Source organism: Paraconexibacter sp. AEG42_29 (genome assembly GCF_040581415.1).
Classification (GTDB): Bacteria; Actinomycetota; Thermoleophilia; order Solirubrobacterales; family Solirubrobacteraceae; genus Paraconexibacter.
Window position 1 is genome coordinate 3,641,166 of record NZ_CP114014.1, and the last position, 54,057, is coordinate 3,695,222.

At 72.7% G+C, this 54,057-nt stretch carries 58 protein-coding genes, 1 tRNA gene and 1 other RNA gene (1 of these 60 cut by a window edge); 21 read left to right on the forward strand and 39 right to left on the reverse strand.

Translation table 11 applies throughout. The features are described 5' to 3' along the window. Positions 1–105: 105 nt before the first annotated feature. On the forward strand, positions 106–888 hold the full coding sequence (locus DSM112329_RS17660; protein WP_354697871.1) for a DipZ protein: 783 nt from the start codon (positions 106–108) through the stop codon (positions 886–888). A 168-nt stretch (positions 889–1,056) separates the two neighbouring features. Here the strand turns inward: DSM112329_RS17660 and DSM112329_RS17665 are convergent, their stop codons facing one another. Together DSM112329_RS17665 and DSM112329_RS17670 are read right to left on the reverse strand one after the other, a co-directional pair. Further along, positions 1,057–2,154: a metallophosphoesterase gene (locus DSM112329_RS17665; protein WP_354702493.1), complete on the reverse strand. Its 1,098-nt coding sequence runs from the start codon at positions 2,152–2,154 to the stop codon at positions 1,057–1,059. A gap of 5 nt (positions 2,155–2,159) precedes the next feature. Continuing rightward, a complete protein-coding gene (locus DSM112329_RS17670) occupies positions 2,160–3,125 on the reverse strand; it encodes a 4-hydroxy-3-methylbut-2-enyl diphosphate reductase (RefSeq protein ID WP_354697872.1) in 966 nt (321 codons plus the stop codon). A 60-nt stretch (positions 3,126–3,185) separates the two neighbouring features. On the opposite strand from DSM112329_RS17670, the gene DSM112329_RS17675 reads away from it, so the two are divergent. Continuing rightward, positions 3,186–3,854 carry an MBL fold metallo-hydrolase gene (locus DSM112329_RS17675; protein ID WP_354697873.1) on the forward strand — a complete coding sequence of 223 codons (669 nt, stop codon included), beginning with the start codon at positions 3,186–3,188 and terminating at the stop codon, positions 3,852–3,854. Between the two features lie 73 nt (positions 3,855–3,927). On the opposite strand, the gene DSM112329_RS17680 is transcribed toward DSM112329_RS17675, so the two are convergent. Genes DSM112329_RS17680 through DSM112329_RS17700 form a run of 5 tightly spaced genes read right to left on the reverse strand, consistent with a single transcriptional unit; the run spans position 3,928 to position 8,575 of the window. Then, complete coding sequence (locus DSM112329_RS17680) at positions 3,928–4,929, reverse strand: M28 family peptidase (protein ID WP_354697874.1); 1,002 nt, start codon at positions 4,927–4,929, stop codon at positions 3,928–3,930. 39 nt (positions 4,930–4,968) lie between these two features. After that, entirely contained in the window at positions 4,969–5,640 is a 672-nt protein-coding gene (gene tenA / locus DSM112329_RS17685; protein ID WP_354697875.1) for a thiaminase II, read from the reverse strand. Next, positions 5,637–6,569: an alpha/beta hydrolase gene (locus DSM112329_RS17690; RefSeq protein WP_354697876.1), complete on the reverse strand. Its 933-nt coding sequence runs from the start codon at positions 6,567–6,569 to the stop codon at positions 5,637–5,639. Before DSM112329_RS17690 ends, tenA begins: the two co-directional genes overlap by 4 nt. Before the next feature lie 3 nt (positions 6,570–6,572). Next, positions 6,573–8,264, reverse strand: a complete 1,692-nt coding sequence (locus tag DSM112329_RS17695; RefSeq protein WP_354697877.1) for a S8 family serine peptidase — start codon at positions 8,262–8,264, stop codon at positions 6,573–6,575. Between the two features lie 14 nt (positions 8,265–8,278). Next, entirely contained in the window at positions 8,279–8,575 is a 297-nt protein-coding gene (locus tag DSM112329_RS17700) for a metal-sulfur cluster assembly factor (RefSeq protein ID WP_354697878.1), read from the reverse strand. A gap of 121 nt (positions 8,576–8,696) precedes the next feature. Here DSM112329_RS17700 and DSM112329_RS17705 point away from each other — a divergent pair, with 121 nt between their 5' ends. From DSM112329_RS17705 to DSM112329_RS17720, 4 genes are read left to right on the forward strand one after another with little or no spacing between them, the layout of a single operon-like run. Continuing rightward, entirely contained in the window at positions 8,697–8,978 is a 282-nt protein-coding gene (locus tag DSM112329_RS17705; protein WP_354697879.1) for an STAS domain-containing protein, read from the forward strand. A 51-nt stretch (positions 8,979–9,029) separates the two neighbouring features. Then, positions 9,030–9,569: an FxsA family protein gene (locus DSM112329_RS17710; RefSeq protein WP_354697880.1), complete on the forward strand. Its 540-nt coding sequence runs from the start codon at positions 9,030–9,032 to the stop codon at positions 9,567–9,569. Between the two features lie 59 nt (positions 9,570–9,628). After that, positions 9,629–10,555 carry a hypothetical protein gene (locus tag DSM112329_RS17715; RefSeq protein ID WP_354697881.1) on the forward strand — a complete coding sequence of 309 codons (927 nt, stop codon included), beginning with the start codon at positions 9,629–9,631 and terminating at the stop codon, positions 10,553–10,555. Next, positions 10,552–11,268: an HAD family phosphatase gene (locus DSM112329_RS17720; protein WP_354697882.1), complete on the forward strand. Its 717-nt coding sequence runs from the start codon at positions 10,552–10,554 to the stop codon at positions 11,266–11,268. Before DSM112329_RS17715 ends, DSM112329_RS17720 begins: the two co-directional genes overlap by 4 nt. A gap of 133 nt (positions 11,269–11,401) precedes the next feature. On the opposite strand, the gene DSM112329_RS17725 is transcribed toward DSM112329_RS17720, so the two are convergent. From DSM112329_RS17725 to DSM112329_RS17745, 5 genes are all read right to left on the reverse strand, one after another. Continuing rightward, positions 11,402–12,799 (reverse strand): RNB domain-containing ribonuclease, encoded by a 1,398-nt coding sequence (locus tag DSM112329_RS17725; protein WP_354697883.1) that lies wholly within the window; start codon positions 12,797–12,799, stop codon positions 11,402–11,404. A gap of 56 nt (positions 12,800–12,855) precedes the next feature. Further along, positions 12,856–13,551: a DsbA family oxidoreductase gene (locus DSM112329_RS17730; protein ID WP_354697884.1), complete on the reverse strand. Its 696-nt coding sequence runs from the start codon at positions 13,549–13,551 to the stop codon at positions 12,856–12,858. A gap of 29 nt (positions 13,552–13,580) precedes the next feature. Then, positions 13,581–14,036: a hypothetical protein gene (locus tag DSM112329_RS17735; protein WP_354697885.1), complete on the reverse strand. Its 456-nt coding sequence runs from the start codon at positions 14,034–14,036 to the stop codon at positions 13,581–13,583. A gap of 109 nt (positions 14,037–14,145) precedes the next feature. After that, positions 14,146–15,483 carry a glutamine synthetase family protein gene (locus DSM112329_RS17740; protein WP_354697886.1) on the reverse strand — a complete coding sequence of 446 codons (1,338 nt, stop codon included), beginning with the start codon at positions 15,481–15,483 and terminating at the stop codon, positions 14,146–14,148. A 139-nt stretch (positions 15,484–15,622) separates the two neighbouring features. After that, on the reverse strand, positions 15,623–16,003 hold the full coding sequence (locus DSM112329_RS17745) for a helix-turn-helix domain-containing protein (RefSeq protein WP_354697887.1): 381 nt from the start codon (positions 16,001–16,003) through the stop codon (positions 15,623–15,625). A gap of 63 nt (positions 16,004–16,066) precedes the next feature. Between DSM112329_RS17745 and DSM112329_RS17750 the strand changes: the two genes are divergently transcribed. Then, positions 16,067–17,728, forward strand: a complete 1,662-nt coding sequence (locus DSM112329_RS17750; protein ID WP_354697888.1) for a cellulase family glycosylhydrolase — start codon at positions 16,067–16,069, stop codon at positions 17,726–17,728. A 79-nt stretch (positions 17,729–17,807) separates the two neighbouring features. On the opposite strand, the gene DSM112329_RS17755 is transcribed toward DSM112329_RS17750, so the two are convergent. The 8 genes from DSM112329_RS17755 to rnpB all read right to left on the reverse strand — a co-directional run bounded on the left by DSM112329_RS17755 (position 17,808) and on the right by rnpB (position 28,459). Further along, positions 17,808–18,722, reverse strand: coding sequence for a hypothetical protein (locus DSM112329_RS17755; protein ID WP_354697889.1), 915 nt, complete (start codon positions 18,720–18,722; stop codon positions 17,808–17,810). Between the two features lie 240 nt (positions 18,723–18,962). Beyond that, the gene (locus DSM112329_RS17760; protein ID WP_354697890.1) at positions 18,963–19,460 is read right to left on the reverse strand and encodes a cytochrome c; all 498 of its coding nucleotides are present in this window, start codon (positions 19,458–19,460) and stop codon (positions 18,963–18,965) included. A 42-nt stretch (positions 19,461–19,502) separates the two neighbouring features. Beyond that, positions 19,503–23,003: a DNA polymerase III subunit alpha gene (gene dnaE / locus DSM112329_RS17765; RefSeq protein ID WP_354697891.1), complete on the reverse strand. Its 3,501-nt coding sequence runs from the start codon at positions 23,001–23,003 to the stop codon at positions 19,503–19,505. Positions 23,004–23,034: 31 nt separating this feature from the next. After that, complete coding sequence (locus tag DSM112329_RS17770; protein WP_354697892.1) at positions 23,035–24,354, reverse strand: hypothetical protein; 1,320 nt, start codon at positions 24,352–24,354, stop codon at positions 23,035–23,037. Positions 24,355–24,488: 134 nt separating this feature from the next. Then, a complete protein-coding gene (locus tag DSM112329_RS17775) occupies positions 24,489–24,695 on the reverse strand; it encodes a hypothetical protein (protein WP_354697893.1) in 207 nt (68 codons plus the stop codon). 200 nt (positions 24,696–24,895) lie between these two features. After that, a complete protein-coding gene (locus tag DSM112329_RS17780; RefSeq protein ID WP_354702494.1) occupies positions 24,896–26,131 on the reverse strand; it encodes a hypothetical protein in 1,236 nt (411 codons plus the stop codon). A gap of 112 nt (positions 26,132–26,243) precedes the next feature. Beyond that, entirely contained in the window at positions 26,244–28,034 is a 1,791-nt protein-coding gene (locus DSM112329_RS17785; protein ID WP_354697894.1) for an LLM class flavin-dependent oxidoreductase, read from the reverse strand. A 100-nt stretch (positions 28,035–28,134) separates the two neighbouring features. Continuing rightward, positions 28,135–28,459, reverse strand: an RNA gene (rnpB, locus tag DSM112329_RS17790) — RNase P RNA component class A. A 77-nt stretch (positions 28,460–28,536) separates the two neighbouring features. Here rnpB and DSM112329_RS17795 point away from each other — a divergent pair. After that, complete coding sequence (locus tag DSM112329_RS17795; RefSeq protein ID WP_354697895.1) at positions 28,537–28,935, forward strand: DUF3307 domain-containing protein; 399 nt, start codon at positions 28,537–28,539, stop codon at positions 28,933–28,935. A gap of 8 nt (positions 28,936–28,943) precedes the next feature. Here DSM112329_RS17795 and DSM112329_RS17800 read toward each other — a convergent pair whose 3' ends face one another. After that, the gene (locus DSM112329_RS17800) at positions 28,944–29,237 is read right to left on the reverse strand and encodes a hypothetical protein (protein ID WP_354697896.1); all 294 of its coding nucleotides are present in this window, start codon (positions 29,235–29,237) and stop codon (positions 28,944–28,946) included. Continuing rightward, the gene (gene lexA, locus DSM112329_RS17805) at positions 29,234–29,869 is read right to left on the reverse strand and encodes a transcriptional repressor LexA (protein WP_354697897.1); all 636 of its coding nucleotides are present in this window, start codon (positions 29,867–29,869) and stop codon (positions 29,234–29,236) included. The genes DSM112329_RS17800 and lexA overlap by 4 nt, the downstream gene beginning before the upstream one ends. A 97-nt stretch (positions 29,870–29,966) precedes the next feature. On the opposite strand from lexA, the gene DSM112329_RS17810 reads away from it, so the two are divergent. After that, positions 29,967–30,052: transfer RNA gene (locus DSM112329_RS17810), tRNA-Leu, on the forward strand. 155 nt (positions 30,053–30,207) lie between these two features. Here the strand turns inward: DSM112329_RS17810 and DSM112329_RS17815 are convergent. Continuing rightward, positions 30,208–30,984, reverse strand: a complete 777-nt coding sequence (locus DSM112329_RS17815; protein WP_354697898.1) for an SDR family oxidoreductase — start codon at positions 30,982–30,984, stop codon at positions 30,208–30,210. Between the two features lie 208 nt (positions 30,985–31,192). On the opposite strand from DSM112329_RS17815, the gene DSM112329_RS17820 reads away from it, so the two are divergent. Further along, entirely contained in the window at positions 31,193–31,978 is a 786-nt protein-coding gene (locus DSM112329_RS17820) for an SDR family oxidoreductase (RefSeq protein ID WP_354697899.1), read from the forward strand. 94 nt (positions 31,979–32,072) lie between these two features. Here DSM112329_RS17820 and DSM112329_RS17825 read toward each other — a convergent pair whose 3' ends face one another. Continuing rightward, a complete protein-coding gene (locus DSM112329_RS17825; protein ID WP_354697900.1) occupies positions 32,073–32,603 on the reverse strand; it encodes a MarR family transcriptional regulator in 531 nt (176 codons plus the stop codon). Positions 32,604–32,784: 181 nt separating this feature from the next. Between DSM112329_RS17825 and DSM112329_RS17830 the strand changes: the two genes are divergently transcribed. After that, complete coding sequence (locus tag DSM112329_RS17830) at positions 32,785–33,108, forward strand: nuclear transport factor 2 family protein (RefSeq protein ID WP_354697901.1); 324 nt, start codon at positions 32,785–32,787, stop codon at positions 33,106–33,108. 154 nt (positions 33,109–33,262) lie between these two features. On the opposite strand, the gene DSM112329_RS17835 is transcribed toward DSM112329_RS17830, so the two are convergent. From DSM112329_RS17835 to DSM112329_RS17850, 4 genes are all read right to left on the reverse strand, one after another. Continuing rightward, positions 33,263–33,724: a hypothetical protein gene (locus DSM112329_RS17835; RefSeq protein ID WP_354697902.1), complete on the reverse strand. Its 462-nt coding sequence runs from the start codon at positions 33,722–33,724 to the stop codon at positions 33,263–33,265. Between the two features lie 125 nt (positions 33,725–33,849). After that, positions 33,850–34,848: a hypothetical protein gene (locus DSM112329_RS17840; protein WP_354697903.1), complete on the reverse strand. Its 999-nt coding sequence runs from the start codon at positions 34,846–34,848 to the stop codon at positions 33,850–33,852. Positions 34,849–35,267: 419 nt separating this feature from the next. Continuing rightward, positions 35,268–35,630 carry a hypothetical protein gene (locus DSM112329_RS17845; RefSeq protein ID WP_354697904.1) on the reverse strand — a complete coding sequence of 121 codons (363 nt, stop codon included), beginning with the start codon at positions 35,628–35,630 and terminating at the stop codon, positions 35,268–35,270. An 87-nt stretch (positions 35,631–35,717) separates the two neighbouring features. Next, positions 35,718–35,924, reverse strand: coding sequence for a hypothetical protein (locus DSM112329_RS17850; protein ID WP_354697905.1), 207 nt, complete (start codon positions 35,922–35,924; stop codon positions 35,718–35,720). A 351-nt stretch (positions 35,925–36,275) separates the two neighbouring features. Between DSM112329_RS17850 and DSM112329_RS17855 the strand changes: the two genes are divergently transcribed. Next, complete coding sequence (locus tag DSM112329_RS17855) at positions 36,276–37,838, forward strand: serine hydrolase domain-containing protein (protein WP_354697906.1); 1,563 nt, start codon at positions 36,276–36,278, stop codon at positions 37,836–37,838. Positions 37,839–37,872: 34 nt separating this feature from the next. On the opposite strand, the gene DSM112329_RS17860 is transcribed toward DSM112329_RS17855, so the two are convergent. Further along, the gene (locus DSM112329_RS17860; protein WP_354697907.1) at positions 37,873–39,159 is read right to left on the reverse strand and encodes a SpoIIE family protein phosphatase; all 1,287 of its coding nucleotides are present in this window, start codon (positions 39,157–39,159) and stop codon (positions 37,873–37,875) included. Between the two features lie 105 nt (positions 39,160–39,264). Here DSM112329_RS17860 and DSM112329_RS17865 point away from each other — a divergent pair, with 105 nt between their 5' ends. Beyond that, positions 39,265–39,753: a metallophosphoesterase family protein gene (locus tag DSM112329_RS17865; protein ID WP_354697908.1), complete on the forward strand. Its 489-nt coding sequence runs from the start codon at positions 39,265–39,267 to the stop codon at positions 39,751–39,753. Between the two features lie 17 nt (positions 39,754–39,770). Here the strand turns inward: DSM112329_RS17865 and DSM112329_RS17870 are convergent, their stop codons facing one another. The 3 genes from DSM112329_RS17870 to DSM112329_RS17880 form a co-directional block, all read right to left on the reverse strand. Continuing rightward, complete coding sequence (locus DSM112329_RS17870; protein ID WP_354697909.1) at positions 39,771–40,016, reverse strand: helix-turn-helix transcriptional regulator; 246 nt, start codon at positions 40,014–40,016, stop codon at positions 39,771–39,773. Next, positions 40,016–40,495 (reverse strand): DUF2975 domain-containing protein, encoded by a 480-nt coding sequence (locus DSM112329_RS17875; RefSeq protein WP_354697910.1) that lies wholly within the window; start codon positions 40,493–40,495, stop codon positions 40,016–40,018. Before DSM112329_RS17875 ends, DSM112329_RS17870 begins: the two co-directional genes overlap by 1 nt. A gap of 364 nt (positions 40,496–40,859) precedes the next feature. After that, positions 40,860–41,150 (reverse strand): hypothetical protein, encoded by a 291-nt coding sequence (locus DSM112329_RS17880; protein WP_354697911.1) that lies wholly within the window; start codon positions 41,148–41,150, stop codon positions 40,860–40,862. A gap of 139 nt (positions 41,151–41,289) precedes the next feature. Between DSM112329_RS17880 and DSM112329_RS17885 the strand changes: the two genes are divergently transcribed. The 3 genes from DSM112329_RS17885 (at position 41,290) to DSM112329_RS17895 (ending at position 43,960) form a co-directional block, all read left to right on the forward strand. Then, positions 41,290–42,609 carry a hypothetical protein gene (locus DSM112329_RS17885; protein WP_354697912.1) on the forward strand — a complete coding sequence of 440 codons (1,320 nt, stop codon included), beginning with the start codon at positions 41,290–41,292 and terminating at the stop codon, positions 42,607–42,609. Between the two features lie 31 nt (positions 42,610–42,640). After that, entirely contained in the window at positions 42,641–43,018 is a 378-nt protein-coding gene (locus tag DSM112329_RS17890) for a hypothetical protein (protein ID WP_354697913.1), read from the forward strand. A 303-nt stretch (positions 43,019–43,321) separates the two neighbouring features. After that, positions 43,322–43,960, forward strand: a complete 639-nt coding sequence (locus DSM112329_RS17895) for a class I SAM-dependent methyltransferase (protein WP_354697914.1) — start codon at positions 43,322–43,324, stop codon at positions 43,958–43,960. Positions 43,961–44,036: 76 nt separating this feature from the next. Here DSM112329_RS17895 and DSM112329_RS17900 read toward each other — a convergent pair whose 3' ends face one another. Together DSM112329_RS17900 and DSM112329_RS17905 are read right to left on the reverse strand one after the other, a co-directional pair. Next, positions 44,037–44,882 carry an SDR family NAD(P)-dependent oxidoreductase gene (locus DSM112329_RS17900; protein WP_354697915.1) on the reverse strand — a complete coding sequence of 282 codons (846 nt, stop codon included), beginning with the start codon at positions 44,880–44,882 and terminating at the stop codon, positions 44,037–44,039. After that, the gene (locus DSM112329_RS17905; protein WP_354697916.1) at positions 44,879–46,402 is read right to left on the reverse strand and encodes an NAD(P)/FAD-dependent oxidoreductase; all 1,524 of its coding nucleotides are present in this window, start codon (positions 46,400–46,402) and stop codon (positions 44,879–44,881) included. The genes DSM112329_RS17900 and DSM112329_RS17905 overlap by 4 nt, the downstream gene beginning before the upstream one ends. A 132-nt stretch (positions 46,403–46,534) precedes the next feature. Between DSM112329_RS17905 and DSM112329_RS17910 the strand changes: the two genes are divergently transcribed. Beyond that, positions 46,535–47,767, forward strand: a complete 1,233-nt coding sequence (locus DSM112329_RS17910; RefSeq protein WP_354697917.1) for a PucR family transcriptional regulator — start codon at positions 46,535–46,537, stop codon at positions 47,765–47,767. Between the two features lie 19 nt (positions 47,768–47,786). Here DSM112329_RS17910 and DSM112329_RS17915 read toward each other — a convergent pair whose 3' ends face one another. Next, positions 47,787–47,948: a hypothetical protein gene (locus DSM112329_RS17915; RefSeq protein WP_354697918.1), complete on the reverse strand. Its 162-nt coding sequence runs from the start codon at positions 47,946–47,948 to the stop codon at positions 47,787–47,789. 130 nt (positions 47,949–48,078) lie between these two features. Between DSM112329_RS17915 and DSM112329_RS17920 the strand changes: the two genes are divergently transcribed. Continuing rightward, entirely contained in the window at positions 48,079–48,438 is a 360-nt protein-coding gene (locus DSM112329_RS17920) for an ATP-binding protein (protein WP_354697919.1), read from the forward strand. A gap of 66 nt (positions 48,439–48,504) precedes the next feature. On the opposite strand, the gene DSM112329_RS17925 is transcribed toward DSM112329_RS17920, so the two are convergent. Further along, positions 48,505–49,398: an NAD(P)H-binding protein gene (locus tag DSM112329_RS17925; protein ID WP_354697920.1), complete on the reverse strand. Its 894-nt coding sequence runs from the start codon at positions 49,396–49,398 to the stop codon at positions 48,505–48,507. Between the two features lie 135 nt (positions 49,399–49,533). Between DSM112329_RS17925 and DSM112329_RS17930 the strand changes: the two genes are divergently transcribed. Both DSM112329_RS17930 and DSM112329_RS17935 read left to right on the forward strand, forming a co-directional pair. Next, complete coding sequence (locus tag DSM112329_RS17930) at positions 49,534–49,887, forward strand: VOC family protein (RefSeq protein WP_354697921.1); 354 nt, start codon at positions 49,534–49,536, stop codon at positions 49,885–49,887. A 34-nt stretch (positions 49,888–49,921) separates the two neighbouring features. After that, positions 49,922–50,578 carry an alpha/beta hydrolase gene (locus tag DSM112329_RS17935; RefSeq protein ID WP_354697922.1) on the forward strand — a complete coding sequence of 219 codons (657 nt, stop codon included), beginning with the start codon at positions 49,922–49,924 and terminating at the stop codon, positions 50,576–50,578. 8 nt (positions 50,579–50,586) lie between these two features. Here the strand turns inward: DSM112329_RS17935 and DSM112329_RS17940 are convergent, their stop codons facing one another. Then, complete coding sequence (locus DSM112329_RS17940; RefSeq protein ID WP_354697923.1) at positions 50,587–51,201, reverse strand: metallophosphoesterase family protein; 615 nt, start codon at positions 51,199–51,201, stop codon at positions 50,587–50,589. Between the two features lie 37 nt (positions 51,202–51,238). Then, complete coding sequence (locus tag DSM112329_RS17945; protein WP_354697924.1) at positions 51,239–52,024, reverse strand: SDR family oxidoreductase; 786 nt, start codon at positions 52,022–52,024, stop codon at positions 51,239–51,241. A 54-nt stretch (positions 52,025–52,078) separates the two neighbouring features. Here DSM112329_RS17945 and DSM112329_RS17950 point away from each other — a divergent pair, with 54 nt between their 5' ends. Beyond that, positions 52,079–52,516: a hypothetical protein gene (locus tag DSM112329_RS17950; RefSeq protein ID WP_354697925.1), complete on the forward strand. Its 438-nt coding sequence runs from the start codon at positions 52,079–52,081 to the stop codon at positions 52,514–52,516. Positions 52,517–52,552: 36 nt separating this feature from the next. Here the strand turns inward: DSM112329_RS17950 and DSM112329_RS17955 are convergent, their stop codons facing one another. Beyond that, positions 52,553–54,057: the 3' portion of a M3 family oligoendopeptidase gene (locus tag DSM112329_RS17955; protein WP_354697926.1), read on the reverse strand. It continues 292 nt past the right edge of the window; the window shows 1,505 of its 1,797 coding nt (coding positions 293–1,797); the start codon falls outside the window, past its right edge; its stop codon occupies positions 52,553–52,555.

The window sequence follows — 54,057 nt, forward strand, 5'->3', positions numbered from 1 at the left end:
AGTGCTGATTCGCGCTCACTCCCGGGGGATACCCCTATCCGATCGAGCGTTGCGGTGCCATGGACGAACGTCCGATCCCGTCTGCGCTGCTACGGTCCCGCCGCTGTGAGAGTCCCGCGCGATGCCGAGATCCCCGCCCCGCCGTTCCCGGCCAACCTGCCGTGGGTGAACGTCGCGCCGCTGCGGATGGACAAGCAGCGCGGGCGGCCCGTGCTCGTCGAGTTCTGGGACTTCCTGCGCGTCCCCTCGCTGCGGACGCTGCCCTACATGAAGGCCTGGCATGAGCGCTACTCCGCGGTGGGCGGACCGACCGGCGGCCTGCGCGTGATCTCGGTCCACTGCGGCGGCCACGAGGCGTCGCAGGACGAGGCCGCGATCCGCGAGGCCGTGTCCCGCCTGGGCATCGAGCACCCGGTGCTGATCGACAGCGAGTTCGAGCTGTGGCAGCAGTACGCGAACCCGGGCTGGCCGGCGCGCTACCTCTTCGGCCCGGACCAGACGCTGGTCGACGCGCAGCACGGCGAGGGCGGGTACCTCGAGACCGAGGGCACGATCCGCGAGCTGCTCGGGGACGACGGCGACGACGTGGGCCTGCTGCGCGAGGAGGATGACCCCGACGCCCTGATCGTGATCCCGACGGCCGACGTCGAGGGCGCCTACTCGGGGCCGTACGAGGCCGGCGGGGTCTGGGGCGTCTTCGCCGGCGCGGGCACGGTCACGACGAACGGGATGAGCATGGAGCTGACGGCGCCGGGCGCCTTCAACCTCATCTGGCACCAGCACCACACCGCGGGCGTGCTCGAGCTGGAGCTCGGGCCGGGCGTCGAGTGCCTGGCGACGTGCTTCACCCCGGGCCTGGCGCCGGTCGGCGCCGAGCCGGACGCCTGACCGGCACCGGCTCCCGGCGCAACCAGGACGCCGATCCGGGATGGCCGGGAGCGGTCCGCGAGAGCCGGGGCGCATCGAACGTCGGTTTCCCGCGTCAGGGCGCGGGGAAATGGACGTTCGGCGCGAGGGGCGCCCGCGTCCCGGCGCGGACCACGGGCCTGCGGCGCCTCACCGGTCCACGGGCCGCTGGAGGTCCTCCACGATCCGGACCACGCGCGGCGGGCCGGTCGCGTCCAGCTCGACCGCTCGGCCGGGCCAGTACGGAGACGACGCGCTGCGGCCCGTGACCGCCGGGTCATCGATCCACGAGCCGCCGTTGTACAGCCGCGTCCCTGCCGGTGTGCGCCACGGCGCCGCCGCGTCGCCCGGCAGCGGGCCGGCCCGGTGCGTATGCCCGAAGACGACGTGCGGCGCGTCGATCCCCAGACGGGCCAGCACCTCGCCGATCGCCGTCAGGCCCGCGTCGCGGAGGGCTTCGCCGGAGATATCGGCGCTCAGCGGACCAAGCCCCGCGCGGTTCAGCCCGCGGATCCCGAACGGGAACAGCCCCGCCAGGACACGGGCCTTCAGCGGCCGCGACCCCGCGTCGCTGAGCCGCTCCCACGCCGACGCGGACGCGCCGGCCTGCTGCCGCGACCAGCGCCCACCGCGGCTCTCCGCCAGCGCGTCGAGCCACGCGTACATCGGCGCCAGGCGCGCCTCGAAGTCGTCGGGGACGGCGTCGCGCGCCGGGACGGGACCCTCGATGCGTGCCATGACCCCGGCTCCGAGTCGCTCGAACGCCGGCAGTGTCGTCAGGCAGTCCAGGTAGTGTCCGTGCGTCGCGTACACGTCCTCGCGCAGCCAGACACCGGGGTAGCGGACCGTGACCGTCGCCGGCGCGGCCGCCCGGGCCAGGCGCCCGATCAGCGGGCTCGCGCGCGGGCCCGCCGCCTCGTCGAGCTGCAGCGGCGGGGGCTCCTTGCGCGCGCCGCGGCCGCGCAGCCACGGGGCGATCAGGCCGTGGTCGTGGTTCCCGGCGACGAGCACGACCTCGCCGCCGGCGCCGAGGGCCTCGCCGAGGGCGCGGAGGACCGGCTCGGCGGCGGCCAGCGCGTCGCGGGCAGGCCCGTGGCGCAGCTCGACGACGTCGCCGAGCAGGACGAGGCGGGTGAAGCCGCCGCTGGTGACGTGCGCCGTGAGCGCCTCCAGCGGGCCGCCGCGGCGCAGCAGGTCCGCGCCCCGGCGCGCGCCGAGGTGCAGGTCGCCGATAACGAGGGTCTTCAGGTTCCCTACGCGCTCTCGGCGGCGGCCATCGCGACGCGGATCGGCTTCGGGAGCATGAAGCGGACGTCCTCCTTCATGACCTCGAACTCGCTGATGTCGCTGGTCCCGCGGGCGCGGAAGAACTCGACGACCTCCTGGACGAGCTCCTCGGGTGCGCTGGCGCCCGACGAGATGCCGACGGTCTCGACGCCGTCGAGCCACGTGTCGTCGATCTGCCCGGCGTTGTCGATCAGGTGAGCGGCGGTGCCGAGCTCCTCGGAGACCTGCACCAGGCGGTTCGAGTTGGAGGAGTTCTGGGATCCGATGACGAGCACGAGGTCGCAGATCGGGGCCATCTGCTTGACGGCCGACTGGCGGTTCGTCGTGGCGTAACAGATGTCGTCCGTGCGCGGACCGGTGATCTGCGGGAAGCGCTCGCGTAGCCGGTTGATGATCGTCTTCGTCTCGTCGACGCTCAGGGTCGTCTGCGAGATGTACGCCACACGTGAGGGATCCTCGAGCTCGAGCGCGTCGACGTCCGCCTCGGTTTCGACGAGGACGATGTGGTCAGGGGCCTCCCCCATCGTGCCCTCGACCTCCTCGTGGCCGTCGTGGCCGATGAGGACGATGGTGTAGCCGTCCTGCGCGAACTTCACGGCCTCGCGGTGGACCTTCGTCACCAGCGGGCAGGTCGCGTCGATCGTCCGCAGCTGCCGGCGCTCGGCCTCGGCGTGGACCATCGGCGAGACGCCGTGGGCGCTGAAGACGGTCATCGCGCCCTCGGGCACCGTGTCGTCGAGCTCGTCGATGAAGATGGCGCCCTTGGCCCGCAGCGTCTCGACGACGTGCTTGTTGTGCACGATCTCCTTGCGGACGTAGACGGGCGCGCCGTGCAGCTCCAGGGCGCGCTCGACGGTCTGCACGGCACGGTCCACTCCTGCGCAGTAGCCCCGGGGGGCGGCGAGCAGGAGCTTGGTCGGGGCGGCGGACATCCCTCAATGGTACGGCGTCGGCCCACCGGTACCGCGCGGGCGCCGGTTACGCTCTCGCCCGTGAAGCCGATCGTCGCCGATGTCCATCTGATCACGGGCATCCCGCCCTACTCGATTAACTGCTATCTCGTCGGGGACGTCCTTGTGGACGCGATGGCGAAGATGGACCGCCGACGGATCCTCAAGGAGCTGTCGGGCAAGCCGCTGCGCGCCCACGCGCTGACGCACGCCCACCCGGACCATCAGGGCGCCTCCCGCGCCGTGTGCACCACGTTCGGCGTGCCGTTCTGGGCGCCCGAGCTCGACGTGCCGCCGGCCGAGGACGCGTCGATCATCGCCGAGCGCCAGCCGAAGCACCCGATCAACTCGCTGTTCGGCAAGATCCTCGCCGGCCCCGGGCATCCGGTCGACCGGGCGCTGAAGGAGGGCGACGAGCTCGCCGCCGGCTTCGTCGTCCTCGACACCCCCGGCCACAGCGCCGGGCACGTGTCGTTCTGGCGCGAGGTCGACCGCACCCTCATCCTGGGGGACGTCCTCAACAACCAGCACCCGCTCCTGGGCTTCCCGCGCGGGCTGCGGCAGCCGCTGGCGATCTTCACCCCCGACCCCGAGCGCAACCGCGAGTCGATCCGGCGCCTGGGCGAGCTCGAGCCGCTGACCGTGATGTTCGGCCACGGCCCGGTCCTCCGCGACCCGGAGGCGTTCGGCGCTTTCTGCCGCTCGGTCTGACCCCTGAACGGACCGTCGCCGCCGGGCCCGTTCACCGCGACCCGGAGGCCTTCAGCGCCTTCTGCCGGTCGGTCTAGCGGGCGGTGCGCAGGTACTCGACGACCGTCTCGCCGACGGCGTCGAGCGCCTTGGTCGAGATGAGCTTCATGCCGTCCTGCAGCGAGTGGCCCGGGTAGGACCAGTCGATGAAGTCGACCGCCGGCACCCCGGCGCGCAGGAACGGCGTGTGGTCGTCCTGGATCAGGATGTCGCTGCGGTCCGGGAACACCGAACCGACGCCGACCTTCGTGGCGGCCGCACGCACGCGCTTCCAGAGGGCCTTGTCGGAGCTCGCCTCGCGCGGCAGGGTCAGGTTGCGGCCGCCGACGTAGTCGAGCAGCAGCATCGTCCGGGTCGCGCCCGGATGCGCGGCGACGTAGGCCCGCGACCCGCGCAGGCCGGTGTTGTAGAAGTCGGCCTGCTCCTCCGGGAGGCCGGAGTCCGGCTCCTCGCCGTCGAACAGGACGAACTTCAGCTCGGGCGCGCCCGGGGCCCGCCTGACGCGCTTCATGGCCTCGGCTATGCCCACGACGACCGCGCTGCCCGCCGCCCCGTTGTTGGCACCCACGAAGCCGACCGGCTTGACCAGCGTGTCGTAGTGCGCCCCGATCACGATCGCCGGCCTGCGCCCGGGGATCGTCCCGATGATGTTGCGCAGCGGCTTGGCCGCCGTCGAGTCGGGGAGCGGCTCGAAGACGGCCAACGGCAGCAGCGACCTCAGGACCGGCGCTAGGCGCACCAGCGCCGGCGACCCGGCGGGCCGCTGCCCGTAGCCGACCTGGCGCGCCGTCAGCCGGTACGCGCGCGGGCCGTCGAAGCGGTTGACCTTCGCGACCGGGACCCGGTCCCGGCTGGTGGTGGCGGCCTGGGCGTCGAACCGGCGCGCGGCGTCGGGGCCGCCCGGGAAGCCGTTGACGATGAAGTACCCGAGCCCGCCGATGACGACCAGCATCGTCGCCAGGACGACGCCCACCGCCGCGAAGCCCAGGCCGCGCGTCCGCTGGGGCTCGGCGTCGGCTGTGTCGTCGGGCTGCACGGGGTCAGGGTACGGGGTGGCGGGCCGGGCCGGCGCCGTTTAGACCGGCCAGGTCTCCTGCGTCCACGCCATCTCCCAGAACGCGAGCTCGTGCCGGGAGCAGGTGCGGAACGCGAACGCCATCCGCTCTCGCGCGGCGGGCGCCGCGTCGCGGCCGAGGTCGTCGACGAGGCCGCGGCACCAGGTCGCGAGCTCCTGGAACCCGGGGTCGGCGTAGGTGTCGATCCAGGCGGCGTAACGGGGACTGTCCGGGCGCGGGCCGTCCGCCAGCCGCGCGCCGATCTCGGCGTAGCCCCACATGCATGGCAGCAGCGCGGCGGCGAGCTCGGCGACGTCCCCCAGGCTCGCGGTGCGCAGCAGGAAGTCGGTGTACGCCTGGGTGGTGGGCGCCGGGACGGTCCGCTCGAGCGCGGCGGCGTCGAGCCCGACCTCGGCGCAGAGCGCGCGGTGCAGCGCCATCTCCTCGGTGAGGATCGCCTGCGTGAGGGCGGCGAACCGCTCCATCGTCGCCAGGTCGGGGGCGCGCGCCGTCCCCAGCGCGAGCAGCCGGGCGTAGGCGACCAGGAACACGTAGTCCTGGGCCAGGAAGTGCGCGAAGACCGGGTCCGGGAGCGTCCCGTCGGCGATGCCGCGGACGAACGGATGCGCGTGCTGCGCCTCCCAGATCGGCGCGCTGCCCGACCGCAGGTCATCGCTGAACCGTCCAATCACCACCTGACCTCGCGCAGGAAGCCCAGCAGCAGCGCGTTGACGATGTCCGGCTCCTGCTGCTGGACCCAGTGGCCCGCCCCGTCGACGATCTCGACGCGCAGGTCGGTGACCAGGCCGTCCATCGCCGCCGCCGGCATGAACCCGGCGACAGGGTCGCGCGACCCCTGGATGAAGAGCGCCGGCACGGTGACCTTGGCCCCGTCCCAGTCGACCATCACGCGCTGGTTGCGGTCCAGGTTGCGGTACCAGTTCAGGCCGCCGGTGAACCCGGTGCGCGTGTACGCCTCGACGAAGACCGCGAGCTCGTCCTCGGTCAGGAACGGCGGGCAGGGCGGGTCATCGCCCTCGACCTCGCCCCACGACCGCGACCACTGCTCGGTCGTCGTCAGCGTGCGGCGCACGTCGCGCTCGAGCATCGCCTCCGCCACCCCGGGCTCCTGGAAGTGCACGATGTAGAAGTCCTCGCCGAGGTGCTCGCGCATGATCGGGACCGGCGCCGCGTCACCCCGCGGCAGCATCGGGACCGACAGGCCCGCGACGGCGTGTACCCGGAACGGATGCATCGCGGCGGCCCACCAGGCCGGCGGCGCACCCCAGTCGTGGCCGACCATGACCGCGCGCTCGATGTAGAGCGCGTCCAGGACGCCGATCGCGTCGCGGACGAGGTGCAGCAGGTCGTACGTGTCCGGGTTCGCCGGCGCCGCCGTCCCGCCCACGCCGCGCAGGTCGGGGGCGATGACCCGGTACCCCGCGTCCCCCAGCGCCTGGAGCTGGTGGCGCCAGGCGAACCACAGCTCGGGGAAGCCGTGCAGGAGCAGCACCGGCGGTCCGTCGTCGGGGCCGGCCAGCGCGACGTGCACGTCGATGCCGCCCGCGTGGAGCTGCTCGTGCCGGACGCCCGGCAGGTCCGGCCAGTGCGGGGCCGTCATCGGCTACCTCGCGGCGCCGCGGATCGAGACGTCCGCGCGGCTCGGCGCCGTCTCGCGGTTGCCGGCCTTGTCCAGGCCGCGGGTGTAGAAGCTGTACCGCGACCCGCGCCGGATCGAGACCTTGAACGTGCTCTTGGTCGTCGAGCCGATCTTCACGGCCTTGCGGCCGTTCGTCGAGCGGTACACGTAGAGCGACTTGAACCCGGACGCCACGACCTTGGCCGGATGCTCGTCGACACGGTTGAACCGCAGCGTCACCGACGATCCGCGGACGACCTTCGGGGTGCTGCTCCGGACGGAGGTGCGGGGCGGCGTCGCGTCGATGGTCCGGGCGAGCGCCGCAGCGTTACCGCCGTTGACGATCCCCCAGCCGAGGTCCGGGGTCCACTCCGTCCCGGCCGGCCGCGTCGCCGTCTGCTTCATGATCTGGATGACCTGCCGCGCGCTGAGGCCCGGGTTCAGGTCGCGGATGAGGGCGGCGACCGCGGCCACCATCGGCGCGGCCATCGAGGTGCCCTGGATGTAGGCGTAGCGGTTGTCGCCGCCGAACGTGGCCCGGCAGCCGCAGCCGGTCGACGTGAACGTCGGACGCTCGAGGTCGGCGGTGTTCGTCGGGAACGCGGCGAGGATGCCGCGCGGCCCGGCGTCGGTCGAGAACGACCCGTACGCGGCGATCGACACCTGGCTGCCGAGGCCCGCGAACGGGGACCGCGCGCCGCCGTAGTCGGCCGAGGTCACCGACAGGCCCTTGCCCTGCGTGATGTCCGACCCGCTCCCTGTCGGCTGCAGGACGTTCGACGGGTCGCCCTGCTCCTCGGTCGGCTCGTCGGCGGCGGCCGCGACGAGGATCACGCCGCGGTTCACCGCGTAGTCGATCGCGTTGACGATCGGGGTCGCCGCCGCCTGGGAGCCGTCGGTCCCGAAGCTCATGTTGATCGAGTCCGCGCCGGCGTCGACCGCCTGCTTGATGGACATCGCGATGCTCGAGTCCGACAGGTCGCTCTTGATGACGATCACCTTGCACCCGAGCCCGGCTCCGGTGATCCCGGCTCCGTTGCCCGCGTTCGCGCAGGCGATCGAGGCGACGTGCGTCCCGTGGCCGATCTCGTCGTTGCCCGCGCCGCCCGCACCGGCGGTCGCGTCGTTGTCGATGCCCTGCGCGATCTTGCCGGCGAGCTCCGGGTGCGTCGAGTCCGCGCCCGTGTCGATCACGGCCACGCGGGCGCCGCTGCCGCGGGTCACGTCCCACAGCGCCGGGAGGTTCTCGCCGGCGACCCACCACTGGACGGGAACGCCGGGCGGGGTGCGCGGAGCCGTCTCCAGCGTGGTCAGGGCGGGGTCGTCGGGGACGAAGCGCAGACGGGCGCGGCGCTCGACCTCGACGGACTCCACCTGCGGGAGCGCACGCAGCGCGGTGGCGGCGGCCTGCATCCCGAGGCCCGCGACGGGGCGGACGGTGACCAGGCGCAGGGCGTCGGCCACCGGCCCGGCGACCTCCACGCCGGTGCCGGCGATCGTCGCGCCGGCGGCACGCAGGGTGCGCGCGCCGTCCGGCGCCTTCAGCGTGACGAGCAGCCGGCCCGTCGTGCTCGAGGTGGCGTTGCCCGCGCCGGCGGCCGCGCCGGCCGTGGGTGCGAGGGTGAGGGCTGTCGCGGCGGCCGTGACCAGGGCCAGCGCAGCACGGTGGGGACGCACCGGGATCGCAGGCGTCAGTAGCCGAGCGCGAACTTCGCGTCTTCGCTCATCCGGTCCGGGGTCCACGGCGGCATGAACGTCATCTCGACGGTCACCGCGTCGACGCCGTCGAGCTCCTCGACGAACTCCTCGATCTGCTCGGTCACCTGGGGGCCGATCGGGCACCCGGGCGAGGTGAGGGAGAAGGTGACGTGAACATCACCGCCGGTGATGTCGATCCCGTAGATCAGGCCGAGCTCGACGAAGTCGAGTCCCAGCTCGGGGTCGATCACGTTGCTCAGCGCGGCTTCTACGTCGTCGACGGAGGGCATCGGGCCAGTGTAGACACCCCTCCGCACGACCTGCTGCGGCAGCGCGTCGCAAGATTGATTGCAGAGCAATCGGTCCGCGGATAGTCTCGGCCCCATCGTCTCCTTCAGCGAACAGAACGGCTTGCTGATCTGCTCCGGGGACGAAGACCGCACCACGCAGGCGCGCCGGCGCCGCGCGCTGTCCCAGTCGCTGGCCGCGGTCACCGACGTCCGGGTCGACCTCAGCGACCTGTACTTCGCCGACACCTCCCTGATGCTCGACCTGATGATGGTCGCCCGCCGCCTGCGCAAGGCCGGCCGGCGCCTGCGCCTGCAGGGCGCGCAGCCGCAGATCCGCAGGCTCATCGAGCTCGTCGGACTCGACCGGCTCGCCGGAGTGGTGGTCGAGCCGCTTCCGGCCTGAGGGACGTTCCGGGCGCCGTCGTGCGCCACGGGGTCTAGGCTGGACCGGGCGATGCCGCTCTTCCTGCTGCTGTTGCTCGTGATCGTCCCGATCGTCGAGCTCTACGTGATCATCCAGGTCGGCCAGGCGGTCGGCGTGTGGTGGACGCTGCTGCTGCTGGTGGCCGACTCGGTCCTCGGCACGGTGCTGATGCGGTCCCAGGGCCGCCGCGCCTGGCTGCGGTTCGGCGAAGCGATGGCCGCAGGCCGCCCGCCGGCGAAGGAGACGCTCGACGGCGTGCTCGTCATCTTCGGCGGCGCGTTCCTGCTGACACCCGGCTTCATCAGCGACATCTTCGGCTTCGCCCTGCTGCTGCCTCCGTCCCGGGCCGTCATCCGGCGCCTGCTCCTGCGGCAGTTCACCGCCCGGCTGGCGGCGTCCGTCCGCGCCGGGCAGTTCGCGACCGGACAGCGCGGCGGGTTCCCCGGGTTCGCGGGCGGCGGCTTCACCCCACCGGGCCCGGGCAACCGGTCGCCCTTCGGCGAGGACGTGGACGTCGAGGGCACCGCTCGCGACATCGACCCGCCGTCGCTCGGTCCCCGCGGGGGCTGACCGTCCCACAGCCCGGCGGGGTGCGGACCTCCCGGCGCGCGGTCCGCGAGAATAGGCGCATGCCGATCACGAGCGCCCACGAGCGCCCGCAGCCCCCGACGTCCGCCGACGCATTCTCGGACGCCGTGACCCTCGCCTTCGGCGATCCCGCCGCCGAGGTCTACGCCGTGGCCCGGGTCGGGCTGTCCGTCGGCGCCGACGGGTCACCCCATGGCAGCGGGCTCGCGATCGTCTTCGACGGCCGTGAGCCGGTGGCCGTGCGTGCGGCCGGCGGCCTGCCGGTGCCCGAGGCCGAGTTCGAGGCGATCGACGCGGCCGGCGTCCGCGTCACGACGGTCACGCCGCTGCAGGAGTGGACGCTGACGGTCGAGGGCGAGGACGGCACGGTCGGCCTGGACCTGACCTTCACCGCGATCAGCGAGCCCGGCGAGGTCGCGCCGGGGAGCCCCGTCGCCAAGGTCGGCGGTATGGAGGGCTACGAGCAGCTCTGCCGCGTGACCGGCACCGCGCGGGTCCGTGGCGGGACGCGCAAGGTCGACTGCCTCGGGCAGCGCGGGCACTCCTGGGGCGCCCCGGACTGGGACAAGATCGTCCTGGCCCGCACGGTCTGCGCCTGGGCCGACGAGGAGCTGTCGGTCGCGATGACGACGGTCCGCGGCCACAAGGCCAAGAGCCACGCCGACGAGGCGGTGCAGACCGCGGTCTTCGCGCTGCCGCGTGACGCGGAGCTCGCGGTCGCGATCGACCCGGACGAGGCGCGGCTGTCGACGGTCTACGACGCCGAGGGCCGCCAGCGCCGGGCCGGCCTGGAGATCTACGAGGACTCCGACGGCTACCCCCACCGCGGCGCCGGCGAGGTCCTGTGCGGCACGTCGCTGGACCTCGGCCGCCTGCGCCTGGACTGCTCGTTCTTCCGCTGGCGGGTCGACGGTCACGAGGGCGTCGGCCGCTACGACATCCTGCGGCGCGTGGAGGCCGGCGCATGACGTCCGCTGCGCAGGACGGCCCGATCACCACCGTCATCAGCGACTACGGCGGAGTGCTCACCACCCCGCTGATGGGTGCGTTCCAGAAGCTGAACGAGCGCTACGACCTGCCGGACCCGGCGCTGAACCTCGCCCTCATGAACGCCGGCGAGAAGGCCGGCACGAACCTGCTGTTCGACCTGGAGTGCGGCCGGATCGCCGAGGACCGCTTCCTCGAGATCCTCGGCGCGCAGCTGTCGGCGGACCTGGACCGGACGGTCGACCTGTCGCGGTTCTCCGAGCACTACTTCGCCGGCCTCGAGGTCAACACCGCGATGGTGGCGGCGCTCGCCGACGCCCGCGCGGCCGGCTACCGCATGGGCCTGCTGACCAACAACGTCGTCGAGTGGGGCCCGCGCTGGCGGCCGACGATCCCCGTCGAGGAGCTGTTCGACGACGTCGTCGACTCGGCCTATGTCGGCACCCGCAAGCCCGACCCGGCCATCTACGTCCTGGCCTACGAGCGCCTCGGGGTCACGCCGCAGGAATGCGTCTTCGTCGACGACTTCGCGCACAACTGCGAGGCGGCGTCCGAGCTCGGCATGACGACGGTGTGGCTGCAGGACCCGGACGCCGCGGTGGCCGAGCTGCGCGAGCTCCTGGCGGAGCGCGGCGCACCGGGTCAGGCGTCGGGCGCGCTGCGCGCGGACGCCTCGGTGTCGATCCCGCATTAGCTGACCCCGCGTTCCGCACCCGCGGGGGTGGTCAAGGTCCGGACGAGCGCCCAATTACGCCCAGGCCTTCGCTGACCCCGCGTTCCCCAACCGCCGCGGTGGTCAACGTCCGGACGACGCAACTCGCAGACGGTCAGGCCCGCGTGAAGACGACGTTGCGGGTCGCAGGGTCCGCCGCGTCGAGGCGGACGCGGATCGCCTGCCCGACCGGGAGCTGCGCGTCCGGCAGCTTCGCTCGTACCGCCGGCTCCCGGAGCTGCACGAGGTCGTCGTCGATCGCCACCGCGTCGAACGTCTCCCCCGTCCGGTCCGCCAGCACGGTCGCCTCGACGAGGTCGACGACGGCCCGCTCGGCGCGGTTCGCCCGCTGGGTCCCGGCGGACATGACGGCGGCGAGCCCGGGCAGCTCGTCGCGGACGTGCTGCGGCGGCGGGGTGCCCGCGGCGATCGCCGCGCAGAGCTCGAGGACGAAGCGGTCGGCCAGGCGGCGCAGCGGGGCGGTCGTGTGGGCGTACGGCGCGGCGATCGCGAAGTGAGTGGCGTCCTCGGCCGCCGGCGCCGCACCGTCGAAGGCCGTGTAGCCGGCGCCGCGTCCGCTCCCGGCCGCCTGGTGCAGGAGCGCCGCATGGGCAGGCACCGCGGGATCGAGCGTCCGGATCCACTCGGGGTAGCTCTGGGCGTCCGGCCACGGCGCGCCGAGCGCCTGCGCCGCCGCACGGAGCCGGCCCATCGCCTTCTCCGCCGGTGCGGGCTGGGTGCGCAGCAGGCCGATCCCCGCGTCCAGCATCAGGCGGGCCGCAGCGATCCCGGTCAGCAGCGAGATCTGCGCGTTCCAGTCCTCCGTCGCCCGCGGGACGCGGTAGCTGACGACCCAACCGTCCGGCCCGCGGTCGACCTCCTGCTCCGGGACCCGGAGCGAGACCCCGCCGCGAGCGCGCTCGATCGCCTGGCGACGCTCGCCGACCTCCTGCAACAGCACGCCGACCTCGCCGGGGACGGAGCCGTAGTCCAGCCGCGCGGACGAGCGGACGATCGCGCGGCGCAGCTTCGTCCGCGTCAGCTCGCCGGCCGCGTCGAGGTCCAGCTGCCAGACGAACGCCGGCCGGTCGACCCCGGGAAGCAGGCTCGCCGCGCCCTCGGACAGCGCCGGCGGATGCAGCGGCACGCGCTGCTCGGGCAGGTAGGCGGTCACCGCCCGCGCATGGGCCTCCCGGTCGATCGCGCCGCCCGGGTCCACGAACGCGCCCACGTCGGCGATCGCGTAGCTGACGCGATAGCCCGCGCCGCCGTCGATCCGAGCCAGGTGCATCGCCTGGTCCAGGTCCTTCGACCCGGGCGGGTCGATGGTGACGAACGGCAGGTCGCAGCGCTCGCGGGACGGGTCCGCGCGGGGTCCGGACGCGGCCACCGCGTCGGCTTCGGCCAGGACGTCGGGTGGGAAGGCGTCCGGCAGCTGCAGCTCGGCCCGGATCGCCGCGATCCCGTCGGCGACCGCGTCGACCGGCGTGACATGGACGGGGCGCGGCGGCATCCGCGCAGCCTACGGGCGGGCGCTGTGCCGCTGCACCCGGCGTTCGTGCGCGCCGCTCAGCAGCCGTCGGGGCCGCAGGCGTCGCCGCCCGAGACGACCGGGATCGCCGGCTCGGGGTTGGCCGCCGCCCAGCCGCGCCGCAGCAGCTCGAGCATCGCCTCGGGCGGGTGGGCACCGGACGCGCCCATCGCGCGGTCGACCACGAAGAACGGGACGCCCTGGCAGCCGAAGCCGTACGCCGTCTCCTGGTCGGCGCGGACCGCAGCGGCGTAGCGGTCGCTCCCCAGGGTCGCGGCCACCTCGTCCTCCGGGAGTCCGATCTCGGCACCGAGGCGGGTGAGCGTCGCGTGGTCGGCGATCAGCTCGCCCTCGGTGAGGTACGCGCGCAGCAGGCGCTCCTTCGCGACGTCCTGCAGCCCGTGGTCGGCGGCGAGGTGGATCAGGCGGTGCCCGTCGAAGGTGTTGCCACTGCGCGCGAGGTCGAAGCGGAAGTCCAGGCCGTCGCCGGCGGCCATCGTGGTCATCTCGTCGAGCTTGGCCTGGGCCTGCTCGAGCGACATGCCGTACTTCGAGGCGAGGTGCTGCGCGTTCCCGCCCGTACGCTCGGGGGGCGCGCTGCCGTCGAGCTCGAAGCTGCGCCACGTGACCTTCACGTCGTCGGCGTGTTCGAACTGCTCCAGCGCCGCTTCGAAGCGGCGCTTGCCGACGTAGCACCACGGGCACGCGATGTCCGACCAGATCTCGACGTCCATGTGCCCAGCGTAGCGCTGGGCGCGTGCGGCTAATTGTCGCTGCCGAGCCGGTCCCAGAGGTAGAGCTCGATGCACTCCTCCGCCAGCTCGGTGGCACGCTCGCGCGAGAGCCGCGGGAGCACCGTGTCCAGCGCGCGGTCCTCCGCGATGCCGGCGTCGAACGCCTCCTCGCCGCGGAAGCCGGCGGCGATCTTCAGCGCCTCGCGGCGGTTCTCCCCCAGGGTCGGGAAGACGTTCGCGAGGAACTCGCGGTTGGCGATCGGCTGCCCGACCTCCAGCGACGCGTGCCACGCCGCGAGCATCGACAGGTCGTGCTCGTCGAGGTCCGCGATCGCCTTCGCGTAGTGCGCGTTCAGCTCGTGCTCGGGGATCTCGTCGACCCAGGCTCTGACGAGCTCACCGAGCAGCTGACGCCGGGCCTCGCGGCCCACGGAGTCGGCGATGACGCGGATCGCGTCGGCGGGTTCGATGAAGCAGAGGGGCACGGACCGGGAAGCTACGCCCTGCGTCGGACGGCATCCGGTGCGTCGTGTAGCGCGATTCCCGCTGTTTGCGGAACCGGCAGCCACCCGGGCTTTCCCCGACTTTGCGGGGTCAGAGAACCGGCAGGTACCGGTCGAGCTCCCACTGGGTGACCTGCACCCGGTAGTCCTCCCACTCCTGGCGCTTGATCTCGACGTAGCGGTTGAACATGTGCTCGCCCAGCGTCCGCAGCACGAGCTCGGACTCGGCGGTCAGCTCGATCGCCTCCCCGAGGGTCTCGGGCAGCTGCTCGATGCCGAGGCGCTTGCGGTCGTCCGGCGCCAGGTGGTAGAGGTTCTTCTCCATCGGCTCGGGCAGTTCGTAGCCCTTCTCGATGCCCTCGAGGCCCGCGTGCAGCAGGGCCGCGAACGTCAGGTACGGGTTGCACGCCGGGTCGGGACAGCGCAGCTCCATCCGCGTCGTCATCTCCTTGCCGGGGTGGTACAGCGGCACCCGCACGAGCGCCGAGCGGTTGCGGCGCGACCAGGCGACGTAGACCGGGGCCTCGTAGCCCGGGACCAGCCGCTTGTACGAGTTGACCCACTGGGCGAAGATCGACGACATCTCGCGGGCGTGCTTGAGCTGGCCGGCGATGAACGCCTTGCCGACGTCCGACAGGAAGTACGTGTCGTCGGCGTCGAAGAACGCGTTGCGGCCGTCCTTGAAGAGCGACAGGTGCGTGTGCATCCCCGAGCCGTTCTCGCCGAACAGGGGCTTCGGCATGAACGTCGCGTGCCACCCGTACTTCATGGCGTACTCCTTGACGGTGATGCGGTACGTCATGCAGTCGTCGGCCATCTTCAGCGCATCGGCGTAGCGCATGTCGACCTCGTGCTGGGACGGGCCGACCTCGTGGTGGGAGTACTCGACGTGGATGCCCTGCTGCTCGAGCGCGAGGACCGTCTCCCGCCGCACGTCGCTGCCGGCGTCGAGCGTCGTCAGGTCGAAGTAGCCGCCCTGGTCGAGGGTCTCGGTGCCCTTGTTGTCCTTGAAGAGGAAGTACTCGAGCTCCGGCCCGACGTTGAAGGTGTCGAAGCCCATCGCGTGCATCCGGTCGATCGCCCGGCGCAGGACGTGGCGCGGATCGCCCTCGTACGGCGTGCCCTCCGGCGTCTGGATGTCGCAGAACATGCGGGCGACGCCCTGCTCCTCCGGGCGCCACGGGATGACCCGGAAGGTGGACGGGTCGGGCATGGCGATCATGTCCGACTCCTCGATCGCGTTGAAGCCCGTGATCGAGGACCCGTCGAAGCCCATCCCGCCCTCGAACGCGTCGTCGAGCTCCTCGGCGTTGATCGAGAAGGACTTCAGCTGGCCGAGGATGTCGGTGAACCAGAGGCGGATGAAGCGGATCCCGCCCTCCTGGACAAGGACCTTGACGTCCGCGGCGGTCGTGGGCGATTCGCTCATATGGCGCCAGACCCTATTGGGCGGGGATGGCGAGGGCGAGCGCCCTGCGGCCAAGCTCGCACGTGCCCGCTTTGTACACGGGGTCGAGGCACGTCGGCGATGAGCGCCGCCTCAGGCACGCCCCGTTTGCAGCGGACCTTCAGTTCGTGCGCGGGGCGGCGCTTCCGGCTTCCTCGTCCAGCCAGTGCTGCGCCCAGGACCTGAGTGCGGCGAGCGCGGGCTCCAGGCCGGCGCCCATCGCGGTGAGGCCGTAGGTCACCCGCACGGGCGGTCCCGGGGCGACGTGCCGTTCGACCACGCCGCGCTCCTCCAGCTCGCGCAGGCGCTCGGAGAGCATGCGGTCGGAGAGCTCGGGGACGCCCTTCGAGATCTCGCCGAACCGCATCGGGTGCGGGTGGACGCCCAGCAACGTGGCCACGATGGCGCCGGTCCAGCGGCGGCCGATCAGCTCCACCGCCTCGTGATAGAGCGGGCAGCAACCGGACGCCACGTCGGGTGCGGTGCGGGTCTCACGACTCATCCCGCCCCAGGGTAGAGGGTCACGCGGCGTGCCTGGACCACCGCGCCAGTACGGTTGCGCACCGTGTTGCGGCCGCGCGTCACCCTCCTCATCCCGCTGCTCGTGCTCGTCTGGGTCGCCGGGTGGCCCGGGCCGGGCGACGAGGCGTCCGGCGCCGGCCCCACGCCGGCCGGCCGCCTGCAGGCGGTCGCGCGACCAGGCGGCACCGCGCACCTGCCGGCGAACACACCTGCCCCGGCCGGCATCCGGGCCCCGGCGCCCATCGCTGTCGCCGGACGCGCCGGCCGCTGGATCGTCGACACGACGGGCCGGGTCGTCGTGCTGCGGGGCATGAACATGGTCGCCAAGCGGCCGCCGTACCTGCCGTCCCGGCTCGGCTTCGGGGCGGACGACGCCGCGTGGCTGCGGGAGCAGGGCTTCACCGCGGTGCGCCTCGGGATCATCGCCAGCGGCGTCGCTCCGACGCAGCGCGGGAGCTTCGACGAGGCGTACCTGGACGACATCGCCGCCACCGTGCGGCAGCTGCACGCGGCCGGGATCGCGACCCTCGTCGACCTGCACCAGGACTACTACACCGAGTCGACCGGGGGTGAGGGCTTTCCCGGCTGGATGACCCACAAGCGGCCCGGCCTGGCGTCGCTCGGCGTCGGGCGCGCCGACGCCACGCCGTTCGACGGGCTGTGGGCCAACACCGACGGGGTCCAGGACGACATCGCCGCGATCTGGGAGCGCGTCGCGACCCGTCTGCGGGACGTGCCCGGGATCCTGGGCTACGACCTCTTCAACGAGCCGTACCCCGGGTCGCGGGTGGACGAATGCGCCCGCCTCGAGGGCTGCCCGGCTTTCGACTCCGGCGTCCTGCGCCCGTTCTTCCGCCGCCTGACCGCGGGGGTGCGGGCCGCCGACCCCCGCCGGCTCGTGTTCGTCGAGCCGGGCGTGAACTTCAACCAGGGCGCCGCCACCTGGATCGGGGACACCGGCGACCCGCAGACGGGGTTCAGCTTCCACGTCTACTGCAGCCCGGTGGTCGGCTCGACGCCGTGCGCGACCCGCCAGCCGCGCGCGTTCGCGAACGCGGAGAAGCAGGTGGTCGCCGGGCGCCAGACGTCGCTGCTGACCGAGTTCGGCGCGACCGACGACCTCGGTCGCCTGCGGTCCGTGCTCGAGGACGCCGACCGCGCGATGGTCGGCTGGCTGCACTGGGCGTACTTCAACGAGGACCCGTTCGCCGCCCGTCCGCACGAAGGGCTGGTCCGGACGCTCGCCGAGGCGCCGGGACCCAGGACGGTCAAGGCCGAGAAGCTGGCCGTGCTGGCCCGTCCCGGCCCGGTGCTGATCGCCGGGACACCGCGCGGCTGGTCGTGGAACGACTCCGCGGAACGGCTCGAGGTGACGTGGTCGACCGCTGCGGTGGTGGGGGCGCGGGCGCTGGTCCGGCGTGTGCGGCCAGCCGCGAGCGGTGGCGGCGGGCGTACGGTCGGGGCGGCGCGGCCGGACTCGCGGGCACGCGGCTCGCGAGCGACCGCTATGGCACTGCCGAAGTGGATGGCCGACGCGGGCGAGGGTGGCGTGAGCGTGATCGAGCTGCCCCCGGCGACCGTGCGTGCGGGGTGGCGAGTCCGTGTCACCGGTGGCCGCGTCGTGTCTGCGGCGGGCGATCGTCGTGTGCGCGTGCTGGCCGACCGCGGCACGACGGACGTCACCGTCGTGGTCGACCGCGGCTGATCGTCGGCCCTGGAGCGGGACGGTCCGGCGAGCGAGCCGCGACCCGGAGGTCCGCGGGTTCGCGGATGCGCGGGTGGCGCTAGGAGAGGCCGGCGCTGGAGCTGGTCGCAGCGATCAGGACCAGGAAGATCCCGAGCATCACGGCCCACATCGCGATGCGGTCCGGCCGGTGGGCGGCGCGGTCGGCAACCGATCGCGGCCGACGACTCTCGACCTCGCGCAGGGCACGCCGCTCAGCGAGCTCCGCCTGGATACCGGGGTTCCCGGTGATCCGGACGGTCTTGCGATCGGGGCCGCCGGCGCCGCGTGCGGCGGGCCGGTAGTCGGCGCGGTCGTCCTCGAGGGCGTGGCGCCGGCGGGGGGCCGGCTCGGACCACAGCTCATCGTCGTCGTCCCAGAGGACGGCCTGCGACGGGTCCTTGGGGGCGGGCCCGGACGACCACAGCTCGTCGCCCTCGTCCCACCGGTCGGCCTTCGGGGCCGCCGCGCGGCGGGGGCGGTCGGGCTCCACCCAGAGCTGATCCTGGTCGCCGAGCCATGAGTCCTCGGCCTCGACGTCACGGTCGTCGTAGAAGTCCGCGGCGTGGTCGTCGGCGACGACCGGCCGTCCCGTGAGCACGATCTCCCGCGACTGCGACGGCCGCGAGGGGAGACCGAACGCCCCGTCGAGGTCCATGGCGTCGGAGAACGAGGCAGCGTCCGCACGGCGAAGGACAGGATCCTCCGACCGCTCGGGGAGCGCGCGTCCGGTGATGCGTCCGCGGCGAACGGCGGCCGGCGGGGCAGCGGAGGCCGGGTCGTGATCGCCACCGCGGTGCTCGCGGTGCGCGGCGGTCTGATCGCCGGCGTCCCAGCGCGGGTCGACCTCGATCAGCGGAGAGCGGGTCGGGCGCTCGCGGAGCGCGGTTTGCGGCGTCGACGTCGGAGCGGGAGCGCCAGGGCGCAGGTGCTCGACATCGGCCCACCAGGATCTGTCGTCAGCGATCTCGGTCATATGCGGTTGCGACGGGTGCGTCGTCCCCAACTACTCCACCGCGGGGCTCGCGGCACACTACCCGGACGGGCGGCGGAACGCGTCATCATCGTAACAGCGCGTGAAATCCCTGCAAAGGGCAGGTTCTGCAAGGGTTCTTGCGACCGGCGGTGAGGGTGCCGACGCCGCCGCCGGCGTGCCGCGCCTACTGACTGATTTCCGGCAGAACCTTGGACGCGGGGCGTGGCGCGCCGGCGGTCCTCAGTCGCGCCCGGCGGTCGCGGCGACGTAGCTCGCGACGTGCTTCGCATCCTCGCCGTCGATGAGCCCGGCGGGCATCTGCCCCATGCCGCGTGCACGGCCCTCTTCGATCGCGTTCAGCGTCAACGCCGCCACCGGACGGAGCTGATCGAGGTCCGGCCCGACCTTGCCGACCGCGTTCGCGGACTTGAGCGTGTGGCACGTCGAGCAGTTCTTGGCGAAGACCTTACGGCCGTCCTGCTGGGCCTCGCTGAGCTTGACGCCGCCGGGTGCCTGCTTGGACTGGTTGTCCGTGTTGGCGGCGATCACCGCGACCGGGATGCCGGCGCCGAAGGCGATGGTCGCAAGCACGGTCGCGGTGATCGCGACGCGGTTGTTGCTGCGGCTCTGACCGTGGAGGTTCCTGCGTGCCCCCCGCGGGCCACCGCCGAAAGCGAGGGCGACGACGGTCACTCCGACGACCAGGAACGCGATGACGAATGCTGCTGTGGCGATCACGCGGCCAGCCTACCGTGAGCGACGGCGGCGTGTGCGGCGAAATCACCGTCTCCGGCCGGCCCCGAAGTTCATGATCGGCGGTGCGACCGCGCGGAAGTCGCCACCCCCGCCGGCCGCGGCCGCGGCCTGCTGTCCTTCCGCCTGCTGCTCGCGCTCGAGCTCCTGGAGGTCGAGCGGGGAGAAGTCCTTGACGACGGCCAGTGGGCGGTCCGGTGCCTCGAGCGCCCAGAGTCGGCGCACGAGGACGTTGACCTGGCCGCCGGCGGCCGGATGACGCTCCAGCCGCCCTTCGGCGACGATCAGCGGCTCGGTCCGGACGAGTAGCCGGTACCGCTCGTAGATGTCCGGCGGGACGATGAGGTTGATCGTCCCGCCCTCGTCCTCGAGCAGCATGAAGACGATGCCCTTGGCCGTCCCGGGTCGCTGGCGGGCGACGACCAGGCCACCGGCCCGGATCGTCGACCCGTGGCGAGCGGTCCGCAGCCTGGTGCTGGCCAGAGCACGCTGCCCGTCGAGCTCGGCACGCAGCAGCTCGACAGGGTGCGTCGCGGTCGTCACACCGGTGCTCGCATAGTCGGCGATCATCGCGTCCCAGTCACCCAGAGCCGGGAGGCCAGGGGCGCTGGGCGGGGCGAGCGGCAGCGCCAGCTGCGTGCCGAGGTCCTCCGTCGGGCCGCCGCGCGAGCGACGCTGCAGCCGGATGCCGGGGGCTGCCGCACCCAACCGCCAGAGGGCGGCGCGCCGCCGGTGCCCGGGTATCGCGACCTCGTCGGCGACCAGGGCGTCGCAGGTCCCCGACCACGCCAGCCGCTCGAGCGCAGGCCGGCCCGCGCCCGCGCGGGAGATCAGGTCCTGAACGCTCGTGAACGGGCCGCCCGCCGACCGCGCCGAGGCGATCGTCCTGACCTCGTCCTCGCGGACGCCGAGCACGTAGCCCAAGCCGATGCGGACCGCGCTCGCGAAGTCCGAGCCGGCCGGGGCCGGCTCCAGCGTGCAGCCGACCTCGCTCGCGTTGACGTCCGCGGGCAGGATCGTGATGCCCCGCCGCTGCGCCTCGTGGACCAGGGCGTCCGGTGGGTAAAAGCCCATCGGCTGCTCGTCCAGCAGCGCGCAGAGCAGCTCCGGACCGTGGTGGACCCGCAGCCACGTCGACTGGTAGGCCAGCAGCCCGAAGGCGGCTCCGTGCGCCTTCGGGAATCCGAAGCCGGAGAAGCCGACGATCATGGCGTACACGCGCTCGGCGACGGCCGGCGTGACGCCGTGGACCTGTTGCGCGCCTTGCAGGAAGCGGTCCTTGTAGGCGTGCATCGCGGCCTGCGAGCGCTTGCGGCTCATCGCGCGCCGCAGTCCCTCCGCCTCCCCTGCCGAGAAGCCCGCGAAGTCCATCGCGACCTCGATCACCTGGTCCTGGAAGATGATCGTCCCGAGCGTGTCCTTCAGGACACGCTCGAGCGCCGGGTGCTCGTAGGGGATCTTGTAGTTCGGGTCGGCCCGGATCCGCTGACGGCGGTCGATGTAGGGGTTCACCGCCCCGCCCTGGATCGGGCCGGGCCTGACGATCGCCACCTGGATCGTCAGGTCGTCGAGGTTCTCCGGATGGGTCCGGAGCAGCGAGGCCATCTGCGCCCGGCTCTCGATCTGGAAGACGCCTGTCGTCTCTGCCCGCTGGATCGCCGTGTAGGTCGGCTTGTCGTCGTAGGGAATCCGCGAGAGGTCCACGCGCTCACCGCTGGTGGCGGCGATGAGCTCGACGCACCGCTCGACCGCCGACAGCATCCCCAGCCCGAGCAGGTCGATCTTCAGGAAGCCTGCGTCCGCGCACGAGTCCTTGTCCCACATGACCATCTGCCGCCCCTCCATCGCCGCCGGGACGACGGGGCAGCAGTCCACCAGCGGACGGGTCGCGACGATCATCCCGCCCGAGTGCTGGCTGAGGTGGCGGGGCAGTCCCTGTGCCTCCTTGGCCAGCCGGACGAGCCAGTCCCAGCGGCCGGCCTGGCCATCGGCGACCTCCAGCCGGCCCTCCCCGAGCGCGGCGACGACGTCCTCCCCCACCTTCGACGCGCCCCAGCCCTCCGACGCGCGTGCCACCCGCTCGATCTCCCCCGGAGGGAGGCCCAGCGCCTTGCCGATCTCCCGCACCGCGCCACGCGAGCGGTAGGTCGGGAACGCCGCCACGAGGGCCGAGCGGTCGCGCCCGTAGACCTCGTGGATGCGCGGGATCAGCGTCGCGCGGACATCCCGCGGGAAGTCGAGGTCGATGTCCGGCAGGGAGGTGATCTCGGCGTTCAGGAAGCGGCCGAGGAACAGCTCGTTCGCGACCGGGTCGACGTGCGACAGGCCCGTGAGGTAGCAGACGATGGAGGAGACGCTCGAGCCACGACCGCGGCCGGGCGGCAGCAGCGAGCGGACGGTGTCGGCGCCGCGGACCTCGGCAGCGACCTCCCGCGCGAGCTCGAGCAGCTCGTGATGGAGGATGAAGAAGCCCGACAGCCCGAGCTGCTCGATCAGCTTGAGCTCCTGCTCGAGGCGGGCAGCGGCACGCTCGCGCAGGCTCTGGGCCGCCGCGGCCGAACCGGCCGGCCGTGAGCCCGCGTCCGCCCGCATGCCCGTCGGCCCGGGGTAGCGCGAGTCGAAGAGGCCGTGGCAGATCGCCGCCAGCTTGCTGTCCGCGTCCGCGTCCTCGGATCCCGGATAGCGGTAGCCGAGGTCGTGTCCGAGGTCGAAGGTCAGCGACTCCGCCAGGCGCGCGGCCTCGGCCACGGCGTCGGGATGGTCGGCGAAGCGCGACGCCATCGCCGCGGGAGTGGCGAGCACGTGGGCGTGGTTCCCGCGCCGGAGGGGCTCGGAGGCATCGAGCGTCGTGTGCTCCCGGACGGCCACGAACGCGTCCTGCAGCGGCGCGCGCGTCCGGGCGTGGGCGTGCACGTTGCCGGTGGCCACGGCGCGGAGCTCCAGCCGGCGGGCGAGGGCGACGAGCTCGCGGTTGCGCGCGCGGTCATGGCGGGCGAACGGTCGCTGAAGCTCAATGCGCAGGCCGTCCGGGCCGCCGCCGAAGGCGTCGCGCAGGCGACGGAGCGTCGCGTCGTCCCGCACCCCCCGCCGTGCGCAGCCGCTCAGGCAGACGAGGCCCTCCGCGTGTTCGGCGACGTCGGCGATCGTCACCGACGGCGCCAGCTGGTCCCGCCGGCGGGACGGCGTCTCGCGTGTGTGCGCGTGCGCCCGCGTGAGCAGGCGGCAGAGGCTCCGCCAGCCCGCGGCGCTGCGGACCAGCAGGGTGAGGTGCCGCAGCGCAGCTGGATCGGCCGCCTCCGGCCGGACGCCGTCCGGCCGGATGCTGACCTCTGCCCCGTGGATCGCGTGGAGCCCGTGCGCGCCTGCTGCCTGCGCGAACTCCATCGACCCCGAGAGCGTGTCGTGATCGGTCAGCGCCATCGCCTGGTGTCCCTGCTCGAGTGCCCCCAGCACGAGCTCGTCCGGCAGCGACGCCCCGTCGAGGAACGAGAAGGCCGAGTGGCAGTGGAGCTCGACGTACGACGACACGAACACATGTTCGCAGACAGGAGGGACGGCATCACGCCCGGAGGCAGTCCTCGCGCTGCTCCCAGGCGCCGCCGGCGGGGCGGGTCCAGGCGTCGAGCAGGTCCGACTTCGTGCGCTTGTAGTCCGCGCTGATCCCGCCCTGAGGCAAGTCCAGACCGCCGCCGTAGATCTTCTCGTCGGTGGCGTAGGTCGTCATGTCGAGGCGGGTGTTGCCGCCGATCATGCGGCCGATGTCCCAGGCCGCGCCAGGGAGGTCCTTGATTCCGGAGGGCTTGGACGCCTTGAGCAGGCGCGAAACCGCGGCGCGGCTCTCCGGGGTGGTGAGGTCGAACGTCGCGGTGACCGTGGCGGACCGGCCCGCAACCCCGGTGGTGACCTTCGGGACCGGCAGGCTGCCGTCCCCCTTCAGCCCCTTGCCGATCAGCCCGCCCTTGAGGTTCCCTGTGGCGCTGAGGGCCAGCGTCGACGGCTTGCCGTCCACGCCTATCGTCAGCGCGAGGCGCACCTCGCCGTCCATCCCGAGGTTTCCGAGCCCGCCGAGGACCGCCGCGCTGAGCTTCGGGGAGCTCGCCACATAGACCGTTCCGCCTCCCGCCGTGTTCTTGCTGCCGCCGACAGTCAAGGCTGCGCCGAGGTCGAGCTCCGCTCTGATGCCCGGATCGAGCTTCAGGCCGACATCGGCCTTCAGCGACCCGAGGTGGGCGGTGGGCTCGGGCAGATCGATCCCGCTCCCGACTCCGAGCTTCTTCTGGAGCGCACCGGAGACCATTCCCCCGAGAGGTCCCGCGAGCGCGGACACCCCCTTTCCGACCATCACCTCCTCGAGCTTGTCCTGCAGCTTGTCGGCCGCCGCTTTGTCCGGGACACGCCACATCCTTCCGCCGCCGAGCTCGGCGATGGCTGCGGCCTGCGCCATTCCGGAGACCCCGAGGTCGCGGCCACCAAACCTGATGCCCCCTGCGGGCGTCGCCCTGAACTCGACACCGCCGCTGAACTTGTCCAGCAGCGTGAGCTCGACGGTGCCGTCGGAGCGCTCGGAGCGCAGCAGGTTGAGCCCACGACCGACCTTGAAGATGACCGCCCGCCCCGTGACGCTGACGTCCGTCGCCCTGGTCCGCACCGTGCACACCGCTCGCTCGAGCTGGGCACACGAGTCGCCGGTCACCTTGCACAGCGCGCGCTGGAAGGTCTCCCCGACGCCGTTCACGATCGACGGACCCACCGTGAAGGTGCCGATGACCCCGAGGATCACCGCGACGACCGCGACGACCCCGAGGTAGTCGAGGGCCGCCTGCCCCCGGTCGCCACGGCGGGCACGTGAGGGGCGGCGATCGGGGGTCGGAAGCGGCATCGTCCGAGCTTGCATCCGGCCGCTGCCGCAGCGCTACCGCACACCTGCCGCGGTTCTGCTCCCTTTTCGTCCGGTGGCCGCGGGCGATTCCGCGGAACCGCCCGGCGCTCGGGGCACGCCCCGACTGCGCCGCCCTATCGCTGCCGGTACCAGCTGCCCTCCACCAGGTCGCGGAAGACCACGAGGTCCCGCCCGCCGACGGTGACGACCTCCCAATAGCGCCGCCGCAGCGGGTTCGCCGTCCACCAGCGGTCCTCGACGAGCCACGACTCGCGGATCGCGTCCACGGGATCGCCGGCGACCGTCAGCGGCCGTCCGCCCGGACCGACCGTGACCGGCACGAGGACCGGCAGCCCCAGCCGCCGCGGGCCACCCGGTGCTCGCGACGGTGCCGCGCCGGCACTCCCGCGGACCACCCGCATCGCCGTCCCGCGGCCCGCGCCCGGACCGCGGCCGGGTCGTGCGCCCCGCTCACCGCCCGCTCCGCCGGTGCCGCCGCCGGAGCCTGGTCCGCCGTGCCGGTCGCCCCCTCCGCCCGAGGTCATTCGAACGGGGCCAGGACGGCGCGCCGCTCGGGCACGCGGGAGTCGGGCTCGACGCACAGGATCCGCAGCGCGGCGTCCGGGCCGGCGGCCAGCCGCGCCTGCCGGACGGCCTCGCGCAGCCGGGCGCGCCGGACCGCGGTCGCGTCCTCGAACAGCGGGGCGCCCGGGGCGTGCGGCGGGCCGAAGCGGTCGACCGACAGCCGCAGCATGCTTGCCGGCGCCGGCAGCAGCGCCAGCCGCAGTGCGAGCACCATCCGCATCCGGCCCGGATCGGCCAGCGGCTCGCGGAAGACCAGCCGCTCCTGCCAGGTCCCGCCCTCGACGAGCTTCGCGGAGAGCACGACCGCCCGTAGCGTCCGCCCGCGACGCGCGCGGTTCGCGAGCAACTGGTCGATCAGCAGCTCCAAGGCGCGCTGTGCCTGCACACCGCTGGCCGCCTCCGGCAGCTCGAGGCTCTCCTGCACCGACTCGCCCGGGGTCCGCGGCCGCAGCGGCGTGTCCTGACCGAGGGCCAGGCCGTGCGCACGCAGGCCGACCGTCCCGAAGCGGTCCGCCATCGCCGCACGGCCGAGCGTCGCCACCGCGCCCAGCGTCCCGATGCCCAGCCGTTCGAGGGGCGCGACGAGCGGCGCGGTGTCCTCGTAGCGGCGCAGCAACGTCACCGGCTCGGCGGACAGCGCCAGCGCGCCCGCCACCAGCTCCGGGCGGCGCGAGCGCGCCCGCGCCGCACCGGCGACCGCGCAGAACCGGGACGGTCCCGCGCCCACGCGCGCGGGGAGCGCGAGGGCACGCCGCACCACCGCGACGACCGCGTCGAGCCAGGGCGGCGGCTCAGCGCGGCCGATCCGCGGCAGCACCGGGGCGTCGTCCCCCACCACGCGACCGCCGTAGAGCCGTCGCAGGCCTGCGGCCTCGAAGCAGGCGCTGCCCGGCCACGGCGACTCCACGGCAGCGCCGACCGCCTCCAGCCGGCGGATCGCCGCCTCCCACTCGTCCGCGACGCCGACCGGATCCGGCGGGATCAGCGCGAGCGACGGACACCGCGACAGCGCTTCGCCCAGGCGCATGCCCGGGTACACGCCGACCGCCTCCGCGGCGGACGACACCTCCCCCACGAGCTGCTCGCGACCCGGCTCGGGGGCCAACGCCGCGGGCCCGAGCGCGAGCAGCGCGTCCCGGCCGCCGGCGGCGACGGCGAGCTCGAAACGGGGAAGCTGGACACAGACGACCATGGATGACACGAACACATGTTCGCATTCCGGGCGGACGGTCAGACGGCTTCCGGAAAAGCCCTGCTCCTCCCCATTTCGGGACGTCTGGACCGGGCCGTACGTCCCTCGGGGACTACTGGCCGAACATCGCCCCGAGTCGCGTCGCCAGGCCGAAGTCCCCGCGCAGATCCATCCGGCCGCTCAGCAGCAGCGCGCCCGGGTCCAGCTCGCCGACCGCCAGCCGCAGGAAATCCGCAAGGCCCATCTGGATCGTCAGCGCGGGGTCCGGCGCCGGCCCTGGGGTCGCGGTCGCCGCCGTCGGCGTGACGCGCACGCTCCAGGTCTGCACGACACCGGCCTGGTCGCGCAGCTCGTAGGCGATCGTGCCGACGAAGCCCTGCGCCGCTGCCGGCACGAACCGCTTGGCCATCGCGCCGAAGATCAGCTTGAGACCACGGGCCGAGCCCAGGGTCCGCTCGAGCCAGCGGTCGTCTGCACGGGCGACCGCACGGCGAGCGGCGGCGGTGCCGCGGGCGCTCGCGCGCTCCTTCAGGTCAGCGGGCATCGTGGCGCGGAGGATGGCACGCGCCGTCTCGGGCCGTCCGCTGCCGTTCGCCGACCGGACCGGGTCGGCCGGCGTTGCGCCACTCTGGGCGGCTGCCGCCGGGCCGGTCGGCGCGGGCGCCTCGGCAAGGGCACTGATCGCCTCGTTTGTCAGCGTCGGCCGGGGCGGCCGCCGGGCCAGTGCGCTCCGTGTCGCAGTCTGCAGCGCCGCGTCGTCGTCCTCCTCCCCCGCCCGCGGAACGATTCGCGGCAGGACCGAATCCGCGAACAGGCGCAGCGACTCGGCGTTGTGATCGGGCCGGCCGGCAACCGGCGGCGGGAGGACGAGCAGGAGGTCGTCGACCCCGGCGGCGGCGTAGCGCGCAACGAGGTCGGCGACCTGGTCCGGCGTGCCGATCGCTCCGCGCAGCGACGCCCGGCCGTCGCGGAACACGCGCACGCCGAGCGGGCTGCCGTCCGCCACGACAACCCCGCCTGCGAGTCCTACGTCCTCCCGCTGCGCCTGGAACGCGGCCCAGAGGTCGGTGGCCCCGGGACGGTGCTCGCCGAAACGCTCGTAGTGCGACACGGCATAGGCGTGGAAGTGCGCGCCGTCCAGGCCGTGGACGATGGCCGTCGCCTCGTCGGCGTCGACGAACATCGGGAGGCAGACCGCGACACGTGGCCGGATCGAGGCGGCGACCGGGGTGCAGCGCTCGGACGCGAGGACGGCGCGGTACTCGGCCACCCACTCGGCGGCCTCGTCGGGGTCGACGACGGCGCGGCACAACGCCCCAAGGCCGAGTCGTGCGGCGGTGCTGATCTCGGCTGCCTTGTCGCAGCGCAGCCACAGCGGCGGATGCGGGCGCTGGTGTGGGCGCGGGAGGATCATCCGCGCGGCGGGGCCGGCGCCGCCCCCGCCGGACCCGGCGAACGGCTCCTCTTCGAGCATCCGGGCGAGGACCCCCGTGTAGTGCTCGAGACGGGCGCGCGCCGTCTGCCGCGCGAGCCCGAGCCCGGCGACCTCGACCCCCGTGCGCGCGACGCCGGTCGCGACATCGAGGCGGCCGCCGCAGAGCTGGTCGAGGGTGGCGACCTCGCTCGCGAGCACCGCCGGGTGACGGACGGACGGGTCCACGCTGAGGAGCCCGAGCCCCAGGCGGATGGTGCTGGTGCGGGCTGCGGCGGCGCCGAGGAATGCGGTCGCCCCGCCGCCATGGCCGAGCTCCTCGAGGAAGTGATGCTCCTGGACCCAGGCGCCGGACAGTCCGAGCGCCTCGGCGAGCACGATCCGATCGAGCTCGCGGGTGAGCAGCGACCGCTCGCCCGCGGCGCTCCAGGGACGCGGCAGTTGCAGGTCGCTCAGCAGCCCGATGTGCACGGATTGCAGGCTATCCGCGGCTCGCGGCCGTGTTGTGGCCCGCGTGTTGCCGGCGATCTTGCCCCGGACATAGCGAAGCCCCGCCGGAGCGGGGCTTCGCCTTAGCAGGTCGGTAAGCCGGATTCTGTCGTTGGGCAGCCATCCATCTGATGCGACCTACCTGGACCTCGGCGGGCAGCCTACAAGCGGTCCTGCTTGGTCTAGCACCGGGTGGGGTTTACCCGGCCGCCGCGTCACCGCGACGCCGGTGCGCTCTTACCGCACCATTTCACCCTTGCCTGTGCGCTCCGAAGAGGGCCATCGGCGGTGTGTTTCTGTGGCACTTTCCCGCGGGTTTCCCCGGGTCGGTCTCCCAACCACCCTTGCCCTGTGGTGTCCGGACTTTCCTCGAAGACGCTGCGCGCCTCCGCGACTGCCTGACCTGCGCCCCGCACCGTACTGCCTCTGTGACGTGCCACACATTCCGCGCGTCCGCGCCCGGCGCGCGGATACGCTCGCCCGAATGTCCTGGGTCGAGGTCTTCGCGGTCCTGATGGTCTGTCACCTCGTGGGCGACTTCCTGCTGCAGACGGAGTGGCAGGCCACCCGCAAGCAGGGCGGACTGGGCCGCGATCCCGAACGCCGCAGGGCGCTCTTCGCACACGTCGCGACCTACGCCATCCCGTTCCTTCCGGCCTTCTACTGGATCTCCGACGAGCAGGACGCCGCCCACGCCGGCTATGCCGCTGCGGGTGCCCTGGTCACCCATCTCATCCAGGACGACGGGCGCGCGCTCGTGGCCTACGTCCGCGTCGTGAAGAAGACCACCACGCCGTTCGGGTCGCCGCTGTGGATGGCGATCGACCAGTCCTTCCACGTCTGCTTCCTGTTCGGAACCGCGCTGGCTGCGGCCTGCCTCTGAGGTCTGTCTCAGCCCAGGACGCTGCCGCAGTCGCCGCAGCGACCGCCGACGGCTCCCTGCCCGGCGCCGTAGCGCGGCCGCATCGCGGCCGACTGGCAGACCGGGCAGGTGACCGTGCGGTGTGCGGAGAGGTCCTCCCAGACGCCGACGATGAGCTCGTCGAACGTCTGCCCCTCCACGGGACGGTCGAACAGCGCGTCGAACGAGGTCGACGACGTCTGGCGGCGACGGCGCGGGCGGCCCGGCGCCGAAGTGGTTCCAGGGCCGGCGGTCCGCGCCCCGGTGGCGGTGAACGTGCTCATGAGACGCTCCGGAAGAGCCCGACGACGCGACCCATGACCTTCACGTCGCGCGAGCGGATCGGCTCCATCTCGGAGTTCTCGGGCTGCAGCCGCACGTGGTCGCTCTCGCGGAAGAAGCGCTTCACGGTCGCCTCCTCACCCACGAGCGCCACGACGATGTCGCCGTCCTGTGCGGTGTCCTGCTTCTGCACCACCACGAAGTCGCCCTCGAGCATGCCGATGTCCCGCATCGACTCCCCGCGCACGCGCAGGATGTACTCGCCGGTGTCGCCACCGGCGGCCGGGGGAACCTGGACGTACTCCTCGATGTTCTCTTCGGCGAGGATCGGCGCACCCGCGGCCACCTGACCGAGCACCGGGAGACCCTGCGGCGCGACGAGCTGCCGGACGTTGTCGACGACCGCATCGACCTCCTTGCCGAGCCGGTCGAACAGCTCGATCGCCCGCGGCTTCGAGGGGTCGCGCCGCAGCAGTCCGAGCTTCTCGAGGTTCGCGAGATGCGCGTGCACCGTGGACGAGGACGCGAGGCCGACCGCCTTGCCGATGTCGCGCACGGTGGGCGGGTACCCGTTGTCGGCTGAGTACCGCTTGATGAAGTCGAAGATCTCCTGCTGCCGCTTCGTCAGGTCCACGAGTGACGCTCCTTGCTGGTACGGACACCGAACATGTGTTCGCAACAGTAGCGGGCAGCGCCGACGGAAACAACCGCGCTACACTCACGCCCCCATCGCGCCGGTGGCGGAATTGGTAGACGCGCAAGGTTGAGGGCCTTGTGGGCTTTATGGCCCGTGGAGGTTCGAGTCCTCTTCGGCGCATGGAACAGAACCCCCGTCTTCACGGGGGTTTTGTCGTTCAGGGATAGGGGCCGCCCGCTGCCAGGCGGCACGCGGAGCGTTCCCATGCCACGCGTCCATCCCACGATCGACGCGAGACCCGACAGCTACGGCCCCGAGCGCGGTGAGCCGACCGGTCAGACAGTCGGGACGGTGCCGCCATCGATCGCGTATTCCGCGCCGACGATGCTGGAGGCCCTGTCGGAAAGGAGGAACGCGATGAGCTCGGCGACTTCATCCGGGCGCGAGAAGCGGCCCAGCGGCACGCCTCCGACGGCGCTCATGAGCTGATCGAGCGCGGCGGCGTCGTCGATCCCCTGGGCCTCGGCGATCTGCCCGATCAGGGCCGTCATCCCGTCGGTGTGGATCCCGCCCGGGCTGACCGCATTGACACGGATGCCCTTGGGCGCGAGCTCGTTGGACAAACCCTTGCTGTAGTTGGTGAGCGCGGCTTTGGCAGCGGCGTAGGCCGGCCAGGACTCCAGCGGCATCCTCCGCTGGGTCGAGGAGACGTGCACGATCGCGCCTCGCCCCTTCTCGATCATCGTCGGGACGAGCCCTCGGTCCAGGCGCACGGCACCGAGGAAGTTGAGCTGAAGCTCGGCCTCCCAGTCAGCGTCGGCCAGCACCGCGAAGCCGCCGGCCGGCGCGTTGGATCCGCCGACCATGTGAACGATCGCGTCGACGGCCGCTTCGCCTTGGAGCCGGTCGACGATGGCCTGGCTGCCTTCGGCGGTGGAGGTGTCGGCGGCAATGAAGTTCGCGGGGTCGGGGTGGTCGGCCGGCAGCGACCTGGCGGTGGTCACGACTGTCGCTCCGGCGGCTCGCAGGCGAGCCGCGGCCGCGGCGCCTGTTCCCTTGGTGCCGCCGGTCACGAGGACTCGGAGGCCGACGAATTCCTGTGAGGTGCTCATGGCACGACGGTATAGCAGATACTGTCCTAAAGGACACTATCTTTGCTACGCTCTCGACGAGTTCGAAGTCCTGATCTCACAGCCGCGCGACGCCTCAGCGTGCGTGCTGCTGCGACGAGATCACGTCCCGGCGTATCCGGGACGGCGTCCCATTCGTGGGCGTCGTTCACACCACAAGCGGAGCCGAACGGCTCCGGGAGGAGCACTCATGTCAGATGCGGAACGCGACCGGCTCGACGGTCGGCGGGCGTTGGTCACGGGCGGGTCAAAGGGGACGGGTGCGGCGGTGGTCGCGAGGCTTCGCGAGCTCGGGGCCGACGTGTATACGACGGCGCGCTCGATGCCTGACGGCTACGAGCTGCCGGACCGCTTCATAGAGGCGGACACCTCGACGGCAGAGGGTTCGGCGATCGTCGCCGAGCGACTCCTCGGGGCCGGCGGGGTGGACATCCTCGTGCATGTCGTGGGCGGGGCGTCGACGCCGGCCGGCGGGTTCGCGGTGATCACCGACGAGCAGTGGATGATCGAGCTGCAGCTCAACTTCTTCGGCGCGGTGCGGCTCGATCGGGCGCTTCTGCCGTCGATGATCGAGTCGGGGTCCGGCGTGGTGGTGCACGTCACGTCCATCCAGAATCAGATGCCGCTGTACGACGCCTCGTTGGCCTACGCGGCCGCGAAAGCGGCGCTGCGCACGTACAGCAAGGGCCTGTCCAACGAGCTGGCACCCAAGGGCATCCGTGTGACTGCGGTCAGCCCAGGCGGGATCCACACCGAGGCCACCGAGGTGTTCATCGGCCGGATCGCCGAGGGCAACGGCCTAAGCCGCAAGGACGCGGAGCAGCTGATCTACGACTCCCTCGGAGGCGTGCCGCTCGGCCGGTTCGCGAACCCGGAGGAGGTCGCCGACCTCATCGGGTTCCTGGTCACCGACAGGGCCTCGTCGATCGTCGGCGCCGAGTATGTGATCGACGGCGGGACGGTGCCCACCACCTGAAGGAGACGGGTCGAGGGCAGCCGGAGCGGTGGTCGCCGTGGAGCGCTCACGGCGGCCCCCGTGAGCGCTCACGGGGTCGCGGGCGCCGGGGACCTCAAGGCTGCTCGGGGCGTAGGCCGCGTTCGCGCATCTGCTCGGCGGCGCGGATGGCGTCGTCGACGAAGCGCTCGGTCAGCGCGGTGAAGCGACGCACGTCGGCCGCCGACCAGCCGCTGAGCACCTCGGCGATCATCCGGTCCCCGAGCTCGTACACCCCGCGCGCTGCGACCTCACCCGCTGGCGTCAGGTTGATGAGCGTCGCGCGCCCGTCGGAGGGGTCGGTGGACCGCTCCACCAGGCCGTCCTGCTCCAGGCGGCCCAAGATCTTGCTGACGTGCGAGGCACCCGTGCCGAGGACCTCCGAGAGCGCCTTCGGGCGCATCGACCCCCAAGCGAGCAGATGCCGCAGCGCCTGATGTGCGGGCTGGTCGAGCGTCTCCCCGCTCTTGATCAGGATCTGGCTCTGCATGGACGGCGTGTCCCAGAGCAGGATCAGCGCGCTCAGACTCGCGAGCAAGGGCGATCGGTAGGGGAAGTCGCTCGCGACGCGAGGACGGACGCCGCCTGGGGTGTTCGCTGCAGCCATGCGGACGACCTTACGACCTCAGGGTCACTCTCGTAGAAAGTTATTGTCCTCCAAGACAATATTTGCTACCTTCGCCGAGGCCGCTGAACGCGGAAATCACCGTGGCGGACACCGCCGAACACGGCGATCCACGCCGGCACTGCGGCACACACTCCCCCTTAATCCGAAAGAAGGTTCAATGATGGCTGCCATCACCCTGCCCGAGGCCGTGGAGCAGTTCGTGACCCGGACCAACGCTCACGACGTCGACGTGCTGCTCGCCGTGTTCGCTCCCGAGGCCACCGTCGGCGACGACGGCAAGACCTACACGACCGAGGCCGAGATCCGCGGCTGGATCCAGAGCCACCTGATCGACCCCAAGGTCGTCCTGACGCCGACCGCCTACGAGGGCGATCGCATGATCGCCTCCGGCGACGGCGATTTCCCGGGCGGCCCGCTGCCGTTCGCGTTCGACTTCGCGATCCAGGACGGGCTCATCACCCGCCTGGCGATCGAGGCCGTCTAGCTCCCGTCAAACCCCGGCACCTCGGGCCTGCCGCTCGCTGCCGCCAGGCCCGGGAGTCGGCGACCCCGTTGCCCACGAACGGCATCCCGATCGAGACAAATCGGTTGCATCCCCCACCTCAATCCGTCGAACAGCCTGACCGCGCCCGGGTCGGTCATTTCAGTGCGACGCGCAGCTCACGAGCGTCTGGATCCTCGACGGGCCCGTAGCGCTTGATCGCGTACGACCCAGCCGACACCGCGTACCCGCGGAGGGCGACGCGCAGCGCCCGGTCCAGGGCGTCGGCGTCGGGACCGTAGGCGTAAAGAACGGCTTCACCGCCACCGAACTCGTTGCCGTCGAACTCACCGCCGGCCTTGGCGACCGCAACGAGTAGGCGGTCCTCGAGCGCGTAGACGGCCTCGCGCTCCGCCGTGGTGCCGAAGCCGCTGCCCGATAGGCGCAGGTGAGCGGTCAGCGACTGCTCGGAGCCGCTTGCCTGCGCGGGGGCCGCCGCGCTCGTTGCGATGCCGGATCCGGTCGACTCGGTGGCCGTCGTCTCGTCGCCTCCGCAGCCCGCGCCCCCGAGCAAGAGCAGCGCGAGGACCATCGACATTCCGACGGGTCTGCGGACCATGACGGAGATTCTCGCAGCGGGCCCGACTCCGGACCGGCTCTCAGTGGGCTCCCGACCTCGGGCGCTGCGATCGCGTCCACGTCAGAGGCCAGTCGGACGCCGGCAACGGCCCGCCCGGGCCGCGGTCAGACGCTGCCTCCCGGGTACTGGGTGAGGAGCAGCTGACGGCGGGGGTCGCGCTGATCGACGCAGAGCGTGGCCTCCTCCGCGTACTCATAGCGCAGACCGCCGGTTGCCGGCTTGCACTCGAGGTCCGCGCCCGGGCAGTCGCCGGGGTCGCAGTCGTCGCGGCGGGCGAGGAAGTCGAGGGCCTCGGCGCAGGTGACGGCCGCGGTGACGTTGACCTCCTGGACGTGATCCGAGGAGTTCGCGCAGCGCCGGTAGCGCGTGATCTCGGCGATCGTCCCGGTCGTCTTGGTGGGGTCGCCGGTCGCGGCCGTGCAGCGGACATCCGGGACCGGAGCGAGCGTGCCCACCGTGATCGGGACGCACTTCAGACCTGCCCGCGTGCAGCCTGCCGCCGGACAGGCCTTGCGCAGCAACTCGCGGCTCGCGTCGTGGGCGGCGCCGCAGCCGAGGCCGCGCGTGCGCACGAACCAGAAGCTCTCGACGCTGAAGCTGCCGAGCGCCAGGCGCTCGCATTCGACCGTCCGGCCGGCCTTCGGCAGCTGCCGTCCGGTCAGCGGGATCGAGAAGCCGAACCGGCGCTCGTCGCCGTTCGTGCAGGTGACGAAGCCGCTCCCGGTCGCCCGGGTGGGGGTGATTCGCCCCCGGACGCGGTAGCCGTTGTCCGCGTCCACGCGGAACGTGTTGAACGAGCCGTCCGCCTTCAGCCGGGCGATCTCCAGGCGCGTCTCCGGTACGTGCGCGCAGGGTCCGGCGCCGGCGAGCACGAACGTCGACGCCCGCGTGACCTCCAGGCCGTCGCTCGTCAGCGCGATCCGCACGCGACACGTCCGGGCGCACTGCTTCGCAGACACGCCGTCGATCTTGGGGACGCCCGCGTAGATACCGCCGGGATTGCCGGGCACCTTGGCCGGGGTCAGGGCGGAGGCGGACGACGTGACGAGGAGCGCTGCGGCGAGCAGCGTGACGAGCAGCCCGAGCGGGCGGAGGGTGCGCATGGGAGCATCGTCCTGCTGCACGGCGAGCGCGGCATCGGGGTCAGGACCCCCGACTTTGCCCGGTGCGGCGAGCGATCAGCGGCCGCTCGGCCTCTTCGGAAGGAGGTACCATGCGCCTCGCACCCCGGCAACGCCGAGCGGGAGGCCGGTCGTCCCTCCGAGGCTGCGAGGGAGCGCGAGCCCCGGAGGCTCGACATGAGGTCGAACACCGCGAGAGAGAGGAGCGGTGGACCGGTCCGTCCATCCTAGGCGCCGTCGTACATCCTGTCTAGCCACAATGTCCCAGCCGGTCAAGCTTGCGACGCGGCTGCTCGCCGACGGGCTCGGCGAACCGGCGCCGGACGGTACCGCCGAGTACTACATCGGCAACCGCTGACGGTCGCGACGAGACGTCGCGGCGTCCGTCCGCTGGGCCTGGGTCAGGAGGCGAGCGCTCGCGCGCTGAGCGCCATGCAACCCGCGGACGCGGCGGCCATCAGCGTCGCGGCCGGCTTCGACATCCGTCCCTGCCGCACCGCCAGCGTCGTTGCCGCGAGGTCGAGCGCGTCGCAGGCGATCGCGACCCTGAGGGCCCGGTTGCGCGCGGGGTGTGTTCCCTCGAGTGCCCCTGCGGCCAGGACGAGGTCCCGAGCGCCGCCGAGCCGCAGCAGGAACGGGGCGTTCGTCTCGCCGCCCAACCCGAGGCCGAACAGGCGACCGGCGGTCACGGGCATCGTCCATGAGGCGACGCCGATCGCCGCCCTGGCCGCCGCTATGTCCCGCACCTGCCTGCTCCGCCGCATGGGCTGACCGTACACGGCGGAACCGGGTGGGGACGTCAGTGTGAGGTCAGCACACCCGGAGGCTCCAGACGGAGCCCCGGGGGTCGTTCAGCTCGTCCGCAGCTCGAGGCGGTCGGGACGGTCGAGCGACGTGTCGTCGGCGTCCACGGTCTCCCAGACCTCACGGCCCTCGGCGCGGGCCCGGTCGATCTCCTCGCGGCGCTGCCGCTTGCGCATCTCCTTGACCGCCTTGCGCTCGGAGACCTTGGTCTCACGGCTCATCTTCGCGAACGTCGTCTTCTGCCTGCCGGCCATCCGGTGCTCCTCGAGTCGTGCGGCTCGCCCTGCGGCGGCCTGTGAAGGAAGAAGAAGCCCTGCTCGCGCGGGCTTCTCGCGGGCGCGTCCATGAGCCGGCCTCGGGGGCGGCAGGACGCGCGGCGCTCTCCTCTACCGTAGCGGCTCGTCCGGGCGTGATGTTTCGCGCCGACCGGGCCCGCGTCGCCGCGGCGGTCGTCACGCCTCGCGCGGGGCGAGCTCGGCGGCGTCCTCGAGCGACGTCGTGGTGGTGTGAGCCGGCGGCACAGGTGCTTGCGCTCGTGTGCGGGCACATATGGTCCGATAGAGAGGTTCAGAGCGTCCGTGGGTCAGTGAGAGGGAGAGGTCGGGATGACGGCTGCAGCGAGGAGGCGCGCCCGCACGGCGTGGGGAACGTGGGCCGGCGTGCTCGCCGGCGGGGCGCTGCTGCTGTGCGCGCCGTCCGCCGCCGTCGCCGCGAAGACCTGCGGCGAGCCGACCGGTTCGAGCTGGCAGCGCGCGACCGCGGCCGAGGCCGGCATGGACGCGAAGAAGCTGCAGGCGGCCGTGGACAACGCGATGCAGGACAGCGCGATCGCGTTCCGCGTCTACCGGCACGGCTGCCTCGTCGCGGAGAGCCGGTCCGCGCCGGAGGGCACGAAGCTGCAGACGCAGAGCTGGTCGATGGCCAAGGGCGTCTCCTCGGTGGCGTTCGGGCGGGCGTGGACGCTCGGCCTCATCAGCCCGGAGGACCCGCTGGGATCGCTGATGCCGCAGGCGGACGAGGCCCACGGGAAGCTGACGCTGCGCAGCCTGCTGTCGATGACCGCGGGCAACACCCAGGCGCTGGCGCACGACTTCAACATCCTGATGCGCGACCGGATCCAGGACGGCCTGACCGTCCCGCTGATCCACCCGCAGGGCGAGTACTGGAACTACTGGCAGACGGCCCCTCCGCTCGTGGATGCCGCGGTCGGGCGCGCCGCCGGCGAGGACTTCCAGCGGTTCTTCCAACGCGAGCTGCTGACCCCACTCGGCATCGAGCCGGGGACGTGGAACTGGGGTCGCGACCTCGCCGGGAACACCCAGGGCTTCTTCAGCCTGTTCATGACGCCGGACGACTACGGGCGCTTCGGCGACCTCATGCGCCGCGGCGGCGTCTGGCGTGGCCGGCGGCTGCTCTCCGAGCAGTACATGCGCGAGGCGGTCACGCCGACCGCCGCCTACGGGTGCTACGGATGGTTCCTCTGGCTGCACTCGTCGGCCGCCTGCGACGGACGCGGCGAGTCCAACCTCAAGGGCTGGGACCCCGGGTTCTTCGAGTTCAACGGCGCGCTGAACCAGCTCATCGGCGTCTTCCCGCAGACGGACGTGGTCGTCGTCCGCGTCGCGACGATCCCGTCGGCCAACTCCCGCGAGATCTACCGGAAGGCGCTCGCGGCGGTCACCGACCAGGAGGTCCCGCTGCCGAAGCTGGGCCGCGATCCGAAGCACCCGCCGTTCCGGCAGACCGCGGCGCGGGAGACCCTCGAGGCCGAGCTCAGCGGCGTCGTGCAGCCGCAGCTCGCGCCGGCCGGCCCTGCCCGTGCCCGCGCGGCGATCGTGCAGCCGGGCACCCGGCGCGCCGACCGCAAGGGCCGGATCGCTGTCGGCGTCGCCTGCCCGCCGCGGCTGCCCAGCACGCAGCCGTCGTGCAGCGGCACCCTCACGGTCTCCGGCGGGCTCGCCCGCACGTACGACGTCGCGGCCGGAAGGACCGGGCAGCTCCGCGTCCGGCTGACCAGCGCGACCTTGCGCAAGCTGCGCACGAATGGCCGCGCGACGCTCGGCGTCACTGCGACGACGGCCGCCTCTGGCACCACGACCACCGGCCGCGGCGAGGTCGTCGCGCTGCGCCACCGGCCTGCGAAGTCCGCCACTGCCGCGCCGCGTTAGCGGGCCTTTCCAGCGAGCATCGCGCGTCCACTGCCTAGACGTCGTCCGTCGACAGGACCAGCAGCGCGATGTCGTCGCGGATCGTCTGCGACCCGGCCGCTGTGGCCATCAGCGCATCGGCGATCGCCTCGGCGCCGCCGTCCGTCCGGCACACGATCGGGACCAGGTCCTCGGTCTCCAGCTGCTGATCCGGCGCCTGCGCGTCGAGCAGCCCGTCGCTGTGCAGCACCAGCGTCGACCCGGTCGGGAGGTGCGTCCGCTGCGGCACGTACGGCGACTGCTCCCTGCTCCAGATCAGACCCCCGCGGCGGTCCAGCACCACGGGGTCGTGGTCCGGGCCGCAGGCGATGCTCGCCGGGTGACCGGCGTGTGCGGCGGTGAGCTCGAAGCCGCCGAGGGCCGGCGTCAGTCGGACGAGGGCCATGGTGAGGAACTCGTGGTCGGCGAACGGGCTGGGCTGCTGGCCGATGACCTCGCGCAGGTGCGTGAGCAGCGCTGCGGGATCGGAGGTGTGGACGGCGCGGGAGCGGAGCGCCCAGCGCGCCATCGCGGTGGCGGCCGCCGCCTTCGGGCCCTTCCCGCAGACGTCCCCGACCAGAGCCAGGTAGGACCCGTCCCCGGCGACGAAGACGTCGTAGAAGTCGCCGCCCACGGTCGCGCGGTCGTCCGCGGCCTGGTAGCGGGCTGCGATCGAGACCCCGGGGATCGACGCCAGGACGGTCGGCAGCAGCGAGGTCTGCAGCAGCTCGGTGACCCCGCGCTCGGCGAGCAGCTCGTGCTCGAGCACGGCCGAGCGCTCGGCCCGGAGCGCGTCGACCTCGGCCTGGGCCTGCGTCCGTGCGATCGAGGCCGCGGCGGCCTCGGCCAGCGTCTCGAGGACCTCGGCGTCGCGCGGCGTCCATTGCCGCTGGGTGCTGTCCACCACGCAGAACGAGCCGAGGGCCTCGCCGCCCGGTCCACGGAGCGTCGCCCCCGCCCAGGCCCCCACGCCCATCTGCTCGATCGACGGGTTGGCGCAGGTGAGCGGGTGCCCGGCCGCGTCGTCGATCATGAGCGTGCCCGGCTCGGCGATCACGTACTGGCAGAAGCTCTCCCGCACGGTGTTCTCGCGCGGTGCCTCCTTGGGCAGACCGATCGCCGACTTCCAGAACGAGCGTGTGTCGTCGACCAGCGTCACGAACGCGAACGGGGCGTCGAGCAGCGAGGCGGCAAGCCGCGCGAGGCGGTCGAGGCCATCGTCCGGCGGGGTGTCGAGCAGCCCGGTCTGGGCCACGGCGCGCAGCCGCGACGGATCGAGGATCTCGGGGGGCAGGGCGCTCACGCCACCAAATCTACGAGTCGGTCGTGTCGACGGGGAAAAACTGCCGGGGAGACTCGCCGGCCACGCACGATCGTCGGACGTCGGGCAAGCTCGACCCTCACGCCCATGACCCGCCTCGCGATCATCTCCGACACCCACATGCCGCGCGGCGACCGCCGGTTACCGGACGCCTGCGTCACGGCAATCCGATCGGCCGACCTCCTGCTGCACGCCGGGGACATCGCCGACGTCCCGACGCTGGACGCGATCGTCGGGCTCGGTCCGCCGGTGCACGCGGTGCACGGCAACGTCGACGACCACGCGGTCCGCGCGCGGCTGCCTGCGGAGCTGCAGATCACCGTCGACGGCGTCCGAGTCGCGATGGTCCACGACGCCGGGCCGCGCACCGGTCGCCTGCTGCGGCTACGCCGGCGCTTCCCGCAGGCCGACGTCGTCGTCTTCGGCCACTCGCACCTGCCCCTCCACGAGAACCAGGACGGGTTCACGATCTTCAACCCCGGCAGCCCGACCGAGCGCCGCCGTGCGCCCGCTCACACCATGGGGATCGGGGAGACCGGTGCGGGCGTGATCAGCCTGCGCCTCATCACGGTCTGACCGGCGCGCGACGACGCTCACGCCTCCACGGCCACCCGACCGGACGGCACCGCAGGCTCGTCCGGGGTCCACTCGAGCAGGTCACCGGGCTGGCACTCGAGCACCCTGCACATCGCCTCCAGGGTGCTGAACCGCACGGCCTTCGCGCGACCGTTCTTGAGCACCGCCACGTTGGCGGGGGTCAGTCCGACGCGCTCGGCGAACTCGCCGACGCTCATCTTGCGCCGTGCCAGCTCGACGTCGATCCGCACCACGATCGGCATCAGATGACGGCCTCCATGTCGGTGCGCAGCCTCGTGGCCTGCTGCAGGAGCGCGCGCATCACGACCATGAGCAGGCCAAGCACCGCGCCACCGAGCAGCATCACCATCAGCAGGAGCGGCGTCCCGGGATCGGTCGCCCGGGACCCGACGTAGACGAAGAGCCCGAGCAGCATGATCCATCCGGCTCCGATCGCCCAGACGATCGCGTCCACCCAGACGAGTGACCGCGCGCTGAAGATGCGGTCCTCCTTGACCATCGTGAGCAGGCGCCACGTGCAGACGATCACGACCTGGACGCAGAGGAGCTCCAGGGCCGAGAAGATCGTCAGCGGCCAGCGGAGGTGAGCGTCCTCCGGCTGCTCCTTCGCCATGTGGGCGAACTGGCCCGGCATCGAGAAGAACTGACCCATCACCATCGCGGCGAACCCGACGCCGAGCAGGATCCGGAGGGGCACGACGACGGGACGCACGAGCTTCATGCGTCGATTATCGCGTGCTATCTATCGAAAGTCAATCGATACTGCTCGCGGCGGTGGCCGCGATCTACGCCTCAGCTCCCGCCTCCGCCGCACCCGCCGCCTCCGCAGCCGCTCCCGCCGGAGTCGCCTCCGCCGCCCGCATCGCCGCCCCCACCTGAGTCGCCACCACTGCCGTCGGAGCCCGACGCGTACGCCCCAGGGGCTGACCCACCGCCGGCCGCGGGGTCGGACGCCCGGCCGGTGGAGCGCCGACGACGACCGCTTGCGCCGCGCTTCCGGGTGTCGACCTGCCGCCACATCGCCGCGCCCCAGAGCGCGACGATCACGAACACGACGAGCGTGACGAGCATGGTCCCGTCGTCCGTCAGCGCGGGGCGCCGGCGCCGGGGTTGCCGGAAAGGCGTTGCTCGGCGCGGAACCGCCGAAGGAACCCGAACGCGGCGGTGAACAGACCGATGGCGACCCCGAACGAGACCCCGCTGGACGTCTCGGTGAAGACCGCCCAGAGGACGCCGGAGATGACCGCGGCGATGACCGCCTCGACGACGATGTTCGTCGGCGTCGGCGTGTTACGGGCGACCTCGTCCGCCCGCGGCCGGATGAACCCGAAGTAGAGGCCGATGCGGCGGCGGACAAGCTGCAGATTCGTGTTCACCCTGACCGTGATGCCCCCGGACGCGGACCCGTCACCAGCCAGGTAACCGCCCTGACGGCGCCGACCCGTCCTCAGCGAGCGGGGCTCGTCGGCGGCAGCGGTTTGGCGGCCGCGCCCGGCGGGAACTGCACCCGGTCACATGCCCCGCTCTCTCCTGCTCCACGCCGCCGCTGCGACCGGCGCCTGCCTGCTGCTCGCCGGGTGCGGGGGCGGTTCCGACGAGGAGCCGTCCACCGACCCCGCGAAGTTCAGCCGTGCCTTCAAGGCGGCCACCGGCGTCACCCTGACGGCGCGCACGTCGAACGACCTGACGATCCTCAAGGCCAACCAGGAGCAATACGACCGCTTCGGCGCGTTCTCGATCTACATCGCGGGCGACGAGGAGCAGCGCAAGCGGCTGCTCGACACAGGCGCGGGCGACCTGAAGGAGTACGAGAACGGGATCGTGGTCTCGGCCACGACCGGCGAGCGCGAGCCCGACGTCGCCCGTCGCCTCGATCAGGCGGTGCGCGCAGCGATCGCCGAACGGCCCTCGCTGATCCCCGCCGCCGACCGCCTGTGTCCCGCCGCCGGCATCGACCCGGCGGAAGGCAAGGAAGGGACATGCCTGCTGCCGGACAAGCGCCTGACCGTCGTGAACCTCGGGTCCGAGCTGCAGACGCCGGCGCTGCAGGCGACGATCGTGTCCGCGACCACGGCTACGACGCTGCCCACGCAGAGCACCTTCTCCGAGCCGCCGCGGGCGAAGGACCGCTATGTGGTCGTCCGCTACAAGGTCACCAACGGCGCGTCCAAGCCGCTCAGCAGCATCCGCACGAGCCTCGTCGTCGGCCCCAACGAGTACGCCGAGAGCAACGACTCGTACCGCCTGGAGGCCACCGGCGACCGCCCGTTCCCGCTGCAGCCTTCGGCGACCGCGACCCTGACGACGGCGTTCGACATCCCGTCCGCGGCGGCCGAGGAGGCGCTGAAGTCCGGCGCGCTCCAGCTGCCGGCCGAGCTCACGGAGGACTCCTCGTTCCTCAGCGACCGCGAGGCCGTCGGGCGCATCCGGCTCGCCGGCGTCAAGCAGCTGAAGCTGGGCTCCGCGGCGAAGACCCGGATCGCGTCCAAGCGCGCCGAGCGCACGAAGTCCGCCGAGCGCGCCCTCAAGCAGTTCTACACCGCGATGCGCAAGGGCGATGTCGCGGGGGTCTGCCGACGCCTGACGAACGCGGTGCTCAAGCGCTTCGGCGGCGAGTCGGCGTGCCGCTCGGGACGGTTCGTGAAGGAGACCGCGAAGTCGAAGGCGCCGCGGTCCAACACCGGCCTGCGCCTGACGACGATCCTCACTTCGCAGCAGAGTCGCGCGGTGATCCTCGTCCGCGGCAAGAACGGGTACTCCGACAGCGCCCGCCTGGCGCGCCAGGGCAGCCTGTGGCGGGTCCAGGGCACACGGAAGTTCTCGAGCGGCGGGTGAGGGCCGGGCGGTCGTGGCAGAATCCGGCGCCATGCCCCGTTCGCGCCTGCTCCTCGCCGGATTCTTCCTGTCCGCCGGTATCGCCCACCTCACCTTTTTGAAGAAGTTCTTCGAGAGCATCGTGCCCGGCTGGGTCCCGGGCGGGCCCGCGAAGGTCAACACGGCGGCCGGTGTCGCCGAGTTCGCGGGCGGCGCCCTCGTCCTCGTCCCCGGCGCCGAGCGCTACGCGCGTCCGTACCTCATCGCGCTGCTGCTCGGGGTCTTCCCGGCCAACATCCAGATGGCCGTCGCGCCCGACACGATGCCGGGCGCGCGCGGCGTCCCGCGTGCGCTGCTGTGGGCGCGCCTGCCGCTGCAGGTCCTGCCGATCCTGTGGGTGCGCAGCGCGCTGCGCAGCGACGACGCCTAGCGGCCGACGTCACCGCGGTCGCGGTTGCGGCCGCAAAGCGCTCGGGTCCCGCTACGAGCGGGCGACCGGTGCGGCTCGGCCCGCCTGAGCCAGGGGTGCGCGCCATCCAGCCATCGGCGAACGGCCACCGGCGGGGCCGGTCCGGCGCTGCCCTGCGGCGTCGCCGACCATCGCTGTGTCGCTCCCTGTCGCCGAGCGTCGATTTCCCCGCGACCCGCGACGGGAAAACCGACGCTCGCGTGCTTGCCGTATCGGCAATATGACTTGGCGGATCACGCAGCCGCGTCTACCGTCGACCACACGATGAGAACGAGTCACCACGACATCCCGGCCGGCACCACCAGCGAGCAGTTCTGGGAGCCGTACTACTCCGGTGGGAGCAGCCGCTGGAGCGGGAAGGCGAACGCCTCGCTCGTCGAGGAGCTCGAGGGAGTCACGCCGGGCACGGCGCTCGACCTCGGCTGCGGCCAGGGCGGCGACGCCATCTGGCTCGCCGCCGCCGGCTGGACGGTGACTGCGGTGGACGTCGCCCAGAGCGCGCTCGACGTGGCGGCCGCCCTCGCTGCGGAGGCAGGGGTCAGCGGCGCGATCTCGTGGGAACGGCACGACCTGGCCGCGACGTTCCCGGCGGGCTCCTTCGACCTCGTCGCGTCGACGTTCATGCACTCCCCGGTCGCCTTCCCGCGCACGCAGGTCCTCAAGGCTGCCGCGGCGGCCGTGCGACCCGGCGGCACACTGCTCGTGATCGGCCACGCGCCGTCGCCGGAGCACCAGCACGACCTGCAGACCGCCCAGGAGCTGGCCGACGACCTCGCGCTGCCCGCGGCCGAGTGGCAGGTCCGGACCTGCGGCCTCGTCGACCGCGTGCACACGTTCGGCGACGGCGAGACCGCCGAGCGCACCGACGCGGTCCTGCGCCTGCAGCGGCGCTCGCGGGACTGAGCCGCGAGCACCGGGGGCCGGCACCGCGGCCCCGAGTGCTCCCGGGACCGCAGCCGGCGGCCGGCGCCGCGCGGCCCTACTTGCGCATCCGGCGCTCGGCCGCGGCGAACAGGGTCTGGTGCCGCGCCGGCAGCATCCGGACGAGGAAGTCGACGAGCTTCGCGTCGTTGCCGACCATCACGCGGGGCCGGTCGGTCTCGACCGCCTTGATGATGATCTCGGCCGCCTGCGCCGGGTCCATCTTGAGGAGCTTCTCGTTGTAGAGCCGCTCGCGCTGCTCGTCCTCCGGGGTGATCTCCTGGCCCGAGGCCCGGGCCTCGTTCAGCGCCGCCGAGGCGATGTTCGTCTTGATGCCGCCGGGGTGGACGACGGTGACGCCGACCCGGTGGCCATCCCGGCGCATCTCGGAGCGCAGCGTCTCGGTGAAGCCACGCACGGCGAACTTCGTGGTGCAGTAGTGGCTCATGTCCGGCTGGGCGAGGAAACCGTTGAGACTGGACACGTTGATCACGTGGCCGTCGCCGGAGGCGATGACGTGCGGCAGGAACGCCTTCGTCCCGTGGATGACGCCCCACAGGTTGATGCCGAAGACGCGCTCGTACTCCTCGTACTCGGACTCGAGGATCGTGTTCGAGTGCGCGATGCCGGCGTTGTTGTAGATCTGGTGCACGACGCCGAAGTGCGAAGCGACAGTGGCGGCGTAGGCGGTCATGCCCTCGCGGTCGGAGACGTCGAGGACCTGCGTGTGGACCGCACCCCCGCCCGCACGTCCGGCGTCCGCAGCCGTCGCCTGCAGCCCCGCCTCGTTCACGTCCGACAGGGCGAGGCGCGCACCGCGGCGCGCGAGGCCGAGCGCAAGGGCGCGCCCGATGCCCGAGCCCGCGCCGGTGACGACGCAGACCTTCCCGGCGACCGCGGTCATGCCGCCACCTCGTCCCGGGCGACGGTGGACGAGAGCGCCGGCGCGTACCCGAAACGCAGCGCAGGGTCGGTGACCGGGCCGTGGACCAGGTGCTGCACGTCCTCGCGGTAGTCCATCGCCAGGTGCCACGGCGCGGTGGCGCCCTGCTTGGGCAGCTGGTCGAGCGACCGCATCACGTAGCCCGCGGAGAAGTCGAGCAGGGGCCGCGTCTCCATGGTGGCGTCGTCGTTGGTCGGGACGACCGACCGCAGCCCGCGCGCCTGCATGTGCTCGAGCAGCCGGCAGAGGTGCTCGCAGACGAGGTCGACCTTGAGCGTCCAGGACGAGTTCGTGTACCCGATCGCGAACGCGAAGTTCGGGACGCCGCTGAGCATCATCCCCTTGTAGGCCAGCGAGTCGGCGACAGGGACCGGGACGCCGTCGACGACGAGCTCCGCGCCCCCGAAGAGCTGCAGGTTCAGGCCGGTCGCGGTGACGACGATGTCGGCCTCGAGCTCACGGCCCGACGTCAGCTTCAGGCCCTTCGGCGTGAAGGTCTGGATGCCGTCGGTCGCGATCTGCGCCGTCCCTGCGCGCAGCGCGCGGAACATGCTGCCGTTCGCGTCAGCGCACAGGCGCTGGTCCCACGGGTCGTACTTCGGATTGAAGTGCGTGTCGACGTCGACGTGGTCCGGGAGGAACTTCGCGGTCAGGCGGCGGATCAGCCGGCGGGAGAGCTTCGGGTGCTTCTGGCAGAACGCGTAGAGCCGGCGCTGGCGCCAGATGTTCTTGCGGCGCGTCAGCTCGTGGCCGCGGTCGTCGCCGAACCAGCGACGCAGCCGGTCGGCGAGCGGGTCGGTCGCCGGGAGCGGCAGCACGTACGACGGCGAGCGCTGCAGCATCGTGACCTGCGCGTCCAGATCGGTGAGGGCGGGGACCAGCGTGATCGCCGTCGCGCCGCTGCCGATGACGACGACCTTCTTGCCGGCGACGTCGAGGTCCTCGGGCCAGTGCTGCGGGTGGACGACCTGGCCGCCGAAGTCCGCGACGCCCTCGAAGCGCGGCGCGAAGCCCTGGTCGTAGCGGTAGTAGCCGCTCGCGGAGAACAGGAAGCCGGCGGTCAGGACGACGATGTCCCCCGTGTCGGTGCGCTCGGCCTCGACGGTCCACTGCGCGTCCGCGGACGACCACGACGCACGGACGACCTTGTGGCCGTAGCGGATGTGCTGGTCGATGCCGGCGTCGGCCGCGGTCTCACGGAGGTAGCGCAGGATCTCGGGACCGTCGGCGATCGCCTTCTCCCCGGTCCACGGCTTGAACCCGTACGCGAAGGTGGAGAGATCGGAGTCCGAGCGGATGCCGGGGTAGCGGAAGAGGTCCCACGTACCGCCGCTCGCCGCACGCGCCTCGAGGATCGCGTAGCTCGTCCCAGGGCGCTTGTCCTGCAGGTGCCAGGCGGCGCCGATCCCGGAGAGCCCGGCGCCGACGATCAGGACGTCGACGTGGTCTGTCTTCTGGCTGGCGGTGGTGATCGTGCTCATCGTCTCTGCTCTCCTCGTGGTTTCGACCCGCTCTCAGCATCGCCCGTCCGGACGCCGATGCCGAGGGACGAAGTGCCCAATCTTGCAGACCGATATATGCGCTTTGCCCATCAGGGCCGTAGCATCCTCGCCATGTCCGAACCGGTCCGCTGGGAACTGCCGTCCGACGCCGTGCGCGCACTGATCCGCACGGCGGCCGAGCAGCTGCTGGCGATGCCGGACGACGTCTTCGCCGAGATCGACGCGGTGACGCTCGCGGACGCCGGCCCGGCCGTCACGGCCGACCCCGGGCTCGTGGCCGCGATCCGCCGGGCCAACCGCGCGAACCTCAGGCACTGGCTGGGCGCGAACGTGCACGACCCCGGCGCGCCCGTCGCGCCGAACCTCGGCCCCGAGACCTTCGGGATCGCCCGTGACCTCGTGCGGCGCGGGCTGGACCAGAACTCGCTGGACGCGTACCGGACCGGGCAGAACGCGGCCTGGCGAGGCTGGATGGCGCTCGCGTTCTCGCTGACCTCGGACCCGGTCGAGCTCGCCGAGCTGCTCGACGTCACCGCGCGGTCGATCTTTGCGTTCGTCGACGGCACGATCGGGGGCATCGCCGCGGAGGTCGAGCGCGAGCGCCAGCACCTGACGCGCGGCACGCAGGCCGAACGCCTGGAGGTGGTCACGCTCGTCCTCGGCGGCGCGCCGATCGCCGTGGAGCGCGCGAGCCTGCGCCTGGGGTACGACCTGACGCGGACCCACACGGCGGCGATCGTGTTCAGCGATGCGGTGCAGCCCGATCAGGTCGCGCTCGAGGCGGGCGCCGAGCTGCTGGCGCGGGCCGCCGGCGCACGACGCCCGCTCACCGTGGTCGCCGGCGCCTCGGCCCTCTGGACCTGGATCGAGGGCGCGACCGGCCCGGACGTCGCCGTGCTGCGCGCCGGGATGGCGGGGTCCGCGCAGACCCGCGTCGCGCTGGGCCCGACGCTGCCCGGGATCGACGGCTTCCGTCGCAGCCACCTGGATGCGCTCGCCACGCAGCGCCTGCTGCAGCGGGTGTCCGAGGAGGTCCAGCTCGCGACCTACGACGAGGTCCAGGTCGTCGCCCTGGCCACCCACGACGAGCAGCGGGCCGACGAGCTCGTCCGGCGCACCCTCGGGCCGCTCGCGAGCGCCCCGGTGGAGCTCCGCGAGACGCTGCGGACCTACCTGCGCGAGGACAGCAACGCGACCCGTACCGCGCGTGTCCTCTTCGCGCACCGCAACACCGTCCTCGGCCGCCTGGCGCGGGCGGAGGCGCTGCTCCCCGCGCCGCTGGCGGGCCGGTCGCTGCAGGTCGGCCTCGCGCTGGAGATCACGCACTGGCTCGGCCCGCGCTGAGGCCCGCGACGGAGGCGCGTCAGTCGGCGGAGTCCCTCGCCGGGTCCGTCCCCTCCCCCGCCCCGGAAGGCGAAACGCCCTGCTGATCGTCGGCCGGTGGCTCGACATCGGGGTCGGGCGACGTCTCGACGTTCTCCAGTTCGGGCTGGTCGAGGGGCGGCTGCTTGTCGTCGTCGGGCATCGACGGCGGCTACCCCGAACGGGCCCGCGTGATGCGCGGACGCGGACCGCAGCTGTTCTCGGGTCGCGGGTCTGACCGTGACGGCGCGGCCGACGGTTGCCGGACCCGGGGGCGCGGGTACCCGTAGAACATGGAGGACCTGTCCACCAGCCTGCCCGCCGACAGCGACGCCGCCCGGCAGGCCCGCGCGGTGATCGGCGACTGGGCGGACGGCTGCGACGAGGCCGACCGGGACGACGTCATCATCGCGGCGTCCGAGCTCGTGAACGACAGCGTCCGGCACAGCCCACCCGGCGGCCGGGTCGTCCTCAAGCTCACGTCGTTCGGCTCGATCCTGCGGGTGCAGGTCATCGACGACAGCCCGTCCCGCATCGTCAGCGCGCAGAGCGAATCGCGGAACGCGGTCCGGATGCTCGATGCGGTCGCCGACGACTGGGGCGTGAGCTTCGCCCCGACGCAGGTCTGGTTCACCGCGCGCTGCGCGGCCTGAAGCCGGGCATCGGCGCCGGCGCGCCCGCCCCGGGACGCCGCCGGCGCGCTACGGCCGGACGCGGCCTCAGGCGGTCGTGGCGATTCCGGCGAGCGCCTGCCCGGCGGCCTCGCGGAACGGGGTCGGAACGACGCCGAACACCGTGTGCAGGGCGTTGTCCTCGATGACCAGGTCCTCGTCCAGGCCGGCCATGATCGGCGTCAGCAGCTCACGGTCGGCGTCGGTGATGAGCGCGGCCGCCGCACCCTCGAGCTTCGGGCTCGTGAACGGCAGCGGGACGGACCGGTGGGCCTTGCCGCGGAGGTCGGCGATGATCTCGGTCATCGCCTCGAAGGTCAGCTCGTCGGGGCCGGCGATGTCGTAGCTGTCGGGCGGGACGTCGGCGGCGGCGACGAGCGCCTGCACCACGTCGTCGATCGCGACCGGCTGCGTGCTGCGGTCGCGCCACTTCGGCAGGGCGAGCACCGGGAGCCGGTCGACGATCTGCGCGAGCGTCCGGAATGACGCGCTGTCGGCACCGATGATCATGGACGCCCGCAGTGCGACGAAGTCGGCGCGGGCCTTCGCCAACGTTCGCTCCACCTCGAGGCGCGAGTCCAGGTGCTCGCTGCTCTCCCCGGACGGCTGGATGCCGCCGAGGTAGACGATGCGCCCGACGTCCGCCCGGTCGGCAGCGGCGACGAACGCCTCAGCCAGCTCCCGGTCGCGGTCGGAGAAGTCCCCGCCGCCGGCCTCCATCGAGTGCACGAGGTAGTAGGCGCAGTCGACTGCGTCGAGCGCGCGCCCGAGATCGTCGCCGTTGGCGAGGTCGCCCTCGACGACGTCCAGGCCGGCCGGGTTGTCGAGGCCGTCGGCATCGCGGACGAAGACGCGGACGTCCACCCCGTCCGTCTCGCGCAGCGCGTCGGTCAGGTGGGAGCCGACGAAGCCGGTGGCTCCGGTGATGAGGACTGTGGACACGGAGGTGTTTACGGCCCAGGGGCGTAGCCGGATCCTTTCGGCGTCGTCCGCGACCATCGGTCCGCACGCGCCACGTTCGGATGGCGCGGGTCCGATCGGGTAGGCGAAGCGCACCCGACCGAAGGATGTACTCCGATGATCAATGGCATCTCCGCCGTCTGGCTCCCCGTCACCGACATGGACCGCGCCGTGGCGTTCTACCGAGACACGCTCGGCCTGACGGTCAACGACCAGCAGGCCGACTGGAGCGAGCTCGAGTGCGACGGGCTGCGCATCGGCCTCAACGGCAGCCCGCAGGAGTCGCCCCATGGTGACGGCGGTGCGCTCATCGCCTTCCGCGTGGACGGCGACATCGAGGCCGAGGTCGAGTCGCTGAAGGGCAAGGACGTCGAGTTCTCCGGCGACGTGAGCGACCACCCGTGGGGCCGGATCGCGCCGTTCAAGGACCCCGACGGCAACGACCTGCAGCTCTACGCCGCGCCCGCGTGAGCACAGGCCCCGGCCGCCCCACCCCACCGCCACCATGGAGCTCGCTCCGAAGCTGATCGATGTCAAGGTCCCGCGGGACCCGGACGGCGCCGTGCTCGTCCTGCACGGCGGCGCCTCCCGCGGTACCGGCGTCGCCGTCAGCCCGACGCAGCTGTCCGTGCTGCGGATGATCCCGATCGCGCGGCGCATCGCCCGCGCCGGGCACGGGCGCCTCGCGGTCTTCCGCCTGCTGAACAGCCAGCGCGGCTGGGACGGCGACCACACCCCGGTGAGCGACGCCCAATGGGCGCTTGACGCGATCGCTGAACGGCTCGGGGACGCGGTGCCCACCTGCCTGGTCGGTCACTCGCTGGGCGGCCGCGCCGCCATCCTCGCGGCCGGCCATCCCATGGTCAGGGGCGCGGTGGCGCTCGCGCCATACGTGTACCCGACGGACATCCCGCGCGGGAGCGGGCACGGCAAGCGGCTGCTGATCGTGCACGGGACCGCGGACCGGGTCGCCGATCCGGCGCGCTCGCAGGCGCTGGCCGCCGCGCTGCGCCCGGAGTGGGCCGTGACGTACGTCAGCGTCGAGGGCGGAAAGCACGCGATGCTCAGCCGGCACGCGCAGTTCAGCGGACCCGCCGCCGAGTTCGCAGCGGACACGCTGCTCGGGCGCGGTGCCGACGACCGGACTGCCGCCCGCGTCTGAACGCCCGCTCAGGCCATCGCGGGGGCCGGCGGCGTGAGCGCGAACCAGCGCAGCGACCGGGCCTCGAGGTCGGCCAGCAGCCATGACGGGCGCGTGCCGGTCAGCGCGCCGGGGTTGGCGAGCAGCCGCTCATCGCCTGCCGCTACACGTCCGCGGGTGCGCCGGTTCTCCGCGTGCGGGTACTCGGCGGTCTGCGCCCAGAGCCGGCGGCGGTGCGTGTGCCCGTGCACCGCGAGCCACCCCGGGGTTCCCCGCAGCACCTTGGCCGCCTTGGCCGGCGTGTCGACGAACTCCATGAACGGGTCGTCGAGACTCGCGTGGACGAGGCCCACGCCGTGCCGCTCCTCGACCGGCGACCAGGCCTCGACCGTGGCGGCCGTCGCCGCGTCGAGCAGGCCCCGCTGCAGGCACCACAGATCGTGGTTCCCGGCAAGGACGATGTCGCACAGGCCGACCGCCTCGGCGACCGTCTCGGCGTGCGCCGCCGGCGGCGCGCCGATCAACGCGTCGACGACGTCCCCGAGGCACCAGAGCTCCTGCGCACCCTGCTCGCGTGCCGCCACCCCGAACGCCCGCAGCCGCCCGGTGTGGTTGTGCACGTCCGTGCAGATCCCGACGAGCATCAGCCGCCCACCGGCCTCGCCCGCGGCCGTCGGGGCGTCACGGGATGATCGTCGGCGCGACGCCGCCGTCGACGCGGAGCGCCGCGCCGGTCGTCGCGGACGCGGCGTCCGACCCCACGTAGTGCACGAGGTTCGCGACCTCATCGGGCCGGATGAGCCGGCCCAGCAGCGAGGTGGGCCGCTCCTCGGCGATGAAGCGCCGCTCGGCCTCTTCGAACGGCACGTCCTTCCCGATGCGGTCGCCGATGAAGTCGCGGACGCCCTCGGTGAGCGTCGGGCCGGGCAGCACGGAGTTGACGGTGACGCCGGTGCCCTTGAGCTCCTGCGCCAGCCCGCGGGCGACCGACAGCTGCGCGGTCTTGGTGACGCCGTAGTGGACCATCTCGGTCGGGATGAAGACCGACGACTCGCTGCTGATGAAGATCACGCGCCCCCAGCCCCGCTCGGCCATCCGCGGCGCGTAGTGACGGGCGAGGCGCACGCCGCTGAGGACGTTGACCTCGAAGAACCGCATCCAGTCCGCGTCCGTGATCTCGAACACGGGGACGGCGGCGAAGATCCCCAGGTTGTTCACGAGCACGTCCACGTCCGGCACGCGGTCGAAGAGCTCCTGGGCGCCGTCCGCCGTTCCGAGGTCGGCCGCGACGGGGATGAGCTCGCACCGCCCGACCTGCTCCTGGATGCGCGCGACCGCCGCGTCCGTCCGGTCGGGATCGCGGCCGTTGACGATCACGGTCGCGCCGTCGCGGGCGAACGCGGTGGCGATCGCCTCGCCGATGCCGGAGGTCGAGCCGGAGACGAGCACGGTGCGGGGTGAGGACATCGGTCCAAGGTAGTGCGACGCCGCCCGCGGCCCGCCGTCGACATACTCCCGGCCATGGGTCGCCGCTCACGAGCTCGCTCGAAGCCCGCCGCGCCGGCACCGCCGGCCAAGGGCAGGTCCGGCGCGAAGGCGAAGACCGCAGGCAAGACGCAGACCGCGGCGAAGACGAAGCCCGTGCCCGAGCGCCGCGAGCGCGCCTTCGACCGCCTCTCCCCCGTCCGGCGGATCCTGGCCCGCTACCTCATCTTCGCCGTGATCGTCGCGATCGCGACGGTGCTCGGGATCGCCGGGCTCGGCGGGACGGCCGGGCCGCTCATCGTGTTCGCCTACGTCACGATCGGCGCGAGCTCGACGTTCCGCTGGGCCCAGCAGAACCTCGCCGGGCGGGCGATGACCGACGAGGACCGGGTCATGCAGACGATGGCCGGCGGCATGCTGCTCCTCAGCACGCTGCTGGCGGTGGCCAACGCCGTGCTGCTCGCGATCGTCTGACGCCGGCGACGACCCGGGACGGGCGCCCGGACCGCGTCAGCCCAGCCGGCCGGCCAGCGTGCAGAACTCGTCGATGCGCAGCCGCAGCACGTCCAGGCTCTGCGACCAGAACGCGCTGCCCGTGATGTCGATCCCGAACCGGCCCGCGAGGCTCGCCGCGTCCGCGAGGCCCGTCGCCGCCAGCAGATCCTCGTAGCCCCCGCGGAAGCCTTCCGGGTCGCGGACGTACTGCGCGTGGAGCCCGATGCCGAACAGCAGGCCGAACGTGTACGGCCAGTTGTAGTACGCCGTGTAGTAGTGGCCCTTGACCGCCCACAGATACGGGTGCAGATGGGCGTGGTCGACGCCATCGAGGTACGCCGCGCGCTGGGCGTCGGCCATCAGCTCGCACATGCGGTCCGCCGACAGGACACCCTGCTCGCGCTCGGCGGACAGCGCGCGCTCGAACAGGAAGCGCGAGTGGATGTCGACGACGACCCCGCGGGCCCCCGTCAGGTCGGTGTCGAGGATGCCCAGGCGCTCGGCGTCGGTCCCGGCTGCGGACAGGCTCGACTGCAGCATCAGCGTCTCGCAGAAGATGCTGGCCGTCTCGGCCAGCGCCATCGGCGTGCGTCGCTGCAGCGCGGTGCGGTCAGCGAGGCGCGTGTTGTGGAACGCATGACCCAGCTCGTGCGCGAGCGTCAGGACGCCGTCGAAGCTCCCGTCGAAGTTCATCAGGATGCGGCTCACGTCGCCCCCGACCGGCATGCAGAAGCCGCCGTCGCGCTTACCCGGGCGCGGCCCGACGTCGACCCACCGCTCGGCGTCCGCGCGCGCAGCGAGCTGCGCCAGCGATTCGCCGTAGGTCGCGAACGCATCGCCGACCGCCGCCGTCGCGTCGTCCCACGCAAACCGGCGCACGGCCCCGACAGGCGCCATGAGGTCCCACCACGGCAGCCCGCCGTCGTGCCCGAGCAGCCGCGCCTTCGCACGGCCGAAGCGGGCGAAGTCCGGCAGCGCGGCGACGACCGCCTCGTTCATCGCGTCGAGCGTCGCCCGGTCGACGTTGTTCTCGTGCAGCGCAGGGTCCAGCGAGTCGGTCCAGCCGCGCCGCCGGTTCAGGACGTTCGCCTCGCCCTTGTAGGCGTTCAGCCCGGCGGCCAGCGGGGTCGCCACCGTCGCCCAGGCGTCGAGCTCGGCGGTGTACGCGCGCCGGCGGACCGCCGCGTCCGGGTCGTTCGCCAGGCCGCGGACCGCGGCCATCGGCAGCCGCTGCGGCGGCGTACCCGGGACGTCGACCTCCAGCCGCGCGGTGACGTCGCCGTGCAGGCGCGCCCAGGCGACCCCGCCGGTCAGCCCGAGCTCGGCAGCGACGTCCTCCTGCTCCTCGGTCATCTGGTGCGCCGCCGACCGCGCCGCGCGCTGGAGCCAGAACGCGTGCTCGCGCGCCGTGTCGCTGACCGCGATCAGGTCCGCGGCGCCGATGCGCGCCGCCCACGCCTCGAGCCGCCGGGCCAGGCTCCCGAGCGGCGCCGTCGCCGACTGCAGCCGCGACAGGGCCG

What these genes read in the sequence shown, in the direction of transcription:
- DSM112329_RS17770 (WP_354697892.1), bottom strand. Translation starts at nt 24,354, where the DNA reads ATGCCGCTTCCGACCCCCGATCGCCGCCCCTCACGTGCCCGCCGTGGC.
- DSM112329_RS17835 (WP_354697902.1), bottom strand. Translation starts at nt 33,724, where the DNA reads ATGGTCCGCAGACCCGTCGGAATGTCGATGGTCCTCGCGCTGCTCTTG.
- DSM112329_RS17780 (WP_354702494.1), bottom strand. Translation starts at nt 26,131, where the DNA reads ATGGTCGTCTGTGTCCAGCTTCCCCGTTTCGAGCTCGCCGTCGCCGCC.
- DSM112329_RS17875 (WP_354697910.1), bottom strand. Translation starts at nt 40,495, where the DNA reads ATGAAGCTCGTGCGTCCCGTCGTCGTGCCCCTCCGGATCCTGCTCGGC.
- DSM112329_RS17715 (WP_354697881.1), top strand. Translation starts at nt 9,629, where the DNA reads ATGCCGATCACGAGCGCCCACGAGCGCCCGCAGCCCCCGACGTCCGCC.
- DSM112329_RS17910 (WP_354697917.1), top strand. Translation starts at nt 46,535, where the DNA reads ATGTCCGAACCGGTCCGCTGGGAACTGCCGTCCGACGCCGTGCGCGCA.
- DSM112329_RS17905 (WP_354697916.1), bottom strand. Translation starts at nt 46,402, where the DNA reads ATGAGCACGATCACCACCGCCAGCCAGAAGACAGACCACGTCGACGTC.
- DSM112329_RS17950 (WP_354697925.1), top strand. Translation starts at nt 52,079, where the DNA reads ATGGGTCGCCGCTCACGAGCTCGCTCGAAGCCCGCCGCGCCGGCACCG.
- DSM112329_RS17945 (WP_354697924.1), bottom strand. Translation starts at nt 52,024, where the DNA reads ATGTCCTCACCCCGCACCGTGCTCGTCTCCGGCTCGACCTCCGGCATC.
- DSM112329_RS17740 (WP_354697886.1), bottom strand. Translation starts at nt 15,483, where the DNA reads ATGAGCGAATCGCCCACGACCGCCGCGGACGTCAAGGTCCTTGTCCAG.
- DSM112329_RS17890 (WP_354697913.1), top strand. Translation starts at nt 42,641, where the DNA reads ATGCCCCGTTCGCGCCTGCTCCTCGCCGGATTCTTCCTGTCCGCCGGT.
- DSM112329_RS17935 (WP_354697922.1), top strand. Translation starts at nt 49,922, where the DNA reads ATGGAGCTCGCTCCGAAGCTGATCGATGTCAAGGTCCCGCGGGACCCG.
- DSM112329_RS17915 (WP_354697918.1), bottom strand. Translation starts at nt 47,948, where the DNA reads ATGCCCGACGACGACAAGCAGCCGCCCCTCGACCAGCCCGAACTGGAG.
- DSM112329_RS17710 (WP_354697880.1), top strand. Translation starts at nt 9,030, where the DNA reads ATGCCGCTCTTCCTGCTGCTGTTGCTCGTGATCGTCCCGATCGTCGAG.
- DSM112329_RS17730 (WP_354697884.1), bottom strand. Translation starts at nt 13,551, where the DNA reads ATGGACGTCGAGATCTGGTCGGACATCGCGTGCCCGTGGTGCTACGTC.
- DSM112329_RS17755 (WP_354697889.1), bottom strand. Translation starts at nt 18,722, where the DNA reads ATGACCGAGATCGCTGACGACAGATCCTGGTGGGCCGATGTCGAGCAC.
- DSM112329_RS17900 (WP_354697915.1), bottom strand. Translation starts at nt 44,882, where the DNA reads ATGACCGCGGTCGCCGGGAAGGTCTGCGTCGTCACCGGCGCGGGCTCG.
- DSM112329_RS17745 (WP_354697887.1), bottom strand. Translation starts at nt 16,003, where the DNA reads ATGAGTCGTGAGACCCGCACCGCACCCGACGTGGCGTCCGGTTGCTGC.
- DSM112329_RS17690 (WP_354697876.1), bottom strand. Translation starts at nt 6,569, where the DNA reads ATGACGGCCCCGCACTGGCCGGACCTGCCGGGCGTCCGGCACGAGCAG.
- DSM112329_RS17820 (WP_354697899.1), top strand. Translation starts at nt 31,193, where the DNA reads ATGTCAGATGCGGAACGCGACCGGCTCGACGGTCGGCGGGCGTTGGTC.
- DSM112329_RS17840 (WP_354697903.1), bottom strand. Translation starts at nt 34,848, where the DNA reads ATGCGCACCCTCCGCCCGCTCGGGCTGCTCGTCACGCTGCTCGCCGCA.
- DSM112329_RS17700 (WP_354697878.1), bottom strand. Translation starts at nt 8,575, where the DNA reads ATGCCCTCCGTCGACGACGTAGAAGCCGCGCTGAGCAACGTGATCGAC.
- DSM112329_RS17885 (WP_354697912.1), top strand. Translation starts at nt 41,290, where the DNA reads ATGCCCCGCTCTCTCCTGCTCCACGCCGCCGCTGCGACCGGCGCCTGC.
- DSM112329_RS17865 (WP_354697908.1), top strand. Translation starts at nt 39,265, where the DNA reads ATGACCCGCCTCGCGATCATCTCCGACACCCACATGCCGCGCGGCGAC.
- DSM112329_RS17800 (WP_354697896.1), bottom strand. Translation starts at nt 29,237, where the DNA reads ATGAGCACGTTCACCGCCACCGGGGCGCGGACCGCCGGCCCTGGAACC.
- DSM112329_RS17825 (WP_354697900.1), bottom strand. Translation starts at nt 32,603, where the DNA reads ATGGCTGCAGCGAACACCCCAGGCGGCGTCCGTCCTCGCGTCGCGAGC.
- DSM112329_RS17670 (WP_354697872.1), bottom strand. Translation starts at nt 3,125, where the DNA reads ATGTCCGCCGCCCCGACCAAGCTCCTGCTCGCCGCCCCCCGGGGCTAC.
- DSM112329_RS17895 (WP_354697914.1), top strand. Translation starts at nt 43,322, where the DNA reads ATGAGAACGAGTCACCACGACATCCCGGCCGGCACCACCAGCGAGCAG.
- DSM112329_RS17830 (WP_354697901.1), top strand. Translation starts at nt 32,785, where the DNA reads ATGGCTGCCATCACCCTGCCCGAGGCCGTGGAGCAGTTCGTGACCCGG.
- DSM112329_RS17795 (WP_354697895.1), top strand. Translation starts at nt 28,537, where the DNA reads ATGTCCTGGGTCGAGGTCTTCGCGGTCCTGATGGTCTGTCACCTCGTG.
- DSM112329_RS17815 (WP_354697898.1), bottom strand. Translation starts at nt 30,984, where the DNA reads ATGAGCACCTCACAGGAATTCGTCGGCCTCCGAGTCCTCGTGACCGGC.
- DSM112329_RS17720 (WP_354697882.1), top strand. Translation starts at nt 10,552, where the DNA reads ATGACGTCCGCTGCGCAGGACGGCCCGATCACCACCGTCATCAGCGAC.
- DSM112329_RS17920 (WP_354697919.1), top strand. Translation starts at nt 48,079, where the DNA reads ATGGAGGACCTGTCCACCAGCCTGCCCGCCGACAGCGACGCCGCCCGG.
- DSM112329_RS17725 (WP_354697883.1), bottom strand. Translation starts at nt 12,799, where the DNA reads ATGCCGCCGCGCCCCGTCCATGTCACGCCGGTCGACGCGGTCGCCGAC.
- DSM112329_RS17855 (WP_354697906.1), top strand. Translation starts at nt 36,276, where the DNA reads ATGACGGCTGCAGCGAGGAGGCGCGCCCGCACGGCGTGGGGAACGTGG.
- DSM112329_RS17940 (WP_354697923.1), bottom strand. Translation starts at nt 51,201, where the DNA reads ATGCTCGTCGGGATCTGCACGGACGTGCACAACCACACCGGGCGGCTG.
- DSM112329_RS17870 (WP_354697909.1), bottom strand. Translation starts at nt 40,016, where the DNA reads ATGCCGATCGTGGTGCGGATCGACGTCGAGCTGGCACGGCGCAAGATG.
- DSM112329_RS17930 (WP_354697921.1), top strand. Translation starts at nt 49,534, where the DNA reads ATGATCAATGGCATCTCCGCCGTCTGGCTCCCCGTCACCGACATGGAC.
- DSM112329_RS17845 (WP_354697904.1), bottom strand. Translation starts at nt 35,630, where the DNA reads ATGCGGCGGAGCAGGCAGGTGCGGGACATAGCGGCGGCCAGGGCGGCG.
- DSM112329_RS17850 (WP_354697905.1), bottom strand. Translation starts at nt 35,924, where the DNA reads ATGGCCGGCAGGCAGAAGACGACGTTCGCGAAGATGAGCCGTGAGACC.